General features: G+C 71.3%; 48 protein-coding genes (1 of these 48 running past the window's edge). 30 read left to right on the top strand and 18 right to left on the bottom strand.

From position 1 onward, the window contains the following. The 3 genes in view from ABZ464_RS46315 to ABZ464_RS46305 are tightly spaced (at most 23 nt apart) and all read left to right on the top strand, a layout consistent with a single transcriptional unit that may run on beyond the window. Window positions 1–185 carry the final stretch of a sensor histidine kinase gene (locus tag ABZ464_RS46315; protein WP_359287976.1) on the top strand. 931 nt of this gene lie to the left of the window's left edge, so 185 of the gene's 1,116 nt are visible here — the last part of the coding sequence; the start codon falls outside the window, past its left edge; the stop codon is at window positions 183–185. Next, window positions 182–853: a response regulator transcription factor gene (locus ABZ464_RS46310; RefSeq protein ID WP_359287975.1), complete on the top strand. Its 672-nt coding sequence runs from the start codon at window positions 182–184 to the stop codon at window positions 851–853. The genes ABZ464_RS46315 and ABZ464_RS46310 overlap by 4 nt, the downstream gene beginning before the upstream one ends. Before the next feature lie 23 nt (window positions 854–876). Next, window positions 877–2,103, top strand: a complete 1,227-nt coding sequence (locus ABZ464_RS46305) for a sialidase family protein (protein WP_359287974.1) — start codon at window positions 877–879, stop codon at window positions 2,101–2,103. A 7-nt stretch (window positions 2,104–2,110) separates the two neighbouring features. On the opposite strand, the gene ABZ464_RS46300 is transcribed toward ABZ464_RS46305, so the two are convergent. Both ABZ464_RS46300 and ABZ464_RS46295 read right to left on the bottom strand, forming a co-directional pair. Beyond that, window positions 2,111–3,028, bottom strand: coding sequence for a hypothetical protein (locus ABZ464_RS46300; RefSeq protein WP_359287973.1), 918 nt, complete (start codon window positions 3,026–3,028; stop codon window positions 2,111–2,113). Next, window positions 3,025–3,558: a SigE family RNA polymerase sigma factor gene (locus ABZ464_RS46295; RefSeq protein WP_359287972.1), complete on the bottom strand. Its 534-nt coding sequence runs from the start codon at window positions 3,556–3,558 to the stop codon at window positions 3,025–3,027. The genes ABZ464_RS46300 and ABZ464_RS46295 overlap by 4 nt, the downstream gene beginning before the upstream one ends. A gap of 194 nt (window positions 3,559–3,752) precedes the next feature. Between ABZ464_RS46295 and ABZ464_RS46290 the strand changes: the two genes are divergently transcribed. Next, the gene (locus tag ABZ464_RS46290; protein WP_359287983.1) at window positions 3,753–4,154 is read left to right on the top strand and encodes a protein-tyrosine phosphatase family protein; all 402 of its coding nucleotides are present in this window, start codon (window positions 3,753–3,755) and stop codon (window positions 4,152–4,154) included. Here the strand turns inward: ABZ464_RS46290 and ABZ464_RS46285 are convergent. Further along, window positions 4,135–4,596, bottom strand: coding sequence for an N-acetyltransferase (locus ABZ464_RS46285; protein WP_359287971.1), 462 nt, complete (start codon window positions 4,594–4,596; stop codon window positions 4,135–4,137). The two genes, ABZ464_RS46290 and ABZ464_RS46285, sit on opposite strands and share 20 nt — an antisense overlap. Window positions 4,597–4,810: 214 nt before the next feature. Here ABZ464_RS46285 and ABZ464_RS46280 point away from each other — a divergent pair, with 214 nt between their 5' ends. From ABZ464_RS46280 to ABZ464_RS46255, 6 genes are read left to right on the top strand one after another with little or no spacing between them, the layout of a single operon-like run. Beyond that, window positions 4,811–5,584 (top strand): SCO2525 family SAM-dependent methyltransferase, encoded by a 774-nt coding sequence (locus ABZ464_RS46280; RefSeq protein WP_359287970.1) that lies wholly within the window; start codon window positions 4,811–4,813, stop codon window positions 5,582–5,584. 50 nt (window positions 5,585–5,634) lie between these two features. Then, window positions 5,635–7,497 (top strand): SCO2524 family protein, encoded by a 1,863-nt coding sequence (locus tag ABZ464_RS46275; protein ID WP_359287969.1) that lies wholly within the window; start codon window positions 5,635–5,637, stop codon window positions 7,495–7,497. A 3-nt stretch (window positions 7,498–7,500) separates the two neighbouring features. Continuing rightward, the gene (locus ABZ464_RS46270; protein ID WP_359287968.1) at window positions 7,501–8,421 is read left to right on the top strand and encodes an SCO2523 family variant P-loop protein; all 921 of its coding nucleotides are present in this window, start codon (window positions 7,501–7,503) and stop codon (window positions 8,419–8,421) included. Next, window positions 8,418–9,404: an SCO2522 family protein gene (locus ABZ464_RS46265; protein WP_359287967.1), complete on the top strand. Its 987-nt coding sequence runs from the start codon at window positions 8,418–8,420 to the stop codon at window positions 9,402–9,404. The genes ABZ464_RS46270 and ABZ464_RS46265 overlap by 4 nt, the downstream gene beginning before the upstream one ends. Continuing rightward, a complete protein-coding gene (locus ABZ464_RS46260; protein ID WP_359287966.1) occupies window positions 9,404–10,372 on the top strand; it encodes an SCO2521 family protein in 969 nt (322 codons plus the stop codon). Before ABZ464_RS46265 ends, ABZ464_RS46260 begins: the two co-directional genes overlap by 1 nt. A gap of 30 nt (window positions 10,373–10,402) precedes the next feature. Next, window positions 10,403–11,353 carry a DUF6879 family protein gene (locus ABZ464_RS46255; RefSeq protein ID WP_359287965.1) on the top strand — a complete coding sequence of 317 codons (951 nt, stop codon included), beginning with the start codon at window positions 10,403–10,405 and terminating at the stop codon, window positions 11,351–11,353. A gap of 4 nt (window positions 11,354–11,357) precedes the next feature. On the opposite strand, the gene ABZ464_RS46250 is transcribed toward ABZ464_RS46255, so the two are convergent. After that, complete coding sequence (locus ABZ464_RS46250; protein WP_359287982.1) at window positions 11,358–12,614, bottom strand: MFS transporter; 1,257 nt, start codon at window positions 12,612–12,614, stop codon at window positions 11,358–11,360. A 61-nt stretch (window positions 12,615–12,675) separates the two neighbouring features. Between ABZ464_RS46250 and recO the strand changes: the two genes are divergently transcribed. From recO to ABZ464_RS46215, 7 genes are all read left to right on the top strand, one after another. Beyond that, window positions 12,676–13,425: a DNA repair protein RecO gene (gene recO, locus ABZ464_RS46245; protein ID WP_359287964.1), complete on the top strand. Its 750-nt coding sequence runs from the start codon at window positions 12,676–12,678 to the stop codon at window positions 13,423–13,425. A gap of 26 nt (window positions 13,426–13,451) precedes the next feature. Next, window positions 13,452–14,291: an isoprenyl transferase gene (locus ABZ464_RS46240; protein WP_359287963.1), complete on the top strand. Its 840-nt coding sequence runs from the start codon at window positions 13,452–13,454 to the stop codon at window positions 14,289–14,291. An 89-nt stretch (window positions 14,292–14,380) separates the two neighbouring features. Beyond that, window positions 14,381–15,727: a histidine-type phosphatase gene (locus ABZ464_RS46235; RefSeq protein ID WP_359287962.1), complete on the top strand. Its 1,347-nt coding sequence runs from the start codon at window positions 14,381–14,383 to the stop codon at window positions 15,725–15,727. Between the two features lie 170 nt (window positions 15,728–15,897). Further along, window positions 15,898–17,076 (top strand): hypothetical protein, encoded by a 1,179-nt coding sequence (locus ABZ464_RS46230; protein WP_359287961.1) that lies wholly within the window; start codon window positions 15,898–15,900, stop codon window positions 17,074–17,076. Continuing rightward, a complete protein-coding gene (locus tag ABZ464_RS46225; protein WP_359287960.1) occupies window positions 17,064–19,382 on the top strand; it encodes a hypothetical protein in 2,319 nt (772 codons plus the stop codon). Before ABZ464_RS46230 ends, ABZ464_RS46225 begins: the two co-directional genes overlap by 13 nt. After that, window positions 19,379–20,377 (top strand): MoxR family ATPase, encoded by a 999-nt coding sequence (locus ABZ464_RS46220; RefSeq protein WP_359287959.1) that lies wholly within the window; start codon window positions 19,379–19,381, stop codon window positions 20,375–20,377. Before ABZ464_RS46225 ends, ABZ464_RS46220 begins: the two co-directional genes overlap by 4 nt. A 3-nt stretch (window positions 20,378–20,380) precedes the next feature. Further along, a complete protein-coding gene (locus tag ABZ464_RS46215) occupies window positions 20,381–23,803 on the top strand; it encodes an SAV_2336 N-terminal domain-related protein (RefSeq protein ID WP_359287958.1) in 3,423 nt (1,140 codons plus the stop codon). Here the strand turns inward: ABZ464_RS46215 and ABZ464_RS46210 are convergent. The 4 genes from ABZ464_RS46210 to ABZ464_RS46195 are packed head-to-tail and all read right to left on the bottom strand — an operon-like array spanning window position 23,800 to window position 26,936. Continuing rightward, window positions 23,800–24,213, bottom strand: coding sequence for a transcriptional repressor (locus ABZ464_RS46210; RefSeq protein WP_359287957.1), 414 nt, complete (start codon window positions 24,211–24,213; stop codon window positions 23,800–23,802). The two genes, ABZ464_RS46215 and ABZ464_RS46210, sit on opposite strands and share 4 nt — an antisense overlap. Before the next feature lie 59 nt (window positions 24,214–24,272). Then, complete coding sequence (locus tag ABZ464_RS46205) at window positions 24,273–25,175, bottom strand: metal ABC transporter permease (protein ID WP_359287956.1); 903 nt, start codon at window positions 25,173–25,175, stop codon at window positions 24,273–24,275. Further along, window positions 25,175–25,942 carry a metal ABC transporter ATP-binding protein gene (locus ABZ464_RS46200; RefSeq protein WP_359287955.1) on the bottom strand — a complete coding sequence of 256 codons (768 nt, stop codon included), beginning with the start codon at window positions 25,940–25,942 and terminating at the stop codon, window positions 25,175–25,177. Before ABZ464_RS46200 ends, ABZ464_RS46205 begins: the two co-directional genes overlap by 1 nt. 37 nt (window positions 25,943–25,979) lie before the next feature. After that, window positions 25,980–26,936, bottom strand: a complete 957-nt coding sequence (locus tag ABZ464_RS46195; RefSeq protein WP_359287954.1) for a metal ABC transporter substrate-binding protein — start codon at window positions 26,934–26,936, stop codon at window positions 25,980–25,982. A gap of 151 nt (window positions 26,937–27,087) precedes the next feature. Between ABZ464_RS46195 and ABZ464_RS46190 the strand changes: the two genes are divergently transcribed. After that, window positions 27,088–28,470, top strand: coding sequence for a glycine--tRNA ligase (locus ABZ464_RS46190; protein WP_359287953.1), 1,383 nt, complete (start codon window positions 27,088–27,090; stop codon window positions 28,468–28,470). A gap of 55 nt (window positions 28,471–28,525) precedes the next feature. Here the strand turns inward: ABZ464_RS46190 and ABZ464_RS46185 are convergent, their stop codons facing one another. Next, a complete protein-coding gene (locus ABZ464_RS46185) occupies window positions 28,526–29,617 on the bottom strand; it encodes an endonuclease/exonuclease/phosphatase family protein (RefSeq protein ID WP_359287952.1) in 1,092 nt (363 codons plus the stop codon). Between the two features lie 194 nt (window positions 29,618–29,811). On the opposite strand from ABZ464_RS46185, the gene ABZ464_RS46180 reads away from it, so the two are divergent. The 3 genes from ABZ464_RS46180 (at window position 29,812) to ABZ464_RS46170 (ending at window position 32,525) form a co-directional block, all read left to right on the top strand. Then, complete coding sequence (locus ABZ464_RS46180; RefSeq protein ID WP_359287951.1) at window positions 29,812–30,822, top strand: aldo/keto reductase; 1,011 nt, start codon at window positions 29,812–29,814, stop codon at window positions 30,820–30,822. A gap of 25 nt (window positions 30,823–30,847) precedes the next feature. After that, the gene (locus tag ABZ464_RS46175; RefSeq protein WP_359287950.1) at window positions 30,848–31,447 is read left to right on the top strand and encodes a TetR family transcriptional regulator; all 600 of its coding nucleotides are present in this window, start codon (window positions 30,848–30,850) and stop codon (window positions 31,445–31,447) included. Window positions 31,448–31,577: 130 nt separating this feature from the next. Next, window positions 31,578–32,525 carry a UTP--glucose-1-phosphate uridylyltransferase gene (locus ABZ464_RS46170; protein WP_359287949.1) on the top strand — a complete coding sequence of 316 codons (948 nt, stop codon included), beginning with the start codon at window positions 31,578–31,580 and terminating at the stop codon, window positions 32,523–32,525. Here the strand turns inward: ABZ464_RS46170 and ABZ464_RS46165 are convergent. The 3 genes from ABZ464_RS46165 to ABZ464_RS46155 all read right to left on the bottom strand — a co-directional run bounded on the left by ABZ464_RS46165 (window position 32,522) and on the right by ABZ464_RS46155 (window position 35,591). Then, window positions 32,522–33,694: a serine hydrolase domain-containing protein gene (locus ABZ464_RS46165; RefSeq protein ID WP_359287948.1), complete on the bottom strand. Its 1,173-nt coding sequence runs from the start codon at window positions 33,692–33,694 to the stop codon at window positions 32,522–32,524. The two genes, ABZ464_RS46170 and ABZ464_RS46165, sit on opposite strands and share 4 nt — an antisense overlap. A 67-nt stretch (window positions 33,695–33,761) precedes the next feature. Beyond that, window positions 33,762–33,980: a hypothetical protein gene (locus ABZ464_RS46160; RefSeq protein ID WP_359287947.1), complete on the bottom strand. Its 219-nt coding sequence runs from the start codon at window positions 33,978–33,980 to the stop codon at window positions 33,762–33,764. A gap of 237 nt (window positions 33,981–34,217) precedes the next feature. Then, a complete protein-coding gene (locus tag ABZ464_RS46155) occupies window positions 34,218–35,591 on the bottom strand; it encodes an MFS transporter (RefSeq protein WP_359287981.1) in 1,374 nt (457 codons plus the stop codon). A 172-nt stretch (window positions 35,592–35,763) separates the two neighbouring features. Between ABZ464_RS46155 and ABZ464_RS46150 the strand changes: the two genes are divergently transcribed. Further along, window positions 35,764–36,651 carry a helix-turn-helix transcriptional regulator gene (locus tag ABZ464_RS46150; protein WP_359287980.1) on the top strand — a complete coding sequence of 296 codons (888 nt, stop codon included), beginning with the start codon at window positions 35,764–35,766 and terminating at the stop codon, window positions 36,649–36,651. Here the strand turns inward: ABZ464_RS46150 and ABZ464_RS46145 are convergent. The 3 genes from ABZ464_RS46145 to ABZ464_RS46135 all read right to left on the bottom strand — a co-directional run bounded on the left by ABZ464_RS46145 (window position 36,629) and on the right by ABZ464_RS46135 (window position 39,221). Next, window positions 36,629–37,114 (bottom strand): hypothetical protein, encoded by a 486-nt coding sequence (locus tag ABZ464_RS46145; protein ID WP_359287946.1) that lies wholly within the window; start codon window positions 37,112–37,114, stop codon window positions 36,629–36,631. The genes ABZ464_RS46150 and ABZ464_RS46145 overlap by 23 nt on opposite strands. Continuing rightward, entirely contained in the window at window positions 37,111–37,695 is a 585-nt protein-coding gene (locus ABZ464_RS46140) for an RNA polymerase sigma factor (protein ID WP_359287945.1), read from the bottom strand. Before ABZ464_RS46140 ends, ABZ464_RS46145 begins: the two co-directional genes overlap by 4 nt. Window positions 37,696–37,766: 71 nt before the next feature. Continuing rightward, complete coding sequence (locus ABZ464_RS46135; RefSeq protein WP_359287944.1) at window positions 37,767–39,221, bottom strand: MFS transporter; 1,455 nt, start codon at window positions 39,219–39,221, stop codon at window positions 37,767–37,769. 65 nt (window positions 39,222–39,286) lie between these two features. Between ABZ464_RS46135 and dusB the strand changes: the two genes are divergently transcribed. Next, window positions 39,287–40,441: a tRNA dihydrouridine synthase DusB gene (gene dusB, locus ABZ464_RS46130; protein ID WP_359287943.1), complete on the top strand. Its 1,155-nt coding sequence runs from the start codon at window positions 39,287–39,289 to the stop codon at window positions 40,439–40,441. 15 nt (window positions 40,442–40,456) lie between these two features. Here the strand turns inward: dusB and ABZ464_RS46125 are convergent, their stop codons facing one another. The 3 genes from ABZ464_RS46125 to ABZ464_RS46115 all read right to left on the bottom strand — a co-directional run bounded on the left by ABZ464_RS46125 (window position 40,457) and on the right by ABZ464_RS46115 (window position 46,697). Further along, window positions 40,457–42,379 carry a CDP-alcohol phosphatidyltransferase gene (locus ABZ464_RS46125; protein WP_359287979.1) on the bottom strand — a complete coding sequence of 641 codons (1,923 nt, stop codon included), beginning with the start codon at window positions 42,377–42,379 and terminating at the stop codon, window positions 40,457–40,459. A 791-nt stretch (window positions 42,380–43,170) separates the two neighbouring features. Beyond that, complete coding sequence (locus ABZ464_RS46120) at window positions 43,171–45,111, bottom strand: glycogen debranching N-terminal domain-containing protein (RefSeq protein WP_359287942.1); 1,941 nt, start codon at window positions 45,109–45,111, stop codon at window positions 43,171–43,173. Beyond that, window positions 45,108–46,697, bottom strand: a complete 1,590-nt coding sequence (locus ABZ464_RS46115) for a hypothetical protein (protein WP_359287941.1) — start codon at window positions 46,695–46,697, stop codon at window positions 45,108–45,110. Before ABZ464_RS46115 ends, ABZ464_RS46120 begins: the two co-directional genes overlap by 4 nt. A 121-nt stretch (window positions 46,698–46,818) precedes the next feature. Here ABZ464_RS46115 and ABZ464_RS46110 point away from each other — a divergent pair, with 121 nt between their 5' ends. The 7 genes from ABZ464_RS46110 (at window position 46,819) to ABZ464_RS46080 (ending at window position 57,507) form a co-directional block, all read left to right on the top strand. After that, complete coding sequence (locus tag ABZ464_RS46110) at window positions 46,819–48,039, top strand: ROK family protein (protein ID WP_359287940.1); 1,221 nt, start codon at window positions 46,819–46,821, stop codon at window positions 48,037–48,039. 400 nt (window positions 48,040–48,439) lie between these two features. Then, window positions 48,440–51,160 (top strand): pyruvate, phosphate dikinase, encoded by a 2,721-nt coding sequence (gene ppdK / locus ABZ464_RS46105; RefSeq protein ID WP_359287939.1) that lies wholly within the window; start codon window positions 48,440–48,442, stop codon window positions 51,158–51,160. Window positions 51,161–51,504: 344 nt separating this feature from the next. Beyond that, complete coding sequence (locus ABZ464_RS46100; protein WP_359287938.1) at window positions 51,505–51,657, top strand: hypothetical protein; 153 nt, start codon at window positions 51,505–51,507, stop codon at window positions 51,655–51,657. A gap of 445 nt (window positions 51,658–52,102) precedes the next feature. Beyond that, complete coding sequence (locus ABZ464_RS46095; RefSeq protein ID WP_359287937.1) at window positions 52,103–53,914, top strand: ABC transporter ATP-binding protein; 1,812 nt, start codon at window positions 52,103–52,105, stop codon at window positions 53,912–53,914. Window positions 53,915–54,047: 133 nt separating this feature from the next. Further along, the gene (locus ABZ464_RS46090; RefSeq protein ID WP_359287936.1) at window positions 54,048–54,467 is read left to right on the top strand and encodes a hypothetical protein; all 420 of its coding nucleotides are present in this window, start codon (window positions 54,048–54,050) and stop codon (window positions 54,465–54,467) included. Between the two features lie 80 nt (window positions 54,468–54,547). Further along, window positions 54,548–55,216, top strand: coding sequence for an ABC transporter ATP-binding protein (locus ABZ464_RS46085; protein ID WP_359287935.1), 669 nt, complete (start codon window positions 54,548–54,550; stop codon window positions 55,214–55,216). Further along, window positions 55,213–57,507, top strand: coding sequence for an FtsX-like permease family protein (locus ABZ464_RS46080; RefSeq protein ID WP_359287934.1), 2,295 nt, complete (start codon window positions 55,213–55,215; stop codon window positions 57,505–57,507). Before ABZ464_RS46085 ends, ABZ464_RS46080 begins: the two co-directional genes overlap by 4 nt. The last annotated feature ends 164 nt before the right edge of the window (window positions 57,508–57,671 follow it).

Here is a 57,671-nt window from a genome sequence, read left to right as displayed (position 1 = left end):
AGGAGCAGGGCGCCCTGAGGGTGACGGTCACCGACGACGGGGCCGGCGCCGGCGACACCGCCCCGGGGTTCGGGCTCGTCGGCATGCGGGAGCGGGCCCGCAGCGTCGGCGGCACGCTGGCGGCCGGGCCGAGGGACGGGGAGGGCTTCGAGGTGAGCGCCGTACTGCCGGTGGAGGAGCGGTGAGCGGGCCGGTCAGGGTACTGCTCGCCGACGACCAGACCCTGGTCCGGGCCGCGTTCGCGATGCTCGTCGAGTCGGCCCCGGACATGGCCGTGGTGGGGGAGGCGGGCAGCGGCCGGGAAGCCGTGGCGCTGGCCCGGGACACCCGGCCCGACCTGGTCGTGATGGACATCCGGATGCCCGACCTCGACGGCATCGAGGCCACCCGGCTGATCGCCGCCGACGCGGAGCTGGCCGCGGTCCGGATCCTCGTGCTGACCACCTACGACACCGACGAGAACATCGTGGAGGCCCTGCGCGCGGGCGCCTCCGGGTTCCTGGTGAAGGACACCCGGCCCGCCGAACTCCTCGACGCCATCCGCACGGTCGCGGCCGGCGAGGCGCTGCTGTCACCGGGGCCCACGGCCCGGCTGATCGCCCGCTTCCTGCGCGGCCCGGCCCTGCCCGCGCCCACCGGTGGGCCCGAACAGCTGTCCGGACGGGAGCGCGAGGTGCTCGCCCTGGTCGGGCGGGGCCTGACCAACACCGAGATCGGCGACGCGCTCGGACTGAGCCCGCTCACCGCGAAGACCCACGTCAGCCGGATCATGGGGAAGCTGGGGGCGCGGGACCGGGCGCAACTCGTGGTCGTGGCGTACGAGTCGGGGATGGTGACGCCGGGGACGATGTGAGCAGTCCGTCCAAGGGAGCCGCGATGACCCTGCTGAGCCGTACCCTCCTCGCCACCGCCGTGTTCCTGACCCCCTTCGCCGCCGCCGGCCCGGCCGCCGCGAACCCCGGCCGCTGCGCCTCCTCCGTGCCGTACGTCTCCGGACAGGGCGGCTACGCCTCCTACCGCATCCCCGCCGCCGTCACCACCCGGCGCGGCACCCTGCTGGCCTTCGCCGAGGGGCGCCGGGACGGGCCCGGGGACACCGGGGACATCGACATCGTGCTGCGCCGCTCCACCGACGGCGGCTGCACCTGGGGCCCGCTGACCGTGGTGGCCGCAGGGGACGGCGACACCCGGGGCAACCCGGCGCCGGTCGTCGACCCGCGCACCGGGACCGTGGTCCTCGTCAGCTGCGCCAACCCGGGCACGGCGACCGAGGCGGAGATCATGCGCGGGGAGGCGCCGGGCCGCCGGGTGTACGTGCAGCACAGCTCCGACGACGGCCGCCGCTTCACCCCGCCGCGGGACATCACCGACGAGGTCCGGCTGCCGTCCTGGCGCTGGTACGCCACCGGCCCCGGCCACGCCCTCGCCCTCACCCGGGGCCCGCACCGGGGCCGGCTGGTCGTCCCCGCCAACCACTCCGCCGCCCCGCCCGCCGGCTCCGCCGACACCGGCCGGGAGGCCCGCTACTACGGCGGCCACGCCCTGCTCAGCGACGACGGCGGCCGCAGCTGGCGGCTCGGGTTCGTCGACGCCGACCATGACGGCACGGTCAACGCCAACGAGAGCACGGCCGCCCAACTGCCCGACGGCCGTGTCTACTTCAACGCCCGTGACCAGGGCGGCCGGGCGCCCGGCAACCGGGTGGACGCCGTCTCCGAGGACGGCGGCGAGACCCTGCTCCACCCCTACGCCCCGCAGCCCACCCTGGACACCCCCGTCGTCCAGGGCAGCACCCTCCAACTCCGAGGACCCGGAGCCCCGTTGCTGTTCTCCGCCCCCTCCGACCCCACCGCCCGCCGCGCCCCCGCCATCTGGCTCGGCACGGACGCCGGTTCGTCCTTCACCCGGGCGGTGACCCTCTCCGAGCTGCCCGCCGCCTACTCCGACCTGGTGCCGGTGGACGCGGAGACGGTGGGCCTGCTGTACGAGACGGGGACGGCGGGGCCGTACGAGACGATCGAGTTCCGCAGACTGGACGCCTCCGGCCTCCAGGCCGTGTCCGCAAAGTCCCTCCCCCAGAGGGGGCACCCCCACTCGACCTAGCGGGGCGCTAGGGCAGGGTGCGGTCGTACGTCTTGTCGGTGTCGGAGTCGTAGACCAGCTTGCCGGCGGCGTCGTAGCCCATGATCCGCGGGGCCTGGGTGACCTGCTCGTTCAGGGTTCCGTACGCGATGTACCAGCCGTGGTCCAGGACGGCCGGGTCGGCGGTGCTGTCGCCGTAGGTGACGGTGACCTTGGCGACCGAGGCGTCGACATAGCCGATGGCGGCCCAGCGGAACGGCAGCTTCCATTTCCCCTTGTCGATGATCGACTGCATGTACAGGTCGGCGCCGTTGGGGTCGGGCACGACCGGGCCCGCGTCCGGCGCCGCGGCGTCGCGGGAGCTGACGTTGATACCGTCGGCCTTGCCGTCCTTGACGTTGCAGATCACCCGGGACCCGGTCGGCTCGTCCCGCACGGCGACGACGTGGAAGCCGTCGCCGGGGGCGTTGGAGTCGCCGGTGCTCTTCGCGGCGAGGATGATCCGGTAGCCCGACGCCTTGCCCGGCATGCCGGTGAGCGACGAGACCTGCTCGGCGTCCAGGCACTTCTGCAGCCCGTCGGCGGCCTGGGCGAAGGTGATGCCGTCGAGCAGCTGTGCGTCGCTCGCGGGCCGCGCGGGTCCCGCGGCCGTCGCCTTCGGGGACGCCGCCGGGCTGTGCGGGGTGCTGACCGAGGTCATGGGGCTCGCCGTGTCCGCGCCGCCGTCCCCGCTCCCGCCGGCCCAGGCGTACGCCCCCACCGGCACCACGGTCAGCGCCACCAGTGCCGCTCCGACCGCCGCCACTCGCCGCCGTCGCTCTGCCATTCCACGCCTCCTGATCGCTGGATACGGGGCCGGTGCGGGGCGGACGATGTCGGCGTCCCGCACCAGCAGCTCCCGCAACTGCTCCTCGAAAACCTCGTCGATGTGCCGCTCGCCGCTCACCGGCTGCCTCCCTGGCCCTGCCCGGAGACGGCGCGGCTGGGGGCCAGTCCCGGATACGTACGCAATTTCGCCAGCCCCTTGGAGGCCTGGCTCTTGACCGTGCCGGGCGAGCAGCCGAGCACCTCGGCGACCTCCGCCTCGGACAGGTCCTCCCAGTACCGGAGCACCACCACCGCCCGCTGCTTCTTGGGCAGTTGGGCCAGCCCGGCCATCAGGGAGCCCCGCTCCTCCACCTGCCCCGTGGCCTCGTCCCGCCCCGCCCGCTCAGGCGGCGCCGCGGTCAGCGCCTCGGTGACCCGCCGCTTGCGGAACCGGTCGCTGTTGCAGCTGACCAGCATCCGCCGGACGTACGCCTCCGGATTGTCGGTGCGCGAGATCCGCCGCCACGAGCGGTACGCCTTCGCCAGCGCGGTCTGTGTCAGATCCTCCGCGTGGTGGACGTCCCCCGTGAGCAGATACGCGGTCCGCACCAGCCGGGACCACCGCGCTCTGACGAACTCCTGGAACCGATCCTCTAGTTCGGCCTGCATCAAGCACCCTCCTCGCCCTCCAGACCACCGGCTGGGGGGAATCGGTTGCCCGGATGGGCGGGTGGGGTTCGAATGAAGGGATGGACGGTACAGGGCGTGCGGGGAGAGGGCAGGCGGACGAGCCGCGGGGAGTCGGGCCGGGGATCGGGAGCGGCGCCCCCGGGTGGCAGACGGGGGAGCCCGGGGTGCTGGTGTTGCCCTCCGGGCGGGCCGTGCGGGGGCGGGGATTGCGGCGAGGGCTCGATCCGGCGGCGTCCCTGCCGTCGTACGGGCTCTATCTGCTCGGCGAGGAGCCGCCTCGGACGCCCTGGGAGGCGCGCTGGGTGCGCTGGCCCGACTTCCGGCTGCCCGCGGACCCCGCCGACGCCCGCGCCGCCTTCGCCGAGGCGTGGCGGCGGGCGGCAGGTGAGAGGGTCGAGGTCGCCTGCGGCGGCGGACGCGGGCGGACCGGGACGGCGCTGGCCTGTCTGGCGGTGCTGGACGGCGTACCGGCCGACCAGGCCGTGGAGTTCGTGCGCCGGCACTACGACCGGCACGCGGTGGAGACGCCGTGGCAGCGGCGTTTCGTACGGCGGTTCAGAGGGTCAGCGACATGAGCAGCCGGTCCTCGCCGGGACCGAAGTAGTCCTTGCGGGGGCCGCCGGGGTCCGGGACGAAGCCCAGGGAGAGGTAGAGGGCGACGGCCGTCTCGTTGCCGGGTTCCACGGAGAGCCAGACGGAGTGGGTGCCCTGGGCGCGCAGATGGCTGAGGATGCCCGTCATGAGCTGCCGGCCCAGGCCCTGTCCGCGCAGGGCGGGGGCGATGGCGAGGCTGAGGACCCAGCTCTGCGCCTCGTGCGGAGGGCTGGCGAGCACATAGCCGTGCAACTCGCTGCCCTCCTCCACGAGGAGCAGGAAGTCGGGAAAGGCGGTGAGGAGTTGGCGCAGCACGAAGAACGGGTAGGGACCATGTGGGAAGGCCTGTTCGTCGAGGCGCGCGAGGTGCGGCAGATCGGCCTCGGTCGCCCTTCGGATCCGTAACCGCGCCTTTCCGGGCACCTGGCCCAACGCCGGACCGACTGCCGGACCGACTGCCGGACCGGTGGCCGACCGGAAATGATCTCCGGGAAGTGGAGTCATGCCGTCCCCTTGTGAATGTCGACATATCGAATTGGGGCCTTGTGTGATTTCCGTACCTGATCTCCATCATTGGCCAGGTGTATCCACACCTTCAAGACCCCCGTGCCTTGGTAGACTTACGGTAAGGTGAACCATGACTTCTGGAACCACCGCCGATCCAAAACTGAATGCCGACGCACGCTGGGACGACTTCGACCCCGAGGCGTACATCGGCCGCAACTACCTCCACATGCAGGCGGTGGACAAGGAGATCGTCTCCCGGGTGCGGGACCACTTCAGTGATCATTTCCGGGGGAGCGGCAGAGTCCCCTCCGGTATTGACGTCGGCGCCGGTCCCAATCTCTATCCCGCTCTCGCCATGCTTCCCTGGTGCGACCGGATCACGCTCCTGGAGCGGTCCGTCCCCAATCTCGCCTACCTCGGCACCCAGGTCGCCGAGTACGCCCCCCACTGGGACCAGTTCTGGGACGTCCTGTGCGAGGACCCGGCCTATGCCGAACTCGACGTCACCCCGCGGGTCCGTTTCAAGGAAGCCGTCCAGCAGCCCGAGCCCGGCAGTCTCTTCGACCTCTGCGCCGACACCCGCCGCTGGGATCTCGGCACCATGTTCTTCGTCGCCGAATCCATCACCACCTCGCTCGACGAATTCCAGCGCGGGGTGGGCTGTTTCATGAGCGCCCTGAATCCGGGCGCGCCTTTCGCTTCCGCGTTCATGGAGCATTCCCGGGGATATCGCGTCGGTGAGGTGGATTTTCCGGCCACTCGTGAAATCGACGACGAAAAGGTCGAGAGCGCGCTCGCTCCTTTCGCCCAGGACATGAAGATGTACCACTTCGACGATCCGGGCCATCTCGTGCGCGACGGATACGAGGGAATGATCCTGGTCTGCGGTCGACGGAAAGAATGACCACGGGACAGCGGAATCCGTGAAGACCGGCCTGTGCGAGGGGAATGGGCATGCAGATCAAGCCGAGACAGAATCTGCTCGAGGTGTGGCAGGCCATCGCCCGCCATTCCTTCGACGACGGCGCCTGGGACTGGGGCGAATGGGGCGGCCTCAGCAGCGTCGCCGACGCCGAGCGGCTGCTCTGCCTTCTCTATCCGGCCACCGAGATCGAGCCGTTCCGTCTGGACGACCCCGACACCACCCAGCTCGACGTGGAACGGGCCCTGAAGAACGCGGGCGACTCCAGCCAGATCCCCGTGAACCTGGTCGAGATCCTCGGCGACTTCATGGAGCAGCACCGCGGCGAGGAGGGCCCCACCTTCTCGGGCGGCTACTACTTCGCCCCCGAGGACCCCGACCTGGAACTCTCCAAGGAACAGCGGCAGGTCGGCGTCGTCGACTCCTACTCCATGTCGATCACGCTGTGCCTGGCCACCCTCGGCTTCCTCAAGGTGTACCGCGGCAAGACCCTGCGCGCCTCCACCCTCACCCGCATCGACAAGCTCCGCGAGGAGACCAGCAACCGGCTCACCGCCGCCATGGTCAGCCTGCTGCGCTCCTTCACCGTCAACGTCGTCGACATCACCTCCGACCAGGGGCAGGCGCTCGCCCGCCTCCTCGGCCGCGGCCGGCTCTCCGACCGGCAGGTCCTCGCCCGCTTCCAGGACCGCTTCAAGTCGTTGCGCGCCCTCATCACCGAGAGCGTCACCCTCGGCCTCGACGGCGACGTCACCGACGAACTGCGCAACGAGAACCGCCTCTTCGAGTGCGGCTGGGCCTGGAGCCTGGTGAAGGGCGCCCCCGAGATCGAGGTCGAACCGGCCACCGCCCAGGGCATCGGCAAACAGCCCGAGGGCGTCGCCCGCGCCGTGCCCTACCTGTACTTCACCGTCGTCGCCCTCGACGGCATCCCCGACCTGTCCTCCGAGCGCACCCTCGTCCTCGGTCTGCTCACCCCCGAACAGCAGAAGCTCGCCGACGCGCTGCGGCTGCGCTGGGAGATCACCCAGCAGTACTGGTCCGCCATCGCCCGCTTCGACGACGCCACCTGGCCGCTGGAGGAGATCCCCTGGCGCACCACGCTCCAGCAGCTGGAGTCCGAGTACTTCTCCCTCTCCGTGGCCTCCATCCTCGTCCACGACCTGGTCCGCCGGCGCGCCACCGACGACGACCTCACCCGCACCGTCGCCGTGATGGAACGTCTCGCCGACCGCGGCCGCATCACCAGCCGCCCCACCCGTGAGGACCCGGCGGTCGGCCTGCACAACCCCGGCGTCACCCTGCCGCTGCTGGGCAGCGAGAGAATCGGCCCCGCCATGAAGTGGACCATGGGCGACTTCTCCGCACAGCTGCTCAAACGGACCCTGCAACTGTGCGCCCTGTCGAGGAACATCTCCTCCCAGGACCGGCTCCTGCGGCTCGCCGAGAACATCCTCGACCACCTCTGGGCCCGCCGCATCACCGACGGCCAGGGCGTCGGCCTCTGGGACAACGTGCACGCCGTGTACCCCGAATTCCCGGTCCGCGAAGGGCCGTTGTCCTGGAGCATCACCGAGCGCATCACCGAGTGCATGGTCGTCGCGCGCGGCCTCTACACCCAGAACCCGATCCGCAGCGCCGAGATGACCACCCTCGCCCAGGCCGCGATCAGCGAGGCCTCCCACCTCTTCGGCAAGGAGCAGCTGGAACAGCCCGCCCCCGCCCCGAGGAGCCCCCAGGCCGAACAGGTGCGGGCCATCGAGGCCGACCTGCGCCGCGCCCGGGAACTGCTCGACAAACAGCCCGGCACCTCCCACTCCCTGGCCCTCGGCGTCCTCGCCCGGCTCTACGAACTCGACCGTGCCCGGGGCGACTCCGGCCCCCGGGGGGTGTGATCCGTGCTGGTGTTCGCCGCCTCCGACAAGGGAGGCACGGGCCGCTCCGTGACGAGCGCCAACCTCGCCTACCACCTGGCCCTCGGCGGTGACGACGTCTGCTACCTGGACTTCGACTTCGGCTCCCCGACCGCCGCCGCCGTGTTCGACCTGCCCGACGTCCTCACCGAGGCCGAGGAACGCGGGCTGCACTCGTATCTCCAGGGCAAGACCGGCAAACCCCTGCGGGTCGACGTCTGGGCCCGCACCGAGCACCCCGACCTGCGCAGCAGGCCCGGCGGCTCCGGCCGGCTCGTCCTGCTGCCCGGCGACCGCACCGGCGGGGAATTCGTCACCGACGAGGAGAACCTCCACCGCTGCGTCGATCTGATCCTCGGTCTGAAACGCGAATTCGACGTCATCATCGTCGACCTGAGCGCCGGACGCAGTTATGCGATGGACCTCGCACTCGTCGCCACCTCACCCCGCGGCGGGCTCGGCCGGCTCAAAACGCGCTGGCTCGTCTATCACCGCTGGACCCGCCAGCATGTGATGGCCGCCGCCGAACTCGTGTACGGAAAACAGGGAATCGTGCAGGCCGGTATAGCCATGGGGCACCGGCCCGACGCGCTGAACGGCTCGACCCGCTTCGTCCGGGCCGCCGTACCCGATCTCGAGTCGCCCCTGTGGTCACAGGTGTCGCCCGCGCAGTACGCCTGGATGCGCAAGTGCGACAAGGAACTCGAACAACTCGCCGCGGGCCGCGGAATCGGCAAGACCCGGGTCCTGGCCTCCATTCCGCTGGAACCCGTCCTGCAATGGCAGGAACGCCTCATCACCGACGAGGACGTGCACGACCGCAGGATCGCCAACAACGAGACCTGGCAGGCCATGGGAGATCTCGCCCAACGGGTGACCGACGACAAGTTCTGGGGGGAGTTGTGAACCCGTCCGCGGCCGTCTTCCGGGAGACCAGCGCCGAACCGCGCACGGAATCCGTTCCGTTTTCCCATCTCTCCCTGGAATTAGGCCACTTGTACATGGAGGACTTCGTCGAGGGGCCTGCCCGGCTGCGCCGGCACTTCGCCGCCGTACGGCCCTGGGTGGACGCCGCCCGGGCCGGCCTCGGCCCGCTGAGCACCGGGCGGCGCCCCCGGATCAGCACCTGCTTCCTCATCGACGACTACTTCTCCCGGCTCTCCACCCCCGCCGAGCTGATCCCGCCCCTGCTCCAGGCCGCCGCCGACGCCGGGCTCACCATCGACTACCTCGCCCGCGAATCGGGCTGCGCCGTGGCCGACCCCGCCCACCGCGACCGGGCCGAACTCGCCGAGTCCGTCCTGCACCGGCTCGTGGAGTCGCCCCCGCCCGGCAGCAACGGCTTCCGCCCGCCCGTCAGCCGCACCGGCTGGCTCACCAACGGCCGCCGCGCCCCCGCCCGGCGCACCTCCGCCGCCCTCGACGCCACCGGCACCGTCTGGCAGCCGCCCAGCGAGACCGGCGCCCGCGGCCACTCCGTCTTCATGGACGTCGAACTCTGGAACGGCCCCGACGAGGACCGCACCTGGTCCTGCGCCTTCCTCGCCTCCGTCTGGCAGCTCGTCCGCCTCGGCCTGCTGCGCGACAACGGCCGCGCCGTCCTCACCCCCACCCCCTGGGAAGGCAAGGACTTCCCGGCCGAATGGGACGCCCTGCCCCCCGTCCTGCGCCTCAACCCCCAGGCCGCGCCCTTCACCGCGTACGTCACCTGCAGCGTGCTCCCCGCCCGCTTCCTGCCCGTCGAGCACGCCGTACGCGTCATCCTCGACCAGGTGCACGTCGAGGCCGAGGCGCTCCACCAGGTCGCCGAGCGGTCCGCCGCGGAGGGCTTCGCCGTGCCCGCGGGCGTGGTGGACCGCACCTCCTACGTGTTCCCGCCGGGGCTGTGATGGACGGCCTGGGCACCGCCTCGGGTCCCGTCCTCGTCTGCGGCGAGGTGCGCACCTGTCTGCTGCCCACCCGGGACGCGGTCGACGAGCGGGCCGCCGTGGAACTGCTGCGCCTGCGCGCCGACGAACGCGTACGGGTCTCCCGGCACCCCAACCGGCACGCCGTCTCCCCGGACGTCCTCACCGGCGTCGACTGCCGGCTGCCCACCGCCACCGGCGCCCGCAGCCGCGCCGTCGGGACGGTCACCGCGCGGGCGGCGCTCACCGAAGGCCGGGTCCTGCAGTCCACGGCGTACTTCTCCGCTCCCGCCGCCGGCCCCGACCGGCGCCAGCCCTGGGGCTACTACCTGGTCCGCCCCGGCACCCTGGTCCCGGTCGGCCGGCTGCCCGAGAAGTCCCTCACCGAAGGCTTTCTGACCGGTCAGCAGCCCGGCGAACTCGACGTCGGATCCGTCGCCGACAGCCTGCTGGCGAGGATCTCCCGGCAGCACCGGATCCTCGACCACGACACCCCGCTCACCACCGCCGACACCAGCCTGCGCTGGACGGCGGCAGCGGCGGCCGACGGCGGGGAGACCTCCCTGCGGTTCACCAAGGCCGAGGACGGGCTGCGGATCGTGGAACTGCGCCTGCCGCCCGGCACCGCGCCCACCGCCGCGGCCGAACTCTGCGAGGACCTCGCCCTGCACGACTGGCTGCTGACCACCGTCGCCGACAAACTCGACGGACTGCGGGTCGGCTCCGAGGACGGCCGGACCGTCCTGAAGGTGCTGCGCCCCCTCGTCGACCACCTGCTGCACCTGTGGATGCCCCAGGCCCGAGTCGACGGCGCCCTGCACACCGCCTGGCAGGAACTGGAGCGGACCCCGGGCTACAGCAGGCAGTGGAACGCCCTCGCCCAGCGCATCCGCGACCAGCTCGTCCTGCAGAACCTCGCCGTCCCACGACAAGCATTGCCCACAGCCTGACGCACGATCCCAACGGGGGGAGAAAGAGAGTTGAATGCACGGCATGTAACACAGAAACTCCTGGTCACGGTGGTGGTGGGCGGAGTCGTCTACCTCCTCACCAACGTGATCTCGTCCGACGACGACGGCCCCTGGCAGCTCGTGCTCTCCGTGCTGTGCGGCGGCATCGTGCTGATCGTGCAGTTCCTGGTGTCGTTCGTGAACCAGATGCACGCCGTGAAGGGCGCCGTCGACCAGCGCTTCGCCGACATAGGCAAGGCCACCAAGCTCTTCAACGAGGTGGAGAAACTCCGCGACGACGGCGTGCCCCGGCTCGCCGAGAACGCCACCAAGGTCGTCTCCAGCGGGCCCCGCATCCTGCACGACTTCGCGAACGAGGAGATCAACCGGCTCGCCGGAGTCATGGAGGACCTCACCAGCCTCAGCGCCGAGACGCCCGGCGAGAACCACGACTGGCTGATGACACTCACCCGGTGCACCCGGCTCAGCATCGACGCCATCAGCACCACCGTCGTCGACGACGGCTTCTGGTCCACCGAGCCCGCCAACCGCTATCTCACCGCACAGCACGAGGCGATCATCGAGCGGGGCATCACCGTCCGGCGCCTGTTCATCGTCAAGGAACGGAGTGAGCGCGCCGCGCTGGCCCCGATCTGCGAGGAACAGCGGGATCTGCGCATCCAGGTCCGCGTGGTGGCCCTGGACCAGCTGCAGGCCCACCACCGGCGCGGCAACATGATCGACTTCATCGTCTTCGACCAGGCCCTGTCCTACGAGATCCACCCCGACCAGCTGGGACTGAACTCCCGGACCGCCGTGAACGCCCGGCGCGAACTGGTCCAGCCGCTGGTCCGCCGGTTCGAGCAGCTCTGGGAGGCCGCCGAGGAACTCCAGCTGCCCATGAACAACCACCCCGGCCCGGACGGGCTGCGCTCACTGACCAACAGCGGCGGGGGAGGCGCCGGCCCGGACGGCGCCTGAGCCCTCAGGCCCCCGCCCTCTCCTGCGCCCCGCTCACCACGGCCGCCTCCTCGCCGTCCCGCACCGCGACCAGCAGCAGCGGCGTCGCCAGCATCAGCGCCCCCGCGGCGGCGAGGGCGGTGCGGGGGCCGACGAGGGCGGCGAGGGCACCCCACAGGGCGGTGAGGGTGGCGATGGACGCCTTGGTGCCGACCGACCAGGCCGACAGCGTACGGGCCACCCGGTCCGTCGGCGTCAGCTCCAGGCGGGTCGTGGCGAGCACCGGGTTGTAGATCGCCGAGCAGGTGATCAGCCCGAACTCCACGGCCATCACCAGCGCGAGGCCGCCCGCGCCCGGCCCGACGAAGGCCAGCCCGACCGGCCAGCAGGCGCGCAGCGTCCCCGACGCCAGCAACACCCGGCGCCGCCCGTACCGGGCGACCAGGCGCGGCGCCAGCCGGGAGCCGAGCAGTCCACCCGAGCAGGGCACGGCGAACGCGAGCGTGTACTGCCAGGGCGCGAAGTGCAGCGGGCCCAGCATCAGCACGGCCAGCAGCGGCGAACCGACCATGATCAGCCCGTTCACCAGCATCGTGTTCAGATACAGCGCCCGCAGTGTCCGATGGGCGAGCAGATGCCGCCAGCCGGCCAGCAGATCCCCGGCGGTCAGCCGCCCGGCGGGATGCCCCCGCACCGCCGCCGGCTCCGGCTCCCGCCCGCCGATCGCCCGCAGCCCGAACGCCGACAGCAGATAGCTGACCGCGTCCGCCGCCACCGTCACCACCGGCCCGAACAGTCCCATCACCGCGGCGCCGAGCGTCGGCCCGAGCATGGTCGCCGTCCACATCGTCGACTCGAACCGCCCGTTCGCGACGAGCAGGTCCTCCCGCGCCACCAGCCCCTTCAGAAAGGCGCCGCTCGCCGCCGTGAACGAGATGTCCGCCGCCGCGACGACCACCGACACGAGAAGCAGCTGCCCGAGCCCCAGCCCGCCGAGCGCCCACACGAGCGGCACGCTCAGCAGGGCCGCACACCGCACCAGGTCCGCCGTCACCATCACCGGCCGCTTGCGGCGGAACTCCACCCACGGCCCGAGCGGCACCGCGAGCACCGCCCCCACCGCGGGCCCCACCGCCGCCAGCGCCGCCACCTCGGACGGCCCGGCGTGCAGCTCCAGCACGGCGATCATCGGAAAGGCACTGAAAGCGAGCCACGTCCCGAACGTGCTCACCCCGTACGCAGCCCACAACCACCCGAAATCGCGCCCCAGCGCCCGCCGCACCACCGGGGGATCCTAACGACCCCGGCACACGGGTATCGCCGCGTAGGCGAGAATGGGCCGCATGAGCCTGTTCCGCGACGACGGCATCGTGCTGCGCACCCAGAAGCTGGGTGAGGCGGACCGCATCATCACGCTGCTGACGCGCGGGCACGGGCGGGTGCGGGCGGTCGCCCGGGGGGTCAGGCGCACCAAATCGAAGTTCGGCGCCCGCCTGGAACCCTTCTCCCACGTCGACGTGCAGTTCTTCGCCCGTGGAAGCGAACTGGTCGGACGCGGCCTGCCGCTGTGCACCCAGAGCGAGACCATCGCGCCGTACGGCGGCGGCATCGTGACCGACTACGCCCGCTACACCGCCGGTACGGCCATGCTGGAGACCGCCGAGCGGTTCACCGACCACGAGGGCGAACCGGCCGTCCAGCAGTACCTGCTGCTGGTGGGCGCGCTCAGGACCCTGGCCCGCGGCGAGCACGCCCCGCACCTCGTCCTCGACGCGTTCCTGCTGCGCTCCCTCGCCGTCAACGGCTACGCGCCCAGCTTCGACGCCTGCGCCAAGTGCGGAATGCCCGGCCCGAACCGGTTCTTCTCGGTCGCCTCGGGCGGCAGCGTCTGCGTCGACTGCCGGGTGCCCGGCAGCGTCGTACCGTCGCCGCAGACACTGGTACTCCTCGGTGCGCTGCTTACGGGAGACTGGGAGACGGCGGACACGGCGGAGGCCCGGTACGTCAGGGAGGGCAGCGGGCTGGTGTCCGCCTACCTGCACTGGCACCTGGAGCGCGGGCTGCGCTCGCTCAGGTATGTAGAGAAGAGCTAGAGGGACTAGAGGGAGACGAGAAGCACATGGTCGTACGCGGGTTCCTGGGGCGGCAGCGTCGGGAGTACAGGGCACCGGAACCGCACCCGTCCGGCGCCCGCGCGCCGAAGCTCCCCGGCGAGCTGGTCCCCGAGCACGTGGCGATCGTCATGGACGGCAACGGCCGCTGGGCCAAGGAGCGCGGACTGCCCCGCACCGAGGGCCACAAGGTCGGTGCCGAGCGCGTCCTCGACGTCCTCCAGGGCGGCGTGGAGATCGGTGTGCGGAACATCTCGCTGTACGCCTTCTCCACCGAGAACTGGAAGCGCTCGCCCGACGAGGTCCGCTTCCTGATGAACTTCAACCGCGACTTCATCCGCAAGACCCGCGACCAGCTCGACGCGCTCGGCATCCGGGTCCGCTGGGTGGGCCGGATGCCCCGGATGTGGAAGTCGGTCGCGAAGGAACTCCAGGTCGCCCAGGAACAGACCAAGGGCAACGACCGGCTCACGCTGTACTTCTGCATGAACTACGGCGGCCGGGCCGAGATCGCCGACGCCGCGAAGGCCCTCGCCGAGGACGTCAAGGCGGGCCGGCTCGACCCCTCCAAGGTCAACGAGAAGACGCTCCAGAAGTACATGTACTACCCGGACATGCCGGACGTGGACCTGTTCCTGCGCCCCAGCGGCGAGCAGCGCACCTCCAACTACCTGATCTGGCAGAGCGCGTACGCCGAGATGGTCTTCCAGGACGTGCTGTGGCCGGACTTCGACCGTCGTGACCTGTGGCGGGCGTGCGTGGAGTTCGCCTCCCGGGACCGCCGTTTCGGCGGCGCGATCCCGAATGAGGAACTCTTGGCCATGGAAGGCAGAACCGAAGACCAGTAGGTCACTTCGCAGCCTCCGGCCGTTCATCCACCCCGTCGACGCTGCGGGAGATCACCTCCCGATCTCCCGCCAGTCGAAACGGCCCTCCCATGAATCGCGTCACCCCCGCTCTCGCCACCGCCCTCGGCGCCCTGGTGCTCACCGCGCTCCCCGCGCACGCCTCCGACGCCACCACGCGCCTGGCGCACCGCGACAGCTACGGCACCAAGGCCACGTACGAGCCCGAGCAGAGCGCGCACACCTACCAGCGGCCGCCGGCCGGCTTCACCCCCGTCTTCACGGAGAACGTCTCCCGGCACGGCTCCCGCTCCGCCACCGACGGCGAGGACGCCGACCTGATCCTCGCCCTCTGGGACAAGGCCGAGGCCGCCGGCCGACTCACCGGCAAGGGCGAGGAGTTCGGCCCCAAGGCGCGGGCCCTCCAGGCCGCCATGGCGAAGATCGGCTACGGCAACCTCAGCGGCCTCGGCAAGGAGGAGATCCAGGACACGGCCGTCCGCACGGCGCAGCGCCTGCCGTCCCTCTTCACCGGCATCGCGAAGAACGGCGAGAAGATCGACGTCGTCAGCTCGGGCCAGGGCCGCGCCGTCGACAGCGCCAACCTCTACGCGGGCGCCCTCGCCACGACCGACCCCGACCTCAAGCCGCTGATCGGCGCGACCCGCACCGACAAGGACCTGCTCTACTTCCACAAGGCGGCCGGCGGCGCGGCGTACCGCGACTACCTCGCGAACGACCAGCGTCTCGCCACCACCCTCGCCGGCATCACCGACCAGCCGAAGACCCACGCCGCCGCCCGCAGCGTCCTGCGCCGCCTCTTCACGGCGCCCTTCGTCGACCGGCTCGCCACCGCCGACCAGGTCGCCGCCGCGACGGCCGTCTACAACCTCTACGCCATCGCCCCCGCGATGTCCGAGGAGTCCCCGGACGGCGAGGGCTGGGGCATGCAGCGCTACATCTCGGCCTCCGACGCCGCCTGGTTCGGCTATCTCGGCGACGCCGAGGACTTCTACGAGAAGGGCCCGGGCTTCGCCGACAGCGACATCACCTACAGGATGGCCGGCGTCCTGCTGAACGACTTCTTCCAGCAGATCGAGGCGAAGAGGTCCGGCACCAGCGACCTCGGCGCCGAACTCCGCTTCACCCACGCCGAGGAGATCATCCCGCTGGCCGCCCTGATGGGCCTCCCCGGCAGCACCGCCCCGGTCACCGCCGACCACCCCTACACCTACGCCACCAACCCCTGGCGCGGCGCGGACGTGGCCCCCCTCGCCGCCAACATCCAGTGGGACGTCTTCAAGAAGGGCGACGACTACCTGGTCCGCATGCTCTACAACGAGAAGGAGACGGCCTTCAAGGCCTCCTGCCACCCCCTCTCGAAGGGCAGCAAGTTCTACGACCTGGACGAACTGGAGCGCTGCTTCAACCGCGGCTGAGCGGCCGTCGACGCGGACGGGATGCGCGAACCCCGCTGGACCACCCTCCGCCCCGCACAGAGCGGGACCGATTCCCCCGGATCACCCCCTGCGCTCCGGCACCCCCCATTAGCATCGGCGCATGGCCGTGCGGCGAAGCCCGGTCACGCGCGTCTGCGGGGTGGGGGATCGTGCAACGCTCAGTGGTTTTCGTCCATGGCACCGGTGTGCGCGAGAAGTCGTACGACAGGACGTTCGCTACGGTCCGGGCGGAGCTGGCCGGGCTGCGGCCCGCGATCGGGGTACGGGGCTGCTTCTGGGGGCGGGAGGCCGGCGCCGGACTGGCGCTGGACGGTGCGAGCATCCCCGGCTACACGGAGTCCCGCGGCGGCCGGCGCGCGCAGGACGAGGACATCGCCGTATGGGGTGTCCTCTACCGGGATCCCGGCTACGAGTTACGTCTGCTCGGCCTGCGCCCGGCCGTCGTCTCGGGGCTGGACCGCGGCCGGAGCGGCGCGCAGAAGCTGCTCGACGAACTCCGCGGCTACACCCCCTCCGCCCAGGTGCGCGACGCCTTCGCGGCACACGGTCTGAGCGACGCCCTGGACCGCGCCCTGCGCAGGGTCACCGAGTCGCCGGAGCTGAGGGACGCGGCGGTCACCGCCGAGGAGGACGGCTACGAGCACCGGCACGCCTTCGCGAGGGCCGTCGTGGCGGCGGCACTCGCGGACGCCGTGGACGCCGGAGCCGATGCCCCGGACGGCCTTGGACGGGACGCCCTGCTCACCCTGATCGGCGCCGATCTGCACAGCCAGGGACGCGCACTCGCCGCAACGGTCGCCAAGGCCGCCGCCGCACCGGCACTCCTCGCCCTGACCTGGCACGCCCGCCGTCGCCGGGGCGCACACAGCGACGGCCTGCTCGTGCCCGCGGTCGGTGACATCCTGCGCTACCAGGCGCGCGGCCTCGCCCTGCGCCGGCTGATCAAGCGCACCATCGAGCACGCCCCCGGCGACGCCGTCACCGTGATCGCCCACAGCCTCGGCGGTGTGGCCTGCGTCGACCTGATGGTGGAGGAGCGGATCGACCGGGTCGACCAGCTGATCACCGTCGGCTCCCAGGCGCCGTTCTTCTACGAGACCGGCGCCCTGGTCTCCCTGGAACATCCCGGGCAGCCTCCCGCTCACTTCCCGCGCCGCTGGCTCAACCTCTACGACCCGCGCGACCTGCTTTCCTTCCGTGCCGCGCAGGTCTTCCCGGCCGTCGCCACCGACCACGAGGTCGACAACCGCCAGCCGTTCCCGTTCGCGCACAGCGCCTACTGGGGCAACCGTGAGGTCTGGGACGCGATCGGCACATGGCTGGGCTGAGAGCCGTCGACGACCCCGCGCGCGTACACGCCGTGGTCGTCGGCGTCGAACGCTATCCCCGGCACTCCGGCTGGGATCTGCCCGGCGCGGTGGACGACGCCCTGCGCTTCCACAGGTGGCTGCGCAAAGGAGGGGTGCCCGAGGCCAATGTCCAGTTGCTGCTGGCACCGGGGGAGGACAGCCGCGTCCGGCTCGACGCGCTGGCCGGGGAACTCACCTGGCGGCAGACCTGGACCCGCGACCAGGTCATGGACGCGTTCACCGAGGGCCTCGACGGGCGGACCGGCGACCTGCTGTACATCTTCTGGGGCAGCCACGGAGTGCTCGGCCAGGGCGATCGCCGACTGCTGCTGTGCCCCGACGCCTCCCCCAAGGACAAGCGCTGCGTCGACACGGCCAACCTGATGGAATACCTCCAGCGGGACGACCTCACGGGATTCGGACAGCAGGTGCTCCTGTTCGACGCGTGTGCGACCTTCCTCGAGCACCACAACCAGTCGACGGGTCCCGCCGTCGCGGGCTTTCCCACGGTGCGCCGACGCCGTGTCGAGCAGTTCGCCCTGTGCGCGGCCGCCCCCGGCCAGGTCGCGGAGAACGACCCGGCGCTGCGCAGCGGGGTCTTCTCGAACGCCGTGCTCGACTGGCTGGAGACGAACGCCGCCGATCTGCGCCCCGACCCGGCCGCACTCGTCGCCCACGTCCGGGCCGAGACGCCCGAGGTGCAGACCCCGGTCAGTATCGAGGTCCGCGCCCTGGACGGTTCCAGGGAACAGCTGTTGTGGCCGGGCCGGGCCCCGCTTCCGCCGTCGACCGACCGGTCCCGGCTGGCCCTCGCCCTGCACGACGCGCTGGGCGACGCGGACCTGCGGGCCCGTTGTGTCGAGCACCTCGTCGCGCAGTGCCCGGGAGCCGGCCTGGGGGCGTGCCCTTCCGACGAGCGGATCGCCCACGCCCTGCTCACGGTCGAACGGGCCATGGCCGCCCTCGTGGAAGTCGTGCACACCCGGAACCGGCAGGCCGCCGACCAGTTGCTGGCGCTGGGACGCACCCATGGCGTGCCCGGCCTGCTGTCCCCCCTCGAGCACCGCTCGCTGCGGGAGTCGTTCGGCCGGGTACCGCAACTGCCGCCCACGGCACGGGTGATCGCGGCCGTACGAGCGGCCCAGCCCTTGGGGAAGGCCTGGCTGCCGCCGCCCACCACGGAGGAGACGGACGGTTCCTCCGTCGACCGGCTCATGGCCTGTGTGGAGCACTTCGAGCAACTCACCGGCGGACAGAGCGTGGCGCATCCGGGACGACAGCTGGTGCCCGCCGTCGTCCGCTTCACCGAACTGCTCGCCGCGCTCGTCCCCGCGCTCCGCAGGGAACTCCATGAGTGGGCGGACCGGGTGGCCCGGCGGCTCGGCGTCGACGACGGCGGTCTGGCCGAGCGCCGTGCCGAGGCGCTGGCCTGGCCGGACTCGCTCGGACCGGCGGCCTGTCGGCCCCGGGTCCTCGCGCAGTTGGACGCGGCGCCACTCGACTCGGCCGACGGCGGGGACGAGCGCTACACGTGCGTGATGTGGGTCGACGCCGGTGCGGGGGACCTCGTACAGGCCGCCGAACAGAGCATCGAGCCCCTGTCCTCCCGGGGCGTGGTGCGCCGGATAAAGCGGACGGTGAAGCTGCTGCGCGCGGAGACCGAGGAGACCCCGGTCGTGGAGATCCTGCTCCAGCCGGACGCCGTACAGCTGCCTGTGGATGCGTGGAACGGCGCCGACGACGGCGATGCGCTGCCCTACCTGCTGGGGGTGGAGTGGGCGACCGCGCTGCGCTGCGCCCCGCTGGCCGACGCCGAGCGGGAGGAACAGCGGCAGGAGGGCTTGAAGAACCGCCGGGCGGGGTGGCACAACGACACGGTGGTCTTCCTCGACGACGGGCATGCCAAGGGATACACGGGCTACGGAGCCCTGATGGCGGACGTCCGGGCGGCCCGCGCCGTGGTCCGGGCGGGCCCGGACGGCCGGGACCGGCTGGTGCAGGCGGCGCTGCGGCTCGGCTACCCCGTCGTGCTGTGGGACCGGCAGGCGCCGGCCCAGGTCCCGGACGCGCACTTCGACGCGCTCCGCCCGGAGAGAGCCGTGGACGGGCTGCCCTGGCGGATCCGGGACTACCGGGCCCAGGCGTGCATGAACCCGGCGGCTCATCCCGTGTGCCCGGCGGCGCTGCTGGAATCCGCCGACCGCCCCCTTCCGCCCGTCCTGTCCCTGACCGGACTCTCCGACCCCGCAGCCCGTTCCGACTCCCCAGAGGCGAACCCCCGATGACCTCAGAGACCCCAGAGACCCCGGCATCCGAAACGGACGACGGCACCGCCGCCGCGGACGAGAACTGGCGGCTCTTCCGGGGAGACGGCCGGCGGCGCACGGTCGCGATCCCCGCGGCCCCGCCCTGGCGCCGCTTCGCGCCCGCCGAAGGCGGCACCCCGGCCGGGGCCCATTACGTCATCGGCCGCGAGGAGACCGACGTCGTCAACGCCGCCATCCATCTGCGCCGGCCGCTGCTCGTGACCGGCCACCCCGGCACCGGCAAGTCCTCGCTGGCCACGGCCATCGCGCACGAACTCGATCTGGGCCCCGTGCTGCACTGGCCCGTCAACAGCCGCTCCACGCTCCAGGACGCCCTCTACCGCTACGACGCCATCGGCCGGCTCCAGGAGAGCAACCTCGCACGGGACCCGGACGGGACCCGGTCCGGCATCGGCTCGTTCCTCCGGCTCGGCCCGGTGGGCACGGCGTTCGTCGCCGCGGACCGCCCCCGGGTGCTGCTCGTGGACGAACTCGACAAGGGCGACATCGATCTGCCGAACGACCTGCTGACCGTGTTCGAGGAGGGCACCTTCGAGATTCCGGAGCTGTCCAGGCTGCCCGAGAACCAGGCCGAGGTCGACGTCCTCACCATCGACCCGCACATGACGGCGCGGGTGACGCGGGGGGTCGTCCGCTGCGCCGAGTTCCCGCTCGTCGTCATCACCAGCAACGGAGAGCGCGACTTCCCGCCGGCGTTCCGCCGCCGCTGCCTCCCCCTGCACCTCGGGGACCCGGACGAGGCGCGGCTGCGCGGGATCGTCGAGGGCCATCTCGGGCCCGATGCCCTCGCCGACGCCGGTGACCTCGTCATGGCGTTCCTGGCCCAGCGGGCGGTCGGGGAACTGGCCACCGACCAGCTTCTCAACGCCGTGTTCCTGCGCCGGGGCGGGGCCCGGCTGGATGCCGACGGACTGCTGAAGACGGTGCTGCACCGGCTCAACGCGGACGGCTGAGCCATGTTCGAGGAGCTGCGGAGGCTACTCGGACAAGAGGCCGGGCTGCCGTCCCTGGGGCAGGAGGAACTCCTCGACATTCTCTGGCTCGCGGCACGCGTCCCGTCCGGCCCGGCGGCACCCCTGGCCGCGCACATCCCGTCCGGCACCGACCCGGAGTCGCCGGACGCCGAGGGCTCCCTGCCCGGTGCGGAGCCGGACCCGGACGCGACCGCACCCCCCGGCAGCACGGCGGGGAAGAGACCCGGGAACACACGGAGAACCGCCCGCCCGGTCCCCCAACTGCCGGTCGTCTCCGGTCCCCTGACCGCCGAACCGCCGACCGGAGCCCTGTGGACCCCCGGCGCCCGGGCCCTCGGCCCGACCCTTGCCCTGGGCCGGGCCCTGCGTCCGCTGAAACGGCGCGTCCCGAGCCGCCGCCGCAGTGAACTCGACGAAGCGGCCAGCGCCGATCTCCAGGCCGACACCCGCACCCCGCAACTGGTGCTGCGCGCCCAGCCGGAGCGATGGCTGCGGCTGACCCTGATCATCGACGGCGGCGTGTCCATGCCTCTGTGGCAGCGGCAGTGCGCCGAACTCCAGGGCCTCTTCGAACGCAGCGGCGCCTTCCGCCAGGTGGAGACCTACCAGATCCGCTACGACACCGGGGGCGCGGAAGTCCGTCTCGGCCGCCCCTGGACCGCCGCGACGCCGACCCGGCCGGCCGACACCGTCTCCGACACCGCCGGCCGGACCATGGTGCTGGTCGTCACCGACGGCGCGGCGGCCGCGTGGCGCGACGGACGCCTGCGGCCGGTGCTCGAAGCCTGGGCCCGCTGCGGTCCCACGGCGGTGCTCCACACCCTGCCCCGCCGGCTGTGGGCGGGCTCCGGCGTACGGGCGGACAGCTGGCAGGTCGTCTCCCCCCGCCCGGGCGCGGCGAACACCGCCTGGACCGTGACGGACCAGGTGCTCCCCCCGAGCGTCGCACCGCCCCCGCCGGTGCCCGTCCCCGTCCTGGAACTGACCCCGGCCGGCTTCTCGACCTGGGCCGCCCTGAACACGGTCGTCGGCCGACCGGTCCCGGCCCGTCTGTGGGCCTCCGAGCCGAGCCAGGCGCCGGCCGCACCGGTCCGTGTCTCCGTCCGGGACTTCGCCCGCGCCGCCTCGCCCGAGGCCCTGCGGCTGGCCGCGCATCTGGCGGCCATGGCTCCGGTCACCGTGCCCGTGATGCAGCTCGTCCACTCCTGCCTCGACCAGCGCCAGGACACCGCGCCACTGGCCGAGGTCTTCCTGGGCGGCCTGATACAGCCCGTGGAGCCCGAGGACACCGGCCGCACCGGACGCCACCGGCTGTTCGATTTCACCCCGGAGGCCAAGGACCTGCTCCTGGACGCCGTCCCCACCGCGGAACTCCTCGACTGCAGCCGCCGGGTGGGGGAGCGCATCGAGAGCCTGACCGGCCGCTCGTCGGACTTTCCGGCCTGGCCACTGGACCGGGACGAGACGGGAGAGGCCGCACCGTTCGCGTACCTCGGGCCGGCGATGCAGGCACGGCTGGGGGTGCCGGGCTCGGCCGCCGACGGGGTGGTCCTGTCGCCGCACACCGAGGAGACGGCGTCCGGGTGGGGGCCGGGTGAGGCCTCCGTCGAGCTCCCTCGCTGGGACTACGTCATGAACCTGGTGGACAGGGCCGTCGGGTCGTCGGACGAGCCGCCCGCCGCGATTCGGTCCAGGTTGCGCGAGCGGTATGTGGACGTGCTGCTGTCCCGGTGCCCCGAGGAGGTGCGGAGCGCGTTCGCCCGGGTGCGCGGCGTTCCGCAGGACGCCGATGTGCTGCTTCTGCATCTGCTCGGATACGTCCATGACGAGCCCGCCGCGACGCGGAAGAGCGAGGCGGAGATCGCCGGGGACCTGTTGCGGTACCTCGACGAGCGGGGCCTCCGTCTCGAACGCGACCGTTCGGGGGAGGCGGCGCGCCGGCATGACGTGCTCTGGCAGGAGGACGGCTGGATCTGCCCGGTGGCGATCCGGCGGGCCGCCTCGCCCTTCGGCTGGCGGGCGCCCTGGCAGGACTCCCTGACCGGCCCGGCCTTCCTCCTCGCGGTGGACGACGACGACAAGCCGGACGGACGGGTCCCGTTCGACGAGTGCGTGGTGGCCTGGCCGGACCGGTCGCTCATCGGCCTGCGCCTGCAGAACCGTGCCCCGACCGGCTCACCGGGCGCGCCGGGAACGCGCAGGATCTGTATCGCCGTCGACATCGTCGGATACGGGAAGATGGACCGCCGCACGGGACGGCGGATGCAGGAAGCCCTGCACGACGTCCTCGACCTCGCGATGAGGATGACGGGGGTTCCCCGCCGTCTGTGGGTCCGCCAGGACCGTGGTGACGGCACACTCGTCCTGCTGCCCCACGGGGTGGACGAGGCGAGGGCCGTCCGCGGATTCGTGGACGGTCTCACCCAGGGGCTGCGGCACGTACACGAGCGGGGGGTCCGGATGCGCGTGCGGGCCGCACTGGCCCTCGGCGCCGCGGGCGTGAGCGAGCGGGGGGCCGGCGGGGAGGCCGTTCTCCATGTCGCCCGCCTCGCCGACTCGGCCGTCCTGCGCGGGTCACGGGCCGACTGCGCGCTCATCGTGTCCGAGTCGCTGTACGAGAGCGTGCCCGAACTCCACGGCCGCCTCCAGCGGGTACGGATCGAGGAGAAGGCGCTCCGGACCTGGGCGTGGCTGCGGCCCGACCCGCCCGGGCTTCCCGACCCGGATCGCTCCAACGCGGTGCTGATCGGGGTCGGCGCCTACACCGAACTGCCCCGTCTGCCCCAGGTCGGCGTGGGACTGCGAGAGCTGTCGCTGCTGCTCACGGATCCGTCGGAGGGCACCTTCAGCGGGGCTCGGACCACGGTGCTGCCGGACCCGGACGACGGAGCGGCGGTGCTCGGCGTACTCGCCCATGCGGCGATCTCCGCCGAGGACACCCTGCTGGTGTACTTCGCGGGACACGGCCTGTACGACTCGGTCTCCGGCGAGCTGAGCCTGGCTCTTCGCCGCAGTCGTCCATACGCGCCCGTCACGGGCGTGCCGTTCGACGACATCCGCAGAGTGGTCCTCGGCAGTGCGGCCCGGCACAAGATCGTCATCCTGGACTGCTGCTACAGCGGGCCCCCGGGGTCCCGCGGCGTGCCCGGGGTGTTCAATGCCGTGCCCACGGACGATGTGACCGTCCTGGCGGCGTCGGCTCCACCCGGGGACGGGTGCATGGCGCTCACCGGAGAGCTCGTCGACGTCCTGGCCGCCGGTCTGGACGACGGGTCGGAGGTCGTCTCGCTGAGGGTGCTGCACCAGGAGCTGCGACACCGGCTCAGGGCAGCCGGTCTCCCCGAGCCGACGCTCGGATCCCACGACAACGGCGAGATCGCCCTCGCCCGCAACCGCGCCCGCTAGGGCGTGCCCGCGCACTCCGCGCAGGTCCCGAAGATCTCCACCGTATGCGCCACATTCACAAACCCGTGCTCCGCAGCGATCGCCTCCGCCCACTTCTCCACCGCCGGCCCCTCCACCTCGACCGCCTTGCCACAGGTGCGGCAGACGAGGTGGTGGTGATGGTCGCCGGTGGAGCAGCGGCGGTACACGGACTCGCCGTCGGAGGTGCGCAGGACGTCCACCTCGCCGGCGTCGGCGAGGGACTGCAGGGTGCGGTACACGGTGGTCAGGCCGACGGAGTCGCCCTTGTGCTTGAGCATGTCGTGGAGATCCTGCGCGCTGCGGAACTCGTCGACCTCGTCCAGTGCCGCCGCGACGGCGGCGCGCTGCCGGGTGGCACGGCCCTTCACGGGCGGTCCAGCGGTCGTCACCGTTGCCTCCTCACGTCTGCGGCTTGCCGGGCCATTGTGCCAGCCCGGCCTGTGCCGAGTCAGACGCCGACCCCGTCGTCGGCCCCCCTCGTGGCCGGAATCGTGCACTCCGCCGGGTCTCCGGCGGGGTGGGCGGCGGCTGCCGCGCGGGCGCGGCGGCGGGCCAGGGGGGCGGCCAGCGCGCCGAGCGCGAGGAACGCGGCGATGGTGAGCAGCACGATCGTCGCGCCGGGCGGTACGTCCTGGTAGTACGAGGTGACGGTGCCGCCGATGGTCACGCTCACGCCGATCGCGACGGCGATCGCGAAGGTCGCGGCGAAGCTGCGGGTGAGCTGCTGGGCGGCGGCCACCGGGACCACCATCAGGGCCGACACCAGCAGCAGGCCGACCACCCGCATGGCGACCGTGACGGTCACCGCCGCGGTGACCGCGGTGAGGAGGTTCAGGGCGCGGACCGGGAGGCCGGTCACCCGCGCGAACTCCTCGTCCTGGCTGACCGCGAACAGCTGGCGGCGCAGACCGACGGTGACGAGGACCACGAACGCGGCCAGCAGGCAGATCGAGGTGACGTCGGATTCGCTCACCGTCGACAGGGAGCCGAAGAGGTACGAGGTCAGGTTGGCGTTGGAGCCGCCCGGGGCGAGGTTGATGAACATCACGCCGCCGGCCATACCGCCGTAGAAGAGCATGGCGAGGGCGATGTCGCCGCGGGTGCGGCCGTACCAGCGGATCAGTTCCATCAGCACCGCGCCGAGGACCGAGACCGCGGTCGCCATCCAGACCGGGGAGGTGGAGAGCAGGAAGCCGAGGCCGACGCCGGTCATCGCGACATGGCCGATGCCGTCGCCCATCAGGGCCTGGCGGCGCTGGACCAGGTAGATGCCGACGGCGGGGGCGGTGATGCCGACGAGGACGGCGGCGAGCAGCGCCCGCTGCATGAAGGCGTAGTCGAGGAAGTCCATCAGCTCAGCAGTCCTGTGCGCATCGGTTCGGCACCCGCCGGGGCGTGCGGGTGTACGTGGTCGTGGCCGGGCAGGGCATGCTGGCCGACGGCCTTCGGCGGCGGGCCGTCGTGCTGCACACAGCCGTCGCGCAGGACGACCGCCCGGTCGATCAGGGGCTCCAGGGGGCCCAGTTCGTGCAGCACGAGCAGGACCGTCGTACCGGCCGCGACCTGGCTCTTCAGGGTCTGCGCCAGGACCTCCTGGCTGGCCAGGTCCACGCCCGCCATCGGCTCGTCCATGATGAGCAGCTCGGGCTCCGAGGCGAGCGCGCGGGCGATCAGGACGCGCTGGTGCTGGCCGCCGGAGAGCGCGTCGACGTTGTCCCTGGCCCGGTCCGCCATGCCGACGAGGTCCAGGGCGTGCCGTACGGCCTCCCGGTCCCCCTTGCGGAAGACGCCGAAGCGGGTGCGCGAGAGGCGGCCGGAGGAGACGACCTCGGTGACGGTGGCGGGGACGCCGCCGGCGGCGGTGGTGCGCTGGGGGACGTAACCGATCCGCGCCCAGTCCCGGAACCGCCGGCGCGGGGTGCCGAACAGCTCGATCTCGCCGGAGGCGACGGGCACCTGGCCGATGACGGTCCGCACGGCGGTGGACTTGCCGGAGCCGTTGGCGCCGAGCAGCGCGACGACCTCACCGCGGTGCACGGTGAGGTCGATGCCCCGCAGGACGGGGCGCGAGCCCAGGTCGGCGCGGACACCGCGCAGGGAAATGACGGGCTCCGTCATACCGCTTCCGGTCATGCCGCTTTCTCCGATCGGCTGGTCACTTGGCTCCCAGGGCCTTTTGGAGCGCCTTGAGGTTCGCCTGCTGGACCGAGAAGTAGTCCTTGCCGCGGGACTTGTCCGTGATGCCCTCGATCGGGTCGAGGACGTCCGTGGTGAGTCCGGCGTCGGAGGCGATGGTCTTCGCGGTCTTGTCGCTGACGAGCGTCTCGTAGAACACGGTGGTGACGCCGTCGGCCTTCGCCATCTTCTCAAGCTCCTTCACGCGCGCCGCGCTGGGCTCCGACTCGGGGTCGAGGCCGTTGATGGCCTCCTCGGTCAGGCCGTAGCGCTCGGCGAGGTAGCCGAAGGCGGCGTGGGTGGTGACGAAGACCTTGGTCCTCGTGTCCGCGAGCCCGGTCCTGAACTCGGTGTTCAGGGCGTCGAGCTTCTTCACCAGGGCCGCGGTGTTGGCCTTGTAGTCCGCGGCGTGGTCGGGGTCGGCCTTCTCGAAGGCCTTGCCGACGCCCTCGGCGACCTGGGCGTAGCGCACCGGGTCGAGCCAGATGTGGGGGTCGAGGCCGGACAGCTCCTCGTTCTCGTGGTCGTCGTGCTCGGCCGCGTGGCCGCCGACCTCGTTGCCGTGCTTCTCCAGGGAGGTCAGGGAAGCGGCGTCGATCTTGGTCTTGACCTCGGACTGGGCCACCGCGTCGTCGACGGAGGGCTGGAGGTTCTTCAGGTAGAGGACCGCGTCGGACTCCTGGAGCTGCGCGGTCTGCTTCGCGCTGATCTCCAGGTCGTGCGGCTCCTGGCCGGGCTGGGTGAGACTGGTGACGTGGACGTGGTCGCCGCCTATCCGCTCGGCGAGGAAGGCCATCGGGTAGAACGACGCGACGACGTCGAACCTGTCCGTGTTGCCGGCGGCACTGGCCCCCGAGCAGGCGGTGAGGGTGCCGAGCCCGAGGGCGGCGGTGACCGCCATGGCTATGCCGGATATGTGCTGACGCCGTACGTTCATGACAGTCATTTTCAACAAATATGGAAACCGTTGTCAACAAGGGTCGGGCAAGGGGAACCGATTTGGTTCAGGGGGAGCCCCCGCCGGTACCCTGAATCATTCGCTGGAAGCATCTCGCTTCGTCGCCCGTCGTCGTTATGAAGAGAGCACCGTGGCCGCCGACAAGATCGACACCATCGTCAGCCTGAGCAAGCGCCGTGGCTTTGTATTCCCCTGTAGTGAGATCTACGGCGGCCAGCGTGCCGCCTGGGACTACGGACCGCTGGGTGTCGAGCTCAAGGAGAACCTGAAGCGCCAGTGGTGGCGCTACATGGTGACGGCGCGCGAGGACGTGGTCGGCATCGACTCGTCCGTCATCCTGGCCCCCGAGGTCTGGGTCGCCTCCGGTCACGTCGCCACCTTCTCCGACCCGCTGACCGAGTGCACCTCCTGCCACAAGCGGTTCCGCGCGGACCACCTGGAGGAGGCCTACGAGGCCAAGCACGGCCGTCCCCCGGCGAACGGCCTGGCCGACATCAACTGCACCCACTGCGGTACGAAGGGCCAGTTCACCGAGCCCAAGCAGTTCTCGGGCCTGCTCTCCACCCACCTCGGCCCGACGCAGGACACCGGCTCCATCGCCTACCTGCGCCCCGAGACCGCCCAGGGCATCTTCACCAACTTCGCCCTGGTGCAGACCGCTTCGCGCAAGAAGCCCCCGTTCGGCATCGCGCAGATGGGCAAGTCCTTCCGCAACGAGATCACGCCCGGCAACTTCATCTTCCGCACCCGCGAGTTCGAGCAGATGGAGATGGAGTTCTTCGTCAAGCCGGGCGAGGACGAGACGTGGCAGGAGTACTGGATGGAGCAGCGCTGGAACTGGTACACCGGCCTGGGCCTGCGCGAGGAGAACATGCGGTGGTACGAGCACCCGAAGGAGAAGCTCTCCCACTACTCCAAGCGCACCGCTGACATCGAGTACCGCTTCCAGTTCGGCGGCAACGAGTGGGGCGAGCTGGAGGGTGTCGCCAACCGCACCGACTACGACCTCAGCGCCCACTCCAAGGCCTCCGGCCAGGACCTCCACTACTACGACCAGGAGGCCGGCGAGCGCTGGACGCCGTACGTCATCGAGCCCGCGGCCGGTGTCGGCCGCGCGATGCTGGCGTTCCTGCTCGACGCCTACGTCGAGGACGAGGCCCCCAACGCCAAGGGCAAGCTGGAGAAGCGCACGGTCCTGCGTCTCGACCACCGTCTCGCCCCGGTGAAGGCCGCGGTCCTGCCGCTGTCCCGCAACCCGGAGCTGTCGCCCAAGGCCAAGGGCCTCGCCGCCGCGCTGCGCCGGCACTGGAACATCGAGTTCGACGACGCGGGCGCGATCGGCCGCCGCTACCGCCGCCAGGACGAGATCGGCACGCCGTACTGCGTCACGGTCGACTTCGACACCCTCGAGGACAACGCCGTCACCGTGCGCGAGCGTGACTCCATGAAGCAGGAGCGCGTGTCCCTCGACCAGATCGAGGGCTACCTGGCGGGCCGCCTGATCGGCTGCTAGTCCACCGCCGACACCGGCCCCGCACCCCTCACCGGCGTGCGGGGCCGCTGTGTTTTCAGAGGTCCAGGTCCGCGTACAGGGCCGCGTGGTCGGAGGCCTGGGTCGCCCTCGACGTGACCGTCTGGAACGACTTGAAGGTCTTCGGCTCGAAGATGCCCCGCCGTTCCACCTCGACGTGCTCGATGCGCTCGAACAGTCCCGGCGGGAACAGGAGGTAGTCGATCTTGTCCTCGTCCTGTGTGCCCGGTCCGTGGGTGCCCGGGTCTCCCGTGTAGCTGGAGTGGGTCATCGCGTCCTTGAGGCCGGCTTCCAGGAGGGTCTGGACCGGGGGGCTGGCCATGAAGTCGTTGAGGTCGCCGGCGACGACGACGTGGTCCGACCGCAGGAGGGCGGCCTCGTAGATCTCCCGGACGCGCTTGGCCTGGCGGGCCCGGAGTCCGGCGCCGCCGCCGCGCTTGCTCTTGAGGTGGTTGCCCAGGATCCACAGGGGTGTGCCGTTCACGGCGATCTCGAACTCGGGGCAGTCCCGGCTGAAGAGCCGCCGTCCGCCCTGCCCGGGGTCGAAGAGGTGGGACCGCACCGAGGTGATGGGGTGGCGGCTGAGGATGCCCACGTCGATGCCGCGGGGGTCATTGCCGTCGATCAGCAGGTTGAACGGGTACGGCTGGTGCCCCAGCGTCTCGCCGAGGACGTTCTCGTTGAAGCGCTCCAGGGCGAGGCGGTCCTCGACCTCCACCATGAGCAGGATGTCCGCGTTGACCTCGGCCACCACTCGCCCCGTGTTCTGTACGGCCGGCCAGCTGAGGTCGTCGCGCACGAGCTGGGCCCAGCCGGCCCAGTCCCCGCGGCCGCCGGCCGCGACGGTGACGGGGGGACCGTCGTCGAAGAGTCTGCCGCCCCGCCCCTTCAGCTCGTTGACGAAGAACGGCCGGGGGCTGTCCGGCGCGGAGTCGAGGGCCTGGTGCTCCCTGACGATCGCGAGGATCCGGTCCTTGTCGTTCTTCGTGTAGCTCTCCTTCTCCAGGAGGGACACGAGTTCACCGAAGTCGGCGAGGACCTTGTCGCGCTGGGTGTCGCTCTCCAGGGCGAAGGCTTTGGGGCGGCGGAAGAGGTTCTCCGCGTTGAAGGTGCCGATACGCATGGTCATGACGCGCCTCCCGCGGCGGCGCTGAGCCGCACGGCCGACGGCAGGCGCCGCCGAGGTGACTGCACGCCGACATTCCCCATTGTCCCGGTCGCGGGCTCTGCCGTCGTGTCGAAGTAACGGCTGACAGATAACAGCTGACAGATAACAGCTGACAGATGTTGATATCTGTCAGCCAAGATGTCAGGGTGGAGTACATGACGATCTCCACCCGCCCCCTCGGCACCACCGGCCCCCGTGTCTCCGCCCTCGGCCTCGGCTGCATGGGCATGACCGCCCTGTACGGCGAAGCGGACCGCGCCGAGTCCATCGCCACGATCCACGCCGCACTGGAGGCCGGCGTCACCCTGCTGGACACCGGCGACTTCTACGGCATGGGCAGCAACGAACTGCTGATCGCCGAGGCCCTGCGCACCGCGCCCGCCGCCCGGCGCGAGCAGGCCCTGCTCAGCGTGAAGTTCGGCGCCCTGCGCGGCCCGGACGGCTCCTGGCTGGGCTACGACGGCCGGCCCGCCGCCGTGAAGAACTTCGCCGCCTACTCCCTCCAGCGCCTCGGCGTCGACCACCTCGACGTCTACCGCATCGCCCGCCTCGACCCCGACGTCCCCGTCGAGGAGACGGTCGGCGCCCTCGCCGAACTCGTCGAGCAGGGGTACGTCCGCCACATCGGCCTCAGCGAGGTCGGCGCCGAGACGATCCGCCGGGCCGCCGCGACCGCCCCGATCGCCGACCTCCAGATCGAGTACTCGCTGATCTCCCGGGGCATCGAGCGGTCGATCCTGCCCGTCACCCGCGAACTGGGCATCTCCGTCACGGCGTACGGCGTCCTCGGCCGGGGCCTGATCTCCGGGCACTTCACGGCCGAACGGCAGCTCACCGCGGGCGACTTCCGGGCCTTCTCGCCCCGCTTCCAGGGCGAGAACCTCCAGCACAACCTGAACCTGGTCGAGGCCCTGCGCGCGGTCGCCGACGGCAAGGGCGTCTCCGTCGCCCAGACCGTGATCGCCTGGGTGCTCGCCCAGGGCGAGGACATCGTCCCGCTGATCGGCGCCCGCAGCCGGGAGCGGCTCACGGAGTCGCTGGGCGCCCTGGACGTCGTACTCGACAAGGCGGACCTCGCCGCGATCGAGGAGGCCGTACCGGCCGACGCGGCGGCCGGCCAACGCTATGGGCAGGCGGCGATGGAACACCTCGACAGCGAGCGCTGACACCCCTGCCCGGTACCGTCTGACCATGGCTCCACCGCAGACCTCCGAGACCCTGACCCCCGAGCGCATCCTCGAAGCGACCGAGGAGGTGCTGCGGCGCCACGGCCCCGCCAAGGCCACCGTGGTCGACGTGGCCCGCGCCCTCGGGGTCAGTCACGGCAGCGTCTACCGGCACTTCCGCACCAAGGCGGCGCTGCGCGAGGCGGTCACCAAGCGGTGGCTGGACCGTACGTCCGAGGCCCTCGCGGGCATCGCCGCCGACCGGGCGCACGACCCGCAGGCCCGGCTGCGCGACTGGCTCGCCGCGCTCTTCGCGGCCAAGCGGCGCAAGGCGGGCGACGACCCCGAGCTGTTCGCCACCTATCTGGTGCTGTCCAAGGAGAACGGCGAGGCGGTCCGCGAGCACATCGCCGACCTGACCGGCCAGCTCGGCACGATCATCACGGCCGGGGTCGGCACCGGAGCCTTCGCGGTCCCCGACCCGGCCACCGCCGCCCGCGCCGTCTTCCAGGCCACCGCCCGCTTCCACGACCCCGACCACCGCACCGCGTGGGAGCGGCCGGAGGCGCAGGACGACTTCGAGGCGCTGGTGGACCTGCTGGTGAGAGGGCTGGGCGCGAGCTGAGCGGCGGCCGCCCGGGCGGGACGGGCGGCCGCCGCCCGGGCGGACTAGAGTGTGCGGCCGACGACGCGAGTGAGCGGCGACGCGAGACACCGGCCACCCGCGACACCGACACGAACCGGGAGAGACCCCGATGCCCCCGACGATCCGCAGGGCGGTGATCCCCGCCGCCGGACTCGGCTCCCGGCTGCTGCCGCTGACCAAGGCCACCCCCAAGGAGATGCTCCCGGTCGGCGACAAGCCGGTGATCGAGCACACCGTGCGCGAACTGGTGGACTCCGGCATCACGGACATCACCATCGTCGTCTCCGGCGGCAAGTCCCTCATCCAGGACCACTTCCGCCCCAACCCCGCCCTCGTCGACCAGCTGCGCGCCGACGGCAAGCCCGCCTACGCCGACGCCGTCGAGGAGATCGCCGAGCTGGCCCGCAGGGGCCACATCACCTACCTCGACCAGCGCGGCCCCTACGGCAACGGCACCCCCGTCCTCAACGCCGCCCGCTCCTTCGGCGACGAACCCGTCCTGGTGCTGTGGCCCGACGACGTGTTCGTGGCCGAGGTCCCCCGCGCCCAGCAGCTGATCCGCGCCTACGAGCAGACCGGCTGCCCCGTCCTCGCCCTCATGCCGATGGACCCCGCCGACTCCCAGCGCTACGGCGTCCCCCTCGTCAAGGAGGACCTCGGCGGCGGCACCCTGCGCATCACCGGCCTGGTCGAGAAGCCCGAGCCGAGCGCCGCGCCCTCCTCCTACGCGGCCATCGGCGGCTATGTCATCACCCCCGGCATCGTCGACGAACTGCGCGAACAGACCCGCCGCTGGTACGAGCGCCGCACCGGCGAGATCTACCTGACCGACGCGATCAACGCCTACGCCGCCACCCGCGCCGTCTACGGCCAGGTCATCCAGGGCCGCTGGTACGACACCGGCAACCCCGCCGACTACCTGGTCGCCCAGATGGCCCACGCCCTCGCCCACCCCGAGTACGGGCCGCTGCTGCGCGGGCTGGTCAGCGACCTCGACGACACGGCTTCCCAGTCCGCCGCTCCCCAGTCCGCCGCTCCCCAGTCCGCCGCTCCCTAGTCCGCCGTCGCCGTGCACCGCCAGAAGTCCCGCATCAGCGGGGTCGGCGTCGGGTTCTCCATCGCCACCTGGGTCAGCAGGATCGTGACCGTGCCCGTGGCCGGGACGACATGGGCCGTGGTGCCCGTGCCGCCGACCCAGCCATAGCGGCCGGGCACGTTCCACGGATCCAGGGGAGCGATGTCCACCTGGCCGCCGTACCCCCACCCCTGGCCCTCCAGGAACAGGGCGCCCCCCTCCCGCTGTGCGGCGCTGAGGTGGTTGCTCGTCATCCGGCTCACCGAGGTGGGGGAGAGCAGCCCGCCGCCGCCGTCCAGGAGCAGCCGGGCGAAGGCCAGCCAGTCGTCGGCCGTCGAGACCAGGCCCCCGCCGCCCGAGGGGAACGCGGGCAGCCGGCTCCACTGGCCGTCCGGGCGGTCCGTCGTCTCCAGCGCCCCGGCGCCGTCTGGACGGTACGCGGTCGTGAAGCGGTCCCGCTTCTCCTCGGGGACCTCGAACGCCGTGTCCTTCATGCCCAGCGGCTCCAGCAGCCGCTCCGCCAGGAACTCGGGAAGGGACCGGCCCGACGCCCGGGCGATCAGGATGCCCTGCAGATCCGACGCCGTGCCGTACAGCCAGGCCTCGCCCGGCTGGTGCAGCAGCGGGACCCGGGCCAGCTCGGCCAGCCAGACGTCCGGGGCGGGGTAGGCCTGCGGCGCCCGCCCGTCCTTCTGCACCCCGAACAGCGCCTGGACCGCCGGAAGGGCGAAGTCGGACGGGAAGCCCCAGCCGGGACGGGAGGACAGCAGATCCTCGACCGTGATCGGACGGGCCGCCGCGACCACGTCGGTCACGGGGGCGGACGGCGTGCGGACCACCAGGGGCCTCGCCAGCTCCGGCAGCCACTGCGCCACCGGCGCGTCCAGCCCCACCACGCCCTCGTCCACCAGCATCAGCAGCGCGGCCGCCGTCAGCGGCTTGGTGATCGACGCGATCCGGAACAGGGAGTCACGGGCCATCGGGGCGGAGCCGTCGGCGTCGACCGAGCCCACGGCCACGACCTCCACCTCGTCCCCGCGGGCCACCAGGCCCACCGCCCCCGGAACCGTCCCGTCCTCGACGTACCGCCACAGGGTGGAGCGAAGAGGGGAGTGAAGAGGGGAGTGAAGAGTGGAGCGAAGAGTGCTCATGCCGTCGGCCTTCCGGTGCGGGAACAGCGCCACCTACGCCACCTACGACTCCCCGCGCGCCCGGAACTCATCGCCCGGCCGCTCCCTCCGACGGGTTCACCGTCGCCTGGTGGGCCTCGGCGAGATGCTCCGCCGCCTTCAGCCAGGGCAGGAACTGGGCGCCCTTGCGCCAGCCGCACGTGCCGCACTCGATGGTGCGCTGTACGCCCGCCCGCCGCACCCGGACGACATGCTCCCGTCCGTGCTGGTCCCAGCGGCTCACCTTGCTCTCGTCGATCTGCGGCACGACGCCTCCAGCGTCCCTGTCCGGTCCCACTCGGCCAGCAAGGAGTGTGCAGCACGGCGGGCGGCAACGGGGGCGGTCCGGGGACGAGTTGACCAAGCCGTTCTCTCCCGGTGACCGACCGGGCGGGTGCTGGGGGGTGTTTCGAAAGTCCCGCACAGCACCCACGGCGCCCGGCACGCCCCGCCGAGGGCCCGCACCGGACACCGCGGGCACCGCACGCAACTTTCGAAACACCCGCTAGCCGATCCTGCGGGGCAGGCGCAGGCTCAGCAGGCCCGTCGCCACGACGCCCACGACCTGCACGGCCAGCGTCGTCACCAGGGCGTCCCGCACGCCCGCCCCCGGGACCAGGGAGAGGAAGAGGGTGCCGAGGGTGGCCACGCCCAGGGCCAGGGAGGCCTGCTGGGTGGTCACCATCACCCCGCTGCCCACGCCCGCCCGGGCCGGCGGCACCTCGGACATCACCAGCCGCATCACGACCGGCAGTTGGAACGCCTGCCCGGCGCCCGCGACCGCCGTGCCCGGCAGCAGCTCCAGGAAGCCGACGTCGGGCCAGTCGGCGCGGACCGTCAGCAGGATCAGCAGCACGCCGACGCCCTGCAGCACCGCCCCCGCCGTCACCACCCGCGACCCGAACCGGGCCACCAGCCGGGGCCCGGCGAGCGAGGCGCAGAAGAACGCCACCGCCATCGGCGCGAGCGCCAGCCCGGCCGGGACCGGGCCGAGGCCCGCCCCGCTCTGCAGGGCCACGGCCACCACGAACATGAACCCGCTGAACCCCACCGCGAGCGGCGCCATGATCGTCAGCCCGCGCCGCAGCGTGGTCAGCGCGAGCAGGCTCGGCGGCACCAGCGGCGTACGGCCGCGGCGGTCGGCGCGCCGCTCGACGACGTAGAACGCCGCCGCCACCAGCGGGAACGCGGCCAGCGACAGCCAGGTCCACAGCGGCCAGCCCGCCGCCCGGCCCTCGGTCAGCGGGGCGAGCAGGGTCAGCAGCGCGGCGGCGAGCAGGACGGTACCGGGGCCGTCCACCGGCTCGGGGTGCGGGGAACGCGTCTCGGGAACGGTCCGCACGGCCAGGACCAGGCCGACGACGACCACGGGGACGTTCACCAGGAACACCGAACGCCAGCCCGTGCCGGCGAGGTCCGCCGCGACCAGCACGCCGCCCAGGATCTGGCCCGCCACCATGGACAGGCCGGCCGTGGCGCCGTAGAGGCTCATCGCCCTGGCGCGGCGCGGGCCCTCGGTGGACGACTGGATGGTGGCGAGCACCTGCGGGACCATCGCGGCGGCCGCGGCACCCTGCGCGACCCGCGCCGCGACCAGCGACCACGCGTCGGGCGCGAGCCCGCAGGCCAGCGAGGCCAGCCCGAAGGCCGCCATGCCTCCCAGGAACAGCCGGCGCCGGCCGAAGAGATCGCCGAGCCGGCCGCCGAGGACCAGCAGCACGGCGTACGCGACCCCGTACCCGGCGACGACGAGCTCCAGGACGGACTCGCTCGCGGCCAGGTCCCGGCCGATGGTCGGCAGGGCCACATTGACGATGAAGAAGTCGATCAGGGGCAGCGCCGCACCGAGCAGCACGGTGAACAGCCCGAGGGAATTCAGGGGGCGGGCCGGGGCCGCGGTACGGGCGCCCGGCGGGACGGTGGTGGTTGTCGACTGGGTCACGCCCCGAGCCTGCGCCGCGCCCCAGACGGGTACCAGAGTGTTCTTATCCTGGTAGCAGCACCACCTGGAAACAGGGTCCGGGCCCCGGCACGCTGGAGGCATGACGACGATGGTCCAGGAGAGCACGGTCACCTCGCCGACGCCTCGTGGCTCCGGCTCGGAGATACGACGGCACGAACTCGCCGTCTTCCTGCGCAGCCGCCGCGAGCGGATCACCCCGGAACAGGTCGGCCTCCCCCGTGGCGCCCGCCGCCGTACGCCGGGGCTGCGCCGCGAGGAGGTCGCCCATCTCTCGGCGGTCGGCGTCACCTGGTACACCTGGCTCGAACAGGCCCGGGACATCCATGTCTCCGTGCAGGTCCTGGACGCCCTCGCCCGCACCCTCATGCTCGACGGCGGCGAACGCGCCCACCTCTTCCAACTGGCCGGCGCCTCCGACCCCACGCCCGCCGCGAACTGCGAGGGCGTCACCGAGGCCGTGCGCATGACCCTGGACCAGCTCGACCCGTTGCCCGCCTGCGTCCAGAACAGCCGCTACGACATCCTGGCCTACAACCGCACCTACGCCCGCCTGTTCGGCGACCTCGACGCGATCCCGCCCGAGGACCGCAACTGCATACTCCTCGTCCACACCAACCCCGACTGGCGGTCCGCGATCGTCCACCTCGAGGAGACCATGCGGCTGATGGCGGCCAAGCTGCGCGCCTCCATGGCCGGGCACCTCTCCGAGCCGGCCTGGAAGATGCTGGTCAAGCGGCTGCAGACGGAGTCCCCCGAGTTCCGCGAGAACTGGGAGCGCTACGAGGTCGTCGTCGGCCGCTCCAAGATCAAGCAGTTCCGCACCCTCCACGTCGGCCTCCTCACCCTCCACCACACGGACCTGTGGCTCAGCCCGGACCACGGGGCCCGGCTGGTGTCGTACACACCGGTGGACGAGGAGAGCAGGAGGCGGCTGGAGAGGCTGCACCGGATGGTCAGCGGGACGGGCACAGGGTGACCTCGTCGCCCGGGTGCAGGACGACCGGCAAGCGCCAGCTGCTGGCGGTCGTGCGACGGCCGGCCTTGTCCACCGCGATGAGCGGGGCCCACCCCGAGCCGTCCCTGCACACCCCGATGACGACCTTCGAGCCCCAGGCCCACTCCACCACCTTGATGTCGTCCTTGCTCAGGGCCTCCGCCAGCCCCCGCCGGTCCACCTCGCGGAGGCTCTGCTTCTTCAACGTGAGCGTCACGCTGCCGTCCCCGTGCCGCTCGACCGCATAAGCGGCAGCCGCACCCGGCGACCCCGGCACCGCGACAGCCACCGCCAGGGCCACGGCACAGGCCGCCAGGGCCAGGGAGACCCGCCGCCGGGGGAGGAAACGCCGGGGGACCGGAGCCGCCACCGGCTCCTCCCGCAGCGCGATCTCCCGCTTCAGCTCCGCCAGCAGCCGGTCCTCGAAGCTCTCCCGCGCGCTCATGCCTCTCCTCTGACCACGTGCAGCACCGACATGTCCGCCCCCACCGCCCCCACCGACGCCTCCGCCTCCGCGCGCAGCGCCTTGCGGGCCCGGTGCAGCCGGACCCGGGCGGTGACCTGGCGGATGCCGAGCGCGGCGGCCGCCTCCGTGACCGTCAGCTGGTCCACCGCCACCAGTTCGATCACCGCCCGCTCCCCCTCGGGCAGCCGGGCCAGCGCGGCCAGCAGCCGCCGGCCCGGGCTCTCCGCGTCGAGCTTGTCCTCCAGCCGGACGATGTCGTCGGCCTCCAGGAGCCGGCGCCCCGAGAACCGCCGGTCCCGCTCCGCCTCCCGTGCGACGCGTCGCCGCTCCGAGGAGACGACGTTGCGCGCGATGCCGTACAGCCACGCCGTCTCGCTGCCTAGACCCGGCCGGTAGGTGTGGGCCGAGTCGAGGACGGCGAGGAAGATCTCGGCGGTGAGATCGGCCGCCGTGTGCGGATCGTCGACCCGCCGCGCCACGAACCGGGTCACCGCGTCCACATGGCGCCGGTAGAACTCCTCGAACCCCGCTAAGAGCCCCGTCCGCTCCCCGCTCTCCACACGCGCCTCCTTCTCCTCGGCTGCACCTGTACTTGGTACGGGCCCCGAGAAGCGTTACGGCGCTGCGGCGGTCAGGCGTTCACACCCGCCGCCGCCTCCCTGACGTCCTGGGTCTCCTCCTCCAGGCGCCGGGCCGCCCGCTCCGCCGTACGGCGGGCCCACGGGCCGGTGGTCAGGGTGCCGAGGACGAGGACGAGGAGGCCGCAGGCGGTGAGGATCCACCAGCCGGGGACGGCGGCGGAGACGAAGGTCTCGCGGTACGACGTCACGCTCACGCCCGCCGCCAGCACCGCGCCGACCACCGCGACGCCGAGGGTCTGGCCCAGCTGCCGGCTGGTGGAGGCGACCGCCGCCGCGACCCCGGCCTGGCTGCGGGGCATCCCGGAGACCGCCGTGTTGGTGATCGGCGCGTTCACGAAGCCGAAGCCGATGCCGAACAGGGTGTAGCCGAGGAACAGCGTCACGTTCGAGGTCTCCGCGTCGAAGACCGCGAACAGCAGCGCGCTCGCCGTCATCGCCAGCCCCGCGATCATCAGCGGCAGCCGGGGGCCCCGGCTGCCCACCAGCCGGCCGGACAGCGGCGCGCACAGGAACATCGGTACGGCCATCGGCAGCATCCACAGACCCGCCTGCAGCGCGTCCAGCCCCCGTACGTTCTGCAGATAGAGCGTGGACAGGAACAGGAACCCGCCCAGCGCCGCGAACGCGCTGATCGCCACCACCGTCGCCCCGCTGAACGGTGCCGAGCGGAAGAAGCGCAGGTCGATGAGGGGTTCGGCGCGGCGCGGCTCGTAGAGCAGGAGTCCGGTGAGCGCGGCGAGGGCCAGGGCCGCGAAGGGGCCGCTGGTCGCGAGGCCCGCGCCGGGCGCCTCGATGATCGCGTACGTCAGGGCGCCGAAGAGCGCGATGACCAGCAGCTGGCCGACGGGGTCGGGGCGGCGGGCCCTGGGGGCGCGGGACTCGGGGACGAACCGGAGGGTGAGGAGCAGGGCCGCGAGGCCGACCGGGAGATTGACCCAGAAGATCGCGCGCCAGCCCACCGACTCCACCAGCAGCCCGCCCAGCAGCGGTCCTGCCGCCATCGAGATGCCCACGACCGCGCCCCACACACCGATGGCCCGGGCGCGCTCCCGGGGGTCGGTGAAGGTGTTGGTGATGATCGACATGGCGACCGGGTTCAGCATGGAGCCGCCGACCGCCTGCACCATCCGGGCCGCGATCAGCAGGTTCAGATCGGGGGCGAGGGAGCACAGCAGCGAGCCGAGCGAGAACACCACCAGGCCTGCCATGAAGACCTTGCGGCGGCCGATCCGGTCGGCCGTGGAGCCCGCGAGCATCAGCAGGGCGGCCAGGACGACCGTGTAGGCGTCGATGGTCCACTGGAGTCCGGCGGTGGAGGCGTGCAGATCGCGCTCCATCGCGGGCAGGGCGACGTTCAGGGCGGTGGTGTCGAGGCTCACGATCAGCAGGCTCATACAGCAGATCGCGAGGACGAGCCGACGGCGGCGGGGGCTGAGCTCGGGCATGCGTTAATAGTACGCCTAACTAATGAATATGGCTCGTACGGCGTGCCGTACGTGAGAATGGGTGGATGCCCACGACCGCGCCCACGCAGAACACGACCCTGCGGATCGGCCCGCACGCCGTCCAGCCGCCCGTAGTCCTGGCCCCCATGGCCGGCATCACCAACGCGCCCTTCCGCACCCTGTGCAGGGAGTTCAGCGGCGGCAAGGGCTTGTTCGTGAGCGAGATGATCACCACCCGGGCGCTGGTCGAGCGCAACGAGAAGACCATGCAGCTGATCCACTTCGACGCGAGTGAGAAGCCGCGCTCGATCCAGCTGTACGGCGTCGACCCGGCCACCGTCGGCAAGGCCGTCCGCATGATCGCGGAGGAGGACCTCGCCGACCACATCGACCTGAACTTCGGCTGCCCGGTCCCGAAGGTCACCAGGAAGGGCGGCGGCTCGGCGCTCCCGTACAAGCGGAACCTGCTGCGGGCCATCCTCCGGGAGGCCGTGTCGGGGGCCGGGGACCTGCCGGTGACGATGAAGATGCGCAAGGGCATCGACGACGACCACATCACCTACCTCGACGCGGGCCGGATCGCCGTGGAGGAGGGCGTCACCGCCATCGCGCTGCACGGCCGCACCGCCGCCCAGCACTACGGCGGCACCGCCGACTGGGACGCCATCGCCCGCCTGAAGGAGCACGTCCCGGAGATCCCGGTGCTCGGCAACGGGGACATCTGGTCGGCCGAGGACGCGCTGCGGATGGTGCGGGAGACCGGCTGCGACGGTGTGGTCGTCGGACGCGGGTGCCTGGGGCGGCCGTGGCTGTTCGCGGACCTGGTGGCCGCCTTCGAGGGGCGTACGGCCGACCTCGCGCGTCCCTCGCTGCGTGAGGTCGCCGAGGTGATGGTCCGTCATGCCACCCTGCTCGGCGAGTGGATCGGCGACGAGTCCAAGGGAGTCGTCGACTTCCGCAAGCATGTCGCCTGGTATCTCAAGGGGTTCGCGGTCGGCTCCGAGATGCGCAAGCGGCTCGCGATCACCTCCTCCCTTCAGGAACTCCGCTCCGGGCTGGACGAGTTGGACCTCGACCAGCCCTGGCCCACCGGCGCCGACGGGCCCCGCGGCCGTACGTCCGGCAACAACCGGGTGGTGCTGCCGGACGGCTGGCTGAAGGACCCGTACGACTGCGCGGGCGTGGGCGAGGACGCGGAGCTGGACACCTCCGGCGGCTGAACCCCCTTACGGGGCTCAGTCGTTCTTGGGGTGCGGGGTGGAGCCGTAGGCCGTCAGGAAGCGGTCGCGGAACGAACTCATCTTCCACACCGGGGCGTTGTGCGCGGGCTGGAGGCCGTCGGTCCAGTTCCAGCTCGCGATCTTGTCGAGGACCTTCGGGTCCTTGGCCACGATCGAGATCGGCACGTCCCGGCTGGCGTTCTGGCCGCTGACCCGGGCGATCGGCTGGTGGTCGCCGAGGAAGACCAGGACGGTGTCGTCGGTGCCGTAGCGCTCCAGCCACTCGGTGAGCGCGGTCACCGAGTACTGGACCGACTTGCCGTACTCCTCCTTGGACTTGGTGGAGTCGGCGATGATGTCGGACGCCTTCTTGCCGGCCGCCTCGATGCCCTGGAAGATCGAGCCGTCACCGAGCTCGTCCCAGCCGACCATCTTCGGGATCGGCGCCCAGGGCTGGTGGCTGGAGGTCAGGATGATCTCCGACATCAGCGGCTTGTCGCGCTTCTTGCTGTGCTCCAGCTTCTGGAACGCCTCCAGCGCGTACTGGTCCGGCATCGTCGACCAGCTGAACTTCGGTCCCTGGTAGCCCATCTGGAAGGCGTTGTAGACCTTGTCGAGGCCGTAGAACTCCGCCTCCGGCCAGCCCTTCTGCACCCCCGGCATGACGCCGACGGTGTCCCAGGCGCCCGACTTCTTGAACGCCTTGGTCAGGGACAGGTGGTCGCTGGCCATCACCGTGCGGTAGCGCTGCTGGTTGTCGACCCACAGCCCGGACAGGGTGGTGGAGTGGCCGAGCCAGCTGCTGCCGCCGTACGTCGCCGAGGTCAGCCAGCCGCTCTTCGCGTGGAAGCCGGCCTTCGCCAGGGCCTCCGTGCGGGCCTTGAGGGTCGCGTCGACGCCGGGGGCGATGACCGGGTCCTCGATGGCGCTGCGGCCGTAGCTCTCGATGAACGTGAAGATCATGTCCTTGCCGCGCAGATCGGGTACGAGCTGGTCGGCGGGGGTGTTGCCGAAGGTGTCGCTGCGGGCCTCCTTGCCGAACGCAGCCTCGTCCCGGATCGTCGCCCGCACCTGCCGGGCCTCGGACTCCAGCCGGTTCGCCACCCGGTCGGAGGCGACCGGGATGCCGGCGTACTGGAAGCCCAGCACCGAGCAGGTGATCCAGGCGGTGCCCGCGATCAGGGTGCCGCGGGTGGCCCTGCGGGTGTCGCGGACCAGGATGCTGCTCAGCCGGACCGCCGCCAGTGCCATCACCGTGATCACGAGGACGACGAGCAGGGCGACGCCGACCGCTGCCGCGCGGGCGGCGGTCTTCCCCAGGGTGTCCGCGAGATACGACTGCGCGTCGCTCAGCAGCCCCCAGTCCAGGACCACATTGAAGTCCCGGCCCAGGTACTCCATGAACCCGATGTCGAGCAGGTTCAGCACGGTCAGCGCACCGAGCACCGCCCCGCCCAGCGCCGCCAGCGCGATCCGGGGCCTGCGCGGCAGCGCGAGCAGCACCGCCGCCCCGATGATCGCCTCACCCGGCAGCCTGACGAACCGGTTGACCTGCAACGCGGCCATCCGGTTCGGCAACAGCAACGCCCCGAACACCAGCACGACCGACAACACCGTCACCGCCCACCACACCCCCCGAGCGGCCCCGGGATGCCGCCCCCGCCAGGCACGCAGATACGCGACACGAGCCTTGAGAGAGGGATGCCCGGCGCCCCCGTCATCGCCCTGCCCGGAGGGGGACCACCCTTCGGGCTGGTCGGAGGGGGTGTCGGCGTCGGGCTGGCTGGGCTGCTCCGAGGGGGTGTCGGCGTCGGGTCGACTGGGCTGGTCCGAGGGGGACTCGGTGGTGGCGTGTTCCGCGGCGGCTTCGGCGTCGGGGGCCGGGGTGTCCGCGGTCGCGCGGCTCTCCGAGGCCTCCTCCGCGGACCCGCCGACAATCTCCGCCTCCGCCGGCTTCTCGGCACTTGCCGACTCTGCCGACTCTGCCGACTCAGCCGACTCCGCCGACTCCGCCGACTCTGCCGTCTTCGTTGGCTTCGCAGTCTCCGTTGCCTTCTCCGCGCCCGCTGGTTCCTCCGCGCCCGCTGGTTCCTCCGCGCCCGCTGGTTCCTCCGCGCCCGCCGGTTTCTCCGCGCCCGCCGGTTTCTCCGCGCCCGCCGGTTCCCCGTCGGCCGGGCTCTCATCGAGGACCTCGGGCTCGCCGGAGGCGACCGGCTCCCCGGCGGCCACTGCCGCCGGCTCCCCATGCCCAGGCTCCGCGGCTTCCGCCGATTCCCCGGTCACCGCCGGCTCCCGGGCAATGACCGGCTCTCCGCCACCCGAGCCCTCGACTCCCGCCGGCGACCCGGCGTCCGCTTCCCCGGCCCTTGCCGGTTCCTCGGCCCCAGCCAGGTCCCCGGCCTCGACTGGTTCCGGGACCTCCGCCCGTTCCCCGGCCCCCGCCCGGTCCTGAAGGTCCGTCGATTCAGCCGTGGCCGTGGGTTCCTCGGGTGCGGGGGAGGGCACGTCGGTGTCCTCGGGGTCTTTCGAAGCCGGTGGCTGGGTTGAGTGAGTGGAGACAGGCACCCGAGGGTCCTTCCGTACGAAGCCCGGTGTTCGGCGGACCCGGCGCGGGAAGCCGGATCCGCCTCAGTTTCGTACGGCCTGCTCCCGGCCCGTGTTCAGCCCCCTCGGCCAGCGCTCGGCAAACACCGTGCAAATGTCACGCCAAGCACCCCGCCCGGCCGGCGCTACGCCCCGCCGACCGCTGTGAGCAGCGCCAACGGGGCCGCCGCCGCGCGGGATTCCCGTACGCACGCGTGCGGGTACGGCACCGGTTCCGCGTGTGTGTCACGGCCGTACCCGGCGAGCACCTCGGGCAGCCGGTGCCCGGTCGCCGTCGCCGCGTCGACCAGCGCGCGGGCGACGGTACGGGCCTCGTCGTGCAGACCGTACCGGGCGAGCCCGAGCGTGATCAGCGCGTTGTCGTGCGGCCAGACCGAACCCCGGTGGTAGGAGAGCGGGTGGTACGCCGGCTGCCCGGCGGCGAGGGTGCGGACGCCCCAGCCCGAGAAGAAGTCGGGTTCCAGCAACCGCCGGCCGACGACCTCGCCGTACTCCTTGTCCAGCAGCCCCGACCACAGCAGATGCCCGGCGTCCGAGGCCAGCGCGTCGACCTGGCGGCCCGCCCCGTCCAGCGCCAGCGCCGGGAACGAGCGCTCCGGCATCCAGAAGTCCCGCTGGAAGCGGTCCCGCAGATCGGCGGCCGCCTGTTCGAGGAGGGCGGCGTACGTGGTGTCCTCCCACACCGTGCGCGCCACCCACGCCGTGCGGCGCAGCGCGTCGTACGCGTATCCCTGCGCCCCCGCCGCCATGACCGCCCCGGTGGCACGCGTGCCGTCGGCGGAGCAGATGGAGCCGGGGGAGTCCTTCCAGTTCTGGTTGGCGAGGCCGCCCTGGTCGGCGCGGTAGATCAGATAGCCGCGGGTGGTCAGTCCGCCGTGGTCGAGCATCCAGGCGATCGCCGCGCGGGCGTGCGGCTCCAGACGGCGGGCCATCGCGGTGTCGCCGGTGTGTTCGACGTACGCGCCGAGGACGACGAGGAAGAGCGGGGTCGCGTCGACCGAGCCGTAGTAGCGGCCGTACGGGACCTGCCCGAAGTGCGCGAGCTCGCCGTGCCGTACCTCGTGGACGATCTTGCCGGGCTGGGCCACCGACGGCGCGTGCGCGTCGGTGGCCTGGGCGGCGGCGAGCGCCGGGAGCGTGGCGGCGGCCAGCTGCGGACGGTAGGGGAGCGCGAAGAGGGAGGTGAGGAGGGCGTCGCGGCCGAGGAGGGCGAGGAACCAGGGGGCTCCGGCGGCCGGGACGCGCAACTCCTCGCCGTCCGGACCGGTCGCCTGGACCTGGAGCGCGGCGAGATCGGCGAGCCCTCGAACACAGGCGGTCGCCAGTTCGGGCCATTCCGTGGGAAAAGCGACACGTTCCATGAACTCGCCCTCGCGCGCAAGGAGCTTTTCGGCCATTGCGGAGGGGGAGCGGGGAACCCGCAGCGCACGTTTCTCGCCATGCGGCCGGGCCATCACGCGCAGGATCAGCTCGGCGCTGCCGTGCGCCTGAAGCTCCAGCGTCCACACCAGCCGGCGGGCGCCGGTGCCGGTCTCCTCGACCGCGTCCGGGGCGGGTTCGGCGGTCACGGTCGTGCAGGACCGCCACTCCCCGCGCCGGTAGCCGAACTCCACACCGTCGTCGAGGACCTCGCGGCGGCGGACGGCTCCCGTCTTCGCGTACGTACGGTGGTCGGAGCGCAGCTCGAACTGGTCCGTGAAGTCCGCGTCCACGGTCAGCGCGAGCCGGACCGTGGTCGGCACCGGTCGGTTGCCGACCACCCGCACCGACTCCACGAACGAGCAGTCCCCGACGGCCTGTTCACGGAAGAGCGTGCAGGACGGCGGCTCGTCGCGCCCGCCGCGCGGGACGAGCACACAGCGGGTGGTGTCCCCGCCCGCGACCGGCGCGAGTTCCTCCGGAACCGCGCCGTCCACCGTCAGCTGCCAGCGGCTGAGGTGCCGGGCGTCCCGGACGAACAGCCCCTGCGGGGAGGAGCCGGCGCCCCGTACCCCGCTGATGTCCCCGCGCTCGCCGACGGCGGCGAACGTCCCGCCGTACACGAGCAGATGATGCCGGTCCGTCATCCCCGGTCCCCTCCCTTGTCGGTCGCGGTGTGCTGGTGGAGCAGGTCGAGCGTGAGCGCGGCGGTCCAGCTGAAGCCGGTCGCGCCGCACGCCTCGCCGGTGTACGGATCGACGTACTCGGCGAAGTCCGAGGTGAGCGCGGTGTCCAGGACGGCCTCGCGCAGCGTGTCCGCGTCGGCCCGGTGTCCGTGCAGCCGGAGCCCGCGCTCGAGGAGCCAGGCCGTGTTGAACCAGGCCGGGCCGCGCCAGTAGCGGTGCGGGTCGAAGGCCTCACCGAGCAGGTCGTAGCTGGGGACGAGCCGGGTCGTCGAACCGACCCCGAAGTGCGGCCCCTTGAGCGTGCCCACCAAGGCCGCCACCACGTCGCGAGGCAGACCCGGCAGGATCAGAGGCACCAGCCCGGAAACCCCACACTCACGCACCAGCCCGCGGCCCTGCGTCCGCCCGGTGTCCCCGCGCTCGCCGCCCGGCCCGCGGTCCTGCGTCCGCCCGGTGTCCCCGCGCTCGCCGCCCGGCCCGCGGTCCTGCGTCCGCCCGGTGTCCCCGCGCCCGCCGCCCGGCCCGCGGTCCTGCGTCCGCCCGGTGTCCCCGCGCCCGCCGCCCGGCCCGCCGGCGCCATGTACGTCCCGGCAGAAGAACATGCCCTCCGCCGGGTCCCACAGTCGCTCCACCAGCGCCGCCGTCAGGCGTTCGGCTCGCGCGTGCCGGGCGGTCGCCGTCGCCCCCAGTTCCCGCGCGATCCGCGCCAGGGCGTGTTCGGAGGCGATGAGCAGGGCGTTGAAGGAAGGATCCTCCACCGCGAAGCCGCCCCCGTCGTCGGCGTACCCGGCGTCCCGGTAGTCCGTCGCCAGCCGGACGTACCGTCCGTAGTCGAGATCGGTCGGCCGGTCCTCGGCCGCCCCGTGGTCGAGGTCGGCGCGGCGGAAGGAGCGGGCCGGGGCCGGGGCGACCCGGGCGAGCGGGGCGTCCCAGCTCGGGGCGTTGTCCATCCCCTGCTCCCAGGGGTGGACGACGGAGACGAGCCCCGCCCCGCCGTGATCGCGCCGGTGCAGCAGATAGCGGTGCCAGGCGGCCAGCCGTGGGTAGACCCGGGCCAGGAAGCCCCGGGCCCGGGACAGCCCCGGGTCGGCGCGGTGCACCAGCCAGGCCGCGAGCGCGTGCACCGGTGGCTGCACGATGCCCGAGGTCTGTACGGTGCGCGGGGCGCCCGCAGCGCGCCCCGCGGTCGAGGAGCGCCAGAAGTCGGGGCTCGGGAAGTAGGCGTCGAGCGGCACGGAGGGGTTGAAGACGATGTGCGGGACGCGCCCGTCGCCCCACTGGGCGGCCAGCAGGGTCTCCAGCTCGGTCTGCGCCCGCAGCGGCGAGACATGCCTCAGGCCGATCGCGACGAACGCCGAGTCCCAGGACCACTGGTGCGGGTACAGCCGGCGCGAGGGCACCGTCGAGGTGCCGGTCCAGTTGCCCTCCAGCACCTTCACCGCGCCGTCGCGCACCGCTCTGAGGTGCGGTGGACCCGGCGGGGCCGCCGGATCGTATGCAACGGCGTACTCCGCCGGGCGGGCGATGAGCTGGGCGGTGCGATCCACTCGGGGCTCCCCGAAAGACGTCAAGGCCCCCTGGTTCGGCGGGGGCTACCGTAGGGTTACGTCTATTTAACACGCAAAACTCAATATGTAATGCAAGCTTGAGAAACACAAGGGGGTGCGCATGACTGGGCGTCCGGGACGGACCGGCAGGGCGGGTGGTCAGGCCAGCGCCGGAGAACTGCTCGAACTGGTGCGCAGTGGGCGAGCGACGACCCGCGGTGCGCTGCAGCAGGTGACGGGCCTGTCCCGGGCGACGGTCGGACAGCGTCTGGACCGGCTGTTCCGGGCGGGCTGGCTGCGCGAGGGCGCCGGCGGTCCGGTCGGCTCACCGCTGGGCGGGCGCCCCTCGATCACCCTGGAGTTCGACGACGACCACGCGGTGGTGCTCGCCGCCGACCTGGACACCCGGCACGCGCGCGCGGCCGTGCTGTCCCTGACCGGCGAGATACTCGCGGAGCACTCCGGCACGCTGGCCGTCGAGGACGGCCCGGACGCGGTCCTCGGCGACCTGGGCGGATGGTTCGCCGAGCTGCTGGAGAAGGCGGGCCACCGGGCGCGGGAGGTCTGCGGCATCGGCCTGGCGGTGCCTGGCCCGGTGGACAGCGACACGGGCCGGGTGGTGCAGCCGCCGATGATGCCCGGCTGGGACGGCTACGACATAAGAGGCCGCCTCGCCCGAGCCTTCACCGAACGCACCGGCGCCCCCGGGGTGCCCGTCCTCGTCGACAACGACGCGAACCTGATGGCGTACGGCGAACAGCGCACCGGTTACCCCGACTGCTCGGCGTTCGTGCTGGTCAAGGTCTCGACGGGGATCGGCGCCGGGGTCGTGGTCGACGGCGCGGTCTTCCGGGGGATCGACGGGGGCGCGGGGGACATCGGACACATCCGGGTGGGCGCCGAGGCGCTGTGCCGGTGCGGCTCCTACGGCTGTCTCGCCGCCGTGGCCAGCGGCGGCGCCGTGGCCCGCAGGCTGGCGGAGACCGGGGTTCCGGCGGCCTCCGGCTCGGACGTACGGGACCTGCTGGCGGCCGGGCACCCGGGGGCGGCGGCGCTGGCGCGGGAGGCCGGGCGCCAGGTGGGGGACGTACTGGCGACGGTCGTGACGCTGCTGAACCCGGGGGTGCTGATGATCGCCGGGGACCTGGCGGGTACCCCCTTCCTCACCGGGGTGCGCGAGCTGCTCTACCAGCGGGCGCTGCCGCGCTCCACCGCTCATCTGGACGTGGTGACCTCGCGGCTGGGGGAGCGGGCGGGGCTGGTGGGAGCGGGGGCGCTGGTCGTGGAGCATCTGTACGCGCCGGAGCGGGTGGAGGAGCGGTTGCTGGCCCTGGGGGTGTGAGGGACGCTCGTGGAGCGAGTCCGCATGGTGAAATCCGCTCCCCTGTGGCAGCGTGATTCTCGCCACCCTTGAGGGGCATGATGCTCAGATGAGCGGATCATGGATCGAATGCACTTCTCCAAGGGGTGGCACTGGGTGCCACCCCTTGATCGTTCATCGATCGAAATCAGACGTGCAGAGGACCCGCTCATCTGAGCGGATAACCGCACCTGTGGAGGCTCTCGCGTTCAAGAAGTGAAAACATGCGCCGCCTTGCGCTTGCCAAGCTTTGACTTTCGATCCACTGGCTGACGACGGGTTACGGGCGCATGACGCACAAGTGGACGTACCCAGGCGCCTTCGATCTGGGTATGTTCCTGGCCGTCAGGGCAGCCACCGCGTCCTCGAGGAGTCGAGACCCGTGTCGGAAAACAAAGAACCCCACGTAGCGAAGTTCGTTTACGACTTCACCGAGGGCAACAAGGACCTCAAGGACCTCCTGGGTGGCAAGGGCGCCAACCTCGCCGAGATGACCAACCTGGGCCTCCCGGTCCCGCCCGGCTTCACCATCACCACCGAGGCCTGCAAGGTCTACCTGGAGAGCGGCGCGGAGCCCGCGGCACTGCGTGACGAGGTGAGTGCGCACCTCGTCGCCCTCGAGGAGCGGATGGGCAAGAAGCTCGGCCAGGCCGACGACCCGCTGCTCGTCTCGGTCCGCTCCGGCGCCAAGTTCTCCATGCCCGGCATGATGGACACGGTTCTGAACATCGGCCTCTCCGACAAGTCGGTCCAGGGCCTGGCCAAGCAGGCCGGCGACGACCGCTTCGCCTGGGACTCCTACCGGCGACTCATCCAGATGTTCGGCAAGACGGTCCTCGGCGTCGACGGCGAGCTCTTCGAGGAGGCCCTCGACGCGGCGAAGACCGCCAAGAAGGTCACCGTCGACACCGAGCTGGAGGCGGCGGACCTGAAGAAGCTGGTCACCAAGTTCAAGAAGATCGTCAAGACCGAGGCCGGCCGGGACTTCCCGCAGGACCCGCGCGAGCAGATGGACCTCGCCATCAAGGCGGTCTTCGACTCCTGGAACGGCGACCGCGCCAAGCTCTACCGCCGCCAGGAGCGCATCCCCGGCGACCTCGGCACCGCCGTCAACGTCTGCTCCATGGTCTTCGGCAACCTCGGCCCCGACTCCGGCACCGGCGTCGCCTTCACCCGCGACCCCGCCTCCGGCCACCAGGGCGTCTACGGCGACTACCTGCAGAACGCCCAGGGCGAGGACGTCGTCGCGGGCATCCGCAACACCGTCCCGCTCGCCGAGCTCGAGCAGATCGACAAGAAGTCGTACGACCAGCTCCTCGGGATCATGGAGACGCTGGAGAACCACTACAAGGACCTCTGCGACATCGAGTTCACCATCGAGCGCGGTCAGCTGTGGATGCTCCAGACCCGAGTAGGCAAGCGCACCGCCGGCGCCGCCTTCCGCATCGCCACCCAGCTCGTCGACCAGGGCCTGATCGACGAGACCGAGGCGCTGCAGCGCGTCAACGGCGCCCAGCTCGCCCAGCTGATGTTCCCCCGCTTCGACGAGGACGCGAAGGTGGAGAAGGTCGGCCGGGGCATCGCGGCCTCCCCGGGCGCGGCCGTCGGCAAGGCGGTCTTCGACTCGTACACCGCCGTCAAGTGGTCCCGCTCCGGCGAGAAGGTCATCCTGGTCCGCCGCGAGACCAACCCCGACGACCTCGACGGCATGATCGCGGCCGAGGGCATCCTGACCTCGCGCGGCGGCAAGACCTCCCACGCGGCCGTCGTCGCCCGCGGCATGGGCAAGACCTGTGTCTGCGGCGCCGAGGAGCTCGAGGTCGACACCAAGCGCCGCCGGATGACGGTCCCCGGCGGACACGTGGTGGAGGAGGGCGACGTCATCTCCATCGACGGCTCCTCCGGCAAGGTCTACCTGGGCGAGGTCCCGGTCGTCCCGTCCCCCGTCGTGGAGTACTTCGAGGGCCGGATGCACGCCGGCGCCGACGACGCCGACGAACTGGTCGAGGCCGTCCACCGGATCATGGCCTTCGCCGACCGCAAGCGCCGGCTGCGCGTGCGCGCCAACGCCGACAACGCCGAGGACGCGCTGCGCGCCCGCCGCTTCGGCGCCCAGGGCATCGGCCTGTGCCGCACCGAGCACATGTTCCTCGGCGACCGCCGTGAGCTGGTCGAGCGCCTGATCCTCGCGGACACCGAGGCCGAGCGCGAGGAGTCCCTCAAGCAGCTCCTGCCGCTGCAGAAGAAGGACTTCGTCGAGCTGTTCGAGGCGATGGACGGCCTGCCCGTCACCATCCGCCTCCTCGACCCGCCGCTGCACGAGTTCCTGCCCGACATCACCGAGCTGTCGGTGCGCGTGGCGCTCGCGGAGTCCCGCCAGGAGCCGCACGAGAACGAACTGCGCCTGCTCCAGGCCGTCCACCGCCTCCACGAGCAGAACCCCATGCTGGGCCTGCGCGGCGTACGCCTCGGCCTGGTCATCCCCGGCCTGTTCACCATGCAGGTCCGCGCCATCGCCGAGGCCGCGGCCGAGCGCAAGAACGCCAAGGGCGACCCGCGCGCCGAGATCATGATCCCGCTCGTCGGCACCGTCCAGGAGCTGGAGATCGTCCGCGAGGAGGCCGACCAGGTCGTCGCCGAGGTGGAGGCGGCCACGGGCGTGTCGCTGAAGCTGTCGATCGGCACCATGATCGAGCTGCCGCGCGCCGCGCTGACCGCCGCCCAGATCGCCGAGGCCGCCGAGTTCTTCTCCTTCGGCACCAACGACCTCACCCAGACGGTGTGGGGCTTCAGCCGGGACGACGTCGAGGCCTCCTTCTTCACCGCCTACCTGGAGAAGGGCATCTTCGGGGTCTCCCCGTTCGAGACGATCGACAAGGACGGCGTCGGCTCCCTGGTCAAGGCGGCGGCGAAGGCGGGCCGCGAGACCCGCCCCGACCTCAAGCTCGGCGTCTGCGGCGAGCACGGCGGCGACCCGGAGTCGGTGCACTTCTTCCACGAGGCCGGGCTCGACTACGTCTCCTGCTCCCCCTTCCGTATCCCGGTGGCCCGCCTGGAGGCGGGGCGCGCGGCCACCCAGTCGGAGGGCAGCGACCACCGCTGACCCCCGGTAGACCCCGGAGCCGCCGTCGGTCCCCGACCCTCAGTACCGATCGGCGGCGGCTCCGGCACGCAAGAGGAGGGCGGCACCCTGTGCGGGGGTGCCGCCCTCTTATGTCGTCGATCGCGCTGGTCAGCGGGCGTCTCCCATTCAATGCCAAGGAAATCCCAAGGTTTTCACAGCTTCATTTCCGGCTCGTAATTCTTGGTTTTCTCTTCCCCTTCTGATGGGTCGTGTTAAGTTCTTTCTCATCGGGCGGCGGGATCGCCCAGGGTGACGACCCTGATCCCCATCCGTCCGTGCGGAATTCCCTTCCCGCAGATACTGGAAACTCAGAAGGAGTCAGTATGAGCTTCAGGGTGATCGCACCGCTTACCCCCCGCCGCAACGCGAACGCGAACCCCAACGCGAACGCCGGCCAGGTCCCCCCGCCCCCTCAGCCGCAGCAGCGCCGCCGCCCGCGTCCCGGTGATCCGGCGCCCCAGCAGCGCGGCGCCTGACGGTAGAACGCCTGGTGGGAGGGAGGGTCGCCGGTTTTTCCGTCGACCCTCCCGGGTTGTGTGCAGCCTGTGGATCCCCCTCGAAACACCTGGCAATCAGGCAAAGTCACGGAAGCGGCAGCGCCCTCGCTCATAAATTGTTCAAGCGCGCTCCCGGTCGTAGGTGAGGGGAGAAACGATGCGCGCATCCCGGAAGTCCTCAGGGATTGAATTTCCTCGGCATGTCCCGGCGGGCCTAGAAATGTCGGAATACGGCTTGCCAATCATGCGCGAACCCGCGGATCCCTATCCGCCCGCCGCGCCCGCCCCGAATATCACCGCAGGCACCCCGAAAATCGCCGCAGACGCCCCGGGAATCACCGCAGACGACCCGGAACCTCCAACGGAATACGCTGGAGATCTCCCCACCCTCTCCCCCCGCGCCGCCTTCCGCCGCTTCTGGCCCATGACCAAGGGACTGCGCCGCTGGCTCGTGGGGGTCTGGCTGTGCACCGTACTGGGCGCGCTCGCGGAGACCGCCGCCATCCTGCTGTTCAGCGGCCTCACCGACAACGCCCTGCAGAAGGGCTCGCTCGACGCCTTCTGGAGCCCGGCCGTCCAATGGCTCCTGATCGCCGTGGCGGGCGCGGCCATCGGCTACGCGGGAGGCTCGCTCGCGGTCTGGGTCTCGGAGCGCTTCGTGATGCGACTGCGCCAGCACGTCTTCGACCACGTCCAGAAGCTCCCCCCGCACTTCTTCCAGCGCCACCGCCAGGGGGACCTGCTCTCCCGGCTCACCGGCGACGTGGAGGCGATCGAGCAGATGGCCGTCTCCGGTCTGATCGGCACGGCCTCCGCCCTCTTCAGCGCCGTCTTCTACGCGGCGGCCGCGTTCTGGCTGCGCTGGGACCTCGCGGCGGCGACCTTCGTGCTGGCCCCGCTGTTCTGGCTGGCGGCCAAGAGGTTCTCCGCCGGCGTCAGGTCGGTCGCCCGCGAGGGCCGGGTGGCCGACGGCGCGGTCACCTCAGTAGTAGAGGAGTCCCTCGGCAACCTCGTCCTCACCCAGGCGTACGGCCGGCAGGACGCCGAGCGGCGCCGGCTGAGCCAGGAGGCGACGGCGTGGTTCCGCGCGGCGGTCCGCTCGGCCCGCCTCAACCAGGCGTACGGCCAGCTGGTGCAGGTCATCGAGACGGTCTGCGTCCTCGCGGTGATCGGCATCGGGGTCTGGGAGATCTCGGAGGGCCGGATGACCCTGGGTCAGCTCCTCGCCTTCGCCGCCCTGCTCAGCTACCTCTACCCGCCCATCCGCAGCCTCGCCCAGCTGGGCCTGCTGGTCACCGCGGCCACGGCCGGCGCGGAACGCCTCGTGGAAATCCTCGACACCCGCCCCGCGGTGAGCGACCCCGAGGGCCCGACGGACCGCCCTTCCGGCCGCCCGGACGGCGTGATCGAAATGAAGGACGTCTCCTTCCGTTACCCCGGCATGGATCGGCAGGCGCTGCAGGGCCTGTCGTTCTCGGCGAACCCCGGCGAGCTGGTGGTCATCACCGGCCCGAGCGGCGCCGGCAAATCAACGATCTCCAAACTCCTCCTCCGCTTCTACGACCCCGACTCCGGCACCGTCCTCCTGGACGGCGACCCCCTGCACGCCTTCCCGCTGGACCGCCTCCGCGAATACATCACCCTCCTCCCGCAGGAGACGCTGGTCCTGCACGACACGGTCCGGGCGAACATCGCCTGCGGCCGGCCGGGCGCCAGCGACCGGGCGATCGTCGACGCGGCGAAGGCGGCCGACGCGCACGACTTCATCACCGCGCTGCCCGAGGGCTACGACACCCTCATCGCCCCCGGGACGGCCCGCCTCTCCGGAGGCCAGCTCCAACGCCTCGCCATCGCCCGCGCCGTCCTGCGCGACGCCCCGGTCCTCGTCCTCGACGAACCCACCACCGGCCTCGACGCGATCGCCACCCGCCGCATCATCGAACCCCTGCGCCGCCTGATGACCGGCCGCACCACCATCATGATCACCCACGACCTCACCCTCACCCCGGACGCCGACCGCATCCTGGTCCTCGACCAGGGCCACATCACGGAAACGGGCCACCACCACGAACTCCTGGCCCTGGGCGGCGTGTACACCCGCCTGTACGGCTCCCAGAACCCGGGCGTCACCGCCGAAGCCGATCTCGACCACGCGTCAGGGGCGTACGCGTACGCGGGGCAGGTCCAGGGCGGGGCGTACGGCTGGAGCGAGCACTGGGCGGGACCGGTGGCCTGACCTGTGAGGGTGGCTGGAAGTCGATCACCTGATCTGGTGGACATTGCCGACTGAAGGTTTCTTCTTGTGATTGATCCATTACCTTCTGTGATTCCCGAAGGTCGTCGGACTTTCGGCGGCAGGAAGGTGAGGCATGAAGAAGGTATTGGCTGGCGTGATGGCGGCGACGGCGTTCTTGGCGGGGGCCGGGACGGCCTGGGGGACGGTGGGCTGGTCGGCCGTCCCTCTACTGAAGTCCGGAGGCGTTCGGTTCCTCGAAGGTGAGCACCGCTTCAATCCGGCGGGTCGCAATCATGGGGCCTTTGAGTGGAAGGGCATGCTGAAGGACGCCGACACGGAGGACGGCCACAACGTCTATCTGCAGGTTCGCGTCGAGGGCCATCCTTGGGTTCGCTACAACGGCAAGCAGCGGAAGACGGTTTCCCTGCACCACTCAAACTGGGACGGAGCCCAGCGCTACGCCACCAAGGCGGAGATCAGGGCTTGCCGTGATCGCGGCAGCCTGCATCCTGACAATTGCTCCCGAAACGCCAAGTTCCTGGCCGGCCGCTAAGCGTTCTGCGCCCAGAGCCCAGATGCCCGCATCTGGGCTCCTTCTTGTCACAGGGAGCCATCATCAACACGTCAGAAGTCTTGTCTGCCAAGGGTGTCGATCTTTTCTATGGCGAGACACCTGCAGTCAGGAACGCTCAAATCACGTTGCGTCGTGGCGAAGTTGCGGCGATCACCGGGCGGAGCGGATCCGGAAAGTCCTCATTGCTTTATTGCCTCGCAGGGGTCCTTCCCGTGGCCCAAGGTGAAGTCCGCTTCGAGGGGCGCGCCCTCGGTGTCCTCGACGATGAAGAACTCAGCGCATTGCGTCGTGAACGTTTTGGGTTTGTCTTCCAGTACGGCGAACTACTCCCTGAGCTGACCGTTGAAGAGAACACGGCCCTGCCCCTCCGTCTGGCTGGGCAGCGCAAGGCCGAGGCGCTGACTGCTGCGGGGGAGGTGTTGGGTCGGCTGGGCCTCGCCGACCTTCGGCAGCGACGTCCCTCGCAAGTTTCCGGGGGGCAAAACCAACGCGTTGCGGTCGCAAGGGCATTGGTTCATCGACCAGCGGTGGTTTTTGCCGATGAGCCAACAGGATCGCTCGACAGTGCCAACGCAACTGCCGTACTTGAGGAATTCCTGTCTCTGGCGCGTTCCCAAGGAACGGCCGTGGTGCTCGTCACTCACGATGCGCAAGTGGCAGCCCGCGCCGACAGCCAGTACGCGATGCGCGACGGTATTCTCTCGGCAGTGTCAGGGGAGTCAGGGTGAAGGAACTCCAGCTGGGTCTAAGGCTGTTGTTGGGCAGTGGACGAGGCAGCCGGGTGCGCTTCTTCCTCATGGCAGGGGGAAGTGCGGTCGGTGTGTGTTGCCTGGCCATGGTGCTGGCGATTCCCGGGATCCTGGCAGCGCAGGATGGCCGCAAGGCTGCACGTGAGGCGGATTGCCCCCTCGATGCTCAGCGAGTATGCATGGGAGCCAAGAGAGCTCCTCTTGAACTTGAGCTGACGGATCCGTACGGCTCCCGGCCCATGACCCGCGTTTTCTACGCGCCGGGCACCACTGCCATCGATCCGCCGCCCGGATTGAAACAACTTCCTTCGCCGGGCGAGATGTTCGTGTCGCCAAACCTGCACGAGGCGCTGAAGAAGGAACCTGGTCTCGCTCAACTGGTGCCGGGTCGGGAACGGGGACTCGTCGGAGCGCAGGGGTTGGCCCATCCCGACGAGCTGTATGCCTACATCGGTGTGGCGCGGGACCAGGTCAAGGGCGGGCGACCCGTAACGTCATACGGGAGGCCCTACACAGATGATGAAACGGTAGAGCCCTCGACGTTGGACATCGTCCGCTTCACCCTGGCGGGCGTTGTGCTGCTTCCCTTGGCTGTCTACCTGTCAGTGTGCGCACGGTTGTCAGCCGCCTCGCGAGCCCGTCGACTCGCCGCCCTGCGGCTCGTCGGGTTGAGCAAGAAAGGTATCCAGCGCGTCAATGCGGCCGAGACGGTCGCCGCGGCCCTGCTCGGAGCGCTGCTTGGCCTCGGGAGCTATACAGCGGCCAACCAGCTCATCTCCCGTATCGGCCTTCCCGGTTTCCGGTGGTATCCGTCCGACGGGTCGCTGACCGTTTCCACCACTCTGGCCTGCCTGATCGGTTGCCCAGCACTTGCTTGGTTCGCGGGAGCGTTCGGAGCCAAAAAGGCTGCATCGAATCCACTGGCTGTGAGGCGTACCGGGGTGGAGAAGCCGCCAGTCAAGTGGGGGCTTCTGCCGCTCCTGCCTGGGCTGGGCATCGTCACCGCGTATTGCGTGGCGGGTGCGACGGGGCATGCGCCCCAGGACACTTCGCTTTCATCGATCTTGATGCCGCTTGCGGTTGTACTGGTGGGAATCGGCCTCGTGTTGTCGCTCCCGATTCTTTCCCGGAGCCTGGCCCGGAGGGTGGCACACACCAGCCGCTCGCTGCCCCTCGGGCTCGCCATGAGACGCAACGAGGTGGAGCCGAGCGGAGTCCTTCGGGTCGCGACGGGACTGGTGCTATTGGTCTACGCGGCGTCGCTGGCTCAGGGTGTACTGATCGAGCTTGACCAGGTGTCCAAGAACACCTCGCCAGTTCAGTCGTACGTCCTCCCTCTGGACAGCATCACCCAGGAGCGACAGAACGCCTTCGAGGCTGTTGAGGGCGTCCGTGGCCACGGGATGTACGCGCACTCCTGGTCGAACCCCGAAGTCGAATTTCCACCCGTGATCTACGCGATGGTTGCCACATGCGGTCAGCTTCGCGGGGTCGTTCCCGACATCGGACGTTGCCCGGAAGGTCGGCCCTTCCGGGTGACGAACCCTCGGGAGGCGTACGACCAGGACAGCAGACCCGGTGCAGACTTTCCGTTCCACCTCAGGAACGCGGCTGGCGAACTGCACGTGATGACTGTGCGGGTGCCGAAGGAGCAGGTCAGCTTCCGTGGCGAAGCGGGAATTTCGCCATTGAGCAGCGGAGACGTGGTTATTCCACCGTCCTACCTGCCCGACGGGTTCCGACCTGAGGGAGCCACTCTGATTCTGGCCGGCAGTTCAGCTCCCGATTCCGTCCGATCGGTTCTCGACGGTATCGGCGGTGTCGATGCGACTGCCAAGGTCGACACGCCTGGCGTTGTAGTGACCTCTCTCCAGCAGATCACCGTGGTCAAGACGATCCTTGCCATGGGAATGATCCTTGGTCTGGTCATCGGTGTGGCTGCATACCTCGTGGCCGCTGCCGACCGGGCCGTCGAACGTCGGCCGCAGGTCACGGCCCTTGCCCTGCTCGGCGCTCGGCCACGAACCTTGCGGATCGTCCAAGTGGTTCAGGTGGTAGTGCCGTTGACGGTCGGGCTCGTTCTTGCCGTGCTGGCCGGGAAAGCGGCCGAATCGAGTTACCTCGTTTCCGGTGGGGGCGCGATCTTCTGGGATGCCGCTGGCGTGCCGTTGTTGTTGGCTTGCGCCCTCGGGGCCGTGGTGATTGCCGCCCTCGGGTCTCTGCCGCTCGTCGGCCGGCGTATCGACCCCGAGCTGTTCAGACGGGACTGACTGTCGGAGGGGGCGGGAGACGGAAGGGGCGGCACTCCTAGGGGTGTCCGTCCCTTCCTGCGCGCGTGTGGGGGGTGCTTCTATCTGTTCGGTCAAGGGCTGTGGGCTTGGTCAGGCTGTTTGTTCGTGTCCGGGCTGGTAGAGGGCACGGTGCTTGAGCATGG

The sequence above is a fragment of the Streptomyces sp. NPDC005820 genome, from assembly GCF_040630255.1.
Classification (GTDB): Bacteria; Actinomycetota; Actinomycetes; order Streptomycetales; family Streptomycetaceae; genus Streptomyces.
Note: the sequence above shows the minus strand (reverse complement) of the source record. Positions and strands in the feature narration are given on the sequence as shown.

Bases quoted from the DNA above. Each gene is read 5' to 3' on its own strand.
- ABZ464_RS46095 (WP_359287937.1), top strand. From the start codon at position 52,103: ATGACCAAGGGACTGCGCCGCTGGCTCGTGGGGGTCTGGCTGTGCACC.
- ABZ464_RS46220 (WP_359287959.1), top strand. From the start codon at position 19,379: ATGACCTCAGAGACCCCAGAGACCCCGGCATCCGAAACGGACGACGGC.
- ABZ464_RS46090 (WP_359287936.1), top strand. From the start codon at position 54,048: ATGAAGAAGGTATTGGCTGGCGTGATGGCGGCGACGGCGTTCTTGGCG.
- ABZ464_RS46100 (WP_359287938.1), top strand. From the start codon at position 51,505: ATGAGCTTCAGGGTGATCGCACCGCTTACCCCCCGCCGCAACGCGAAC.
- ABZ464_RS46305 (WP_359287974.1), top strand. From the start codon at position 877: ATGACCCTGCTGAGCCGTACCCTCCTCGCCACCGCCGTGTTCCTGACC.
- ABZ464_RS46180 (WP_359287951.1), top strand. From the start codon at position 29,812: ATGACGATCTCCACCCGCCCCCTCGGCACCACCGGCCCCCGTGTCTCC.
- ABZ464_RS46195 (WP_359287954.1), bottom strand. From the start codon at position 26,936: ATGAACGTACGGCGTCAGCACATATCCGGCATAGCCATGGCGGTCACC.
- ABZ464_RS46165 (WP_359287948.1), bottom strand. From the start codon at position 33,694: ATGAGCACTCTTCGCTCCACTCTTCACTCCCCTCTTCACTCCCCTCTT.
- ABZ464_RS46170 (WP_359287949.1), top strand. From the start codon at position 31,578: ATGCCCCCGACGATCCGCAGGGCGGTGATCCCCGCCGCCGGACTCGGC.
- ABZ464_RS46185 (WP_359287952.1), bottom strand. From the start codon at position 29,617: ATGACCATGCGTATCGGCACCTTCAACGCGGAGAACCTCTTCCGCCGC.
- ABZ464_RS46225 (WP_359287960.1), top strand. From the start codon at position 17,064: ATGGCTGGGCTGAGAGCCGTCGACGACCCCGCGCGCGTACACGCCGTG.
- ABZ464_RS46175 (WP_359287950.1), top strand. From the start codon at position 30,848: ATGGCTCCACCGCAGACCTCCGAGACCCTGACCCCCGAGCGCATCCTC.
- ABZ464_RS46240 (WP_359287963.1), top strand. From the start codon at position 13,452: ATGGTCGTACGCGGGTTCCTGGGGCGGCAGCGTCGGGAGTACAGGGCA.
- ABZ464_RS46215 (WP_359287958.1), top strand. From the start codon at position 20,381: ATGTTCGAGGAGCTGCGGAGGCTACTCGGACAAGAGGCCGGGCTGCCG.
- ABZ464_RS46280 (WP_359287970.1), top strand. From the start codon at position 4,811: ATGACTTCTGGAACCACCGCCGATCCAAAACTGAATGCCGACGCACGC.
- ABZ464_RS46110 (WP_359287940.1), top strand. From the start codon at position 46,819: ATGACTGGGCGTCCGGGACGGACCGGCAGGGCGGGTGGTCAGGCCAGC.
- ABZ464_RS46275 (WP_359287969.1), top strand. From the start codon at position 5,635: ATGCAGATCAAGCCGAGACAGAATCTGCTCGAGGTGTGGCAGGCCATC.
- ABZ464_RS46145 (WP_359287946.1), bottom strand. From the start codon at position 37,114: ATGAGCGCGCGGGAGAGCTTCGAGGACCGGCTGCTGGCGGAGCTGAAG.
- ABZ464_RS46235 (WP_359287962.1), top strand. From the start codon at position 14,381: ATGAATCGCGTCACCCCCGCTCTCGCCACCGCCCTCGGCGCCCTGGTG.
- ABZ464_RS46260 (WP_359287966.1), top strand. From the start codon at position 9,404: ATGGACGGCCTGGGCACCGCCTCGGGTCCCGTCCTCGTCTGCGGCGAG.
- ABZ464_RS46205 (WP_359287956.1), bottom strand. From the start codon at position 25,175: ATGGACTTCCTCGACTACGCCTTCATGCAGCGGGCGCTGCTCGCCGCC.
- dusB (WP_359287943.1), top strand. From the start codon at position 39,287: ATGCCCACGACCGCGCCCACGCAGAACACGACCCTGCGGATCGGCCCG.
- ABZ464_RS46200 (WP_359287955.1), bottom strand. From the start codon at position 25,942: ATGACGGAGCCCGTCATTTCCCTGCGCGGTGTCCGCGCCGACCTGGGC.
- ABZ464_RS46150 (WP_359287980.1), top strand. From the start codon at position 35,764: ATGGTCCAGGAGAGCACGGTCACCTCGCCGACGCCTCGTGGCTCCGGC.
- recO (WP_359287964.1), top strand. From the start codon at position 12,676: ATGAGCCTGTTCCGCGACGACGGCATCGTGCTGCGCACCCAGAAGCTG.
- ABZ464_RS46135 (WP_359287944.1), bottom strand. From the start codon at position 39,221: ATGCCCGAGCTCAGCCCCCGCCGCCGTCGGCTCGTCCTCGCGATCTGC.
- ABZ464_RS46295 (WP_359287972.1), bottom strand. From the start codon at position 3,558: ATGCAGGCCGAACTAGAGGATCGGTTCCAGGAGTTCGTCAGAGCGCGG.
- ABZ464_RS46120 (WP_359287942.1), bottom strand. From the start codon at position 45,111: ATGACGGACCGGCATCATCTGCTCGTGTACGGCGGGACGTTCGCCGCC.